47 protein-coding genes and 1 tRNA gene (2 of these 48 running past the window's edge) are annotated in these 57,671 nt (G+C 34.3%); 22 read left to right on the top strand and 26 right to left on the bottom strand.

Annotation, left to right across the window (positions count from 1 at the left end; translation table 11 throughout):
- Together ACEN2K_RS10800 and ACEN2K_RS10805 are read left to right on the top strand one after the other, a co-directional pair.
- On the top strand, positions 1-2,990 hold the 3' portion of the coding sequence (locus ACEN2K_RS10800) for a SusC/RagA family TonB-linked outer membrane protein (RefSeq protein ID WP_441759331.1). 154 nt of this gene lie to the left of the window's left edge; 2,990 of the gene's 3,144 nt are visible here — the last part of the coding sequence; its start codon lies beyond the left edge, outside the window; it ends in the stop codon at positions 2,988-2,990.
- A gap of 9 nt (positions 2,991-2,999) precedes the next feature.
- Positions 3,000-4,496, top strand: a complete 1,497-nt coding sequence (locus ACEN2K_RS10805; RefSeq protein ID WP_441759332.1) for a RagB/SusD family nutrient uptake outer membrane protein — start codon at positions 3,000-3,002, stop codon at positions 4,494-4,496.
- A 98-nt stretch (positions 4,497-4,594) separates the two neighbouring features.
- On the opposite strand, the gene ACEN2K_RS10810 is transcribed toward ACEN2K_RS10805, so the two are convergent.
- On the bottom strand, positions 4,595-5,350 hold the full coding sequence (locus tag ACEN2K_RS10810; RefSeq protein WP_441759333.1) for a rhomboid family intramembrane serine protease: 756 nt from the start codon (positions 5,348-5,350) through the stop codon (positions 4,595-4,597).
- A gap of 236 nt (positions 5,351-5,586) precedes the next feature.
- Between ACEN2K_RS10810 and ACEN2K_RS10815 the strand changes: the two genes are divergently transcribed.
- Positions 5,587-6,864 (top strand): replication-associated recombination protein A, encoded by a 1,278-nt coding sequence (locus ACEN2K_RS10815; RefSeq protein WP_441759334.1) that lies wholly within the window; start codon positions 5,587-5,589, stop codon positions 6,862-6,864.
- Between the two features lie 69 nt (positions 6,865-6,933).
- Here the strand turns inward: ACEN2K_RS10815 and ACEN2K_RS10820 are convergent, their stop codons facing one another.
- From ACEN2K_RS10820 to ACEN2K_RS10845, 6 genes are all read right to left on the bottom strand, one after another.
- Positions 6,934-7,707: a hypothetical protein gene (locus tag ACEN2K_RS10820; protein WP_441759335.1), complete on the bottom strand. Its 774-nt coding sequence runs from the start codon at positions 7,705-7,707 to the stop codon at positions 6,934-6,936.
- 3 nt (positions 7,708-7,710) lie between these two features.
- Positions 7,711-8,400, bottom strand: coding sequence for a YjjG family noncanonical pyrimidine nucleotidase (locus tag ACEN2K_RS10825; RefSeq protein ID WP_441759336.1), 690 nt, complete (start codon positions 8,398-8,400; stop codon positions 7,711-7,713).
- Positions 8,401-8,409: 9 nt separating this feature from the next.
- The gene (gene radC / locus ACEN2K_RS10830) at positions 8,410-9,108 is read right to left on the bottom strand and encodes a RadC family protein (protein WP_441759337.1); all 699 of its coding nucleotides are present in this window, start codon (positions 9,106-9,108) and stop codon (positions 8,410-8,412) included.
- Between the two features lie 62 nt (positions 9,109-9,170).
- Positions 9,171-9,629, bottom strand: a complete 459-nt coding sequence (locus ACEN2K_RS10835; protein ID WP_441759338.1) for a GNAT family N-acetyltransferase — start codon at positions 9,627-9,629, stop codon at positions 9,171-9,173.
- Positions 9,630-9,638: 9 nt separating this feature from the next.
- On the bottom strand, positions 9,639-10,994 hold the full coding sequence (locus ACEN2K_RS10840; protein WP_441759339.1) for a UDP-N-acetylmuramate--L-alanine ligase: 1,356 nt from the start codon (positions 10,992-10,994) through the stop codon (positions 9,639-9,641).
- On the bottom strand, positions 10,991-11,698 hold the full coding sequence (locus ACEN2K_RS10845; RefSeq protein WP_441759340.1) for a tetratricopeptide repeat protein: 708 nt from the start codon (positions 11,696-11,698) through the stop codon (positions 10,991-10,993). Before ACEN2K_RS10845 ends, ACEN2K_RS10840 begins: the two co-directional genes overlap by 4 nt.
- Before the next feature lie 198 nt (positions 11,699-11,896).
- Between ACEN2K_RS10845 and ACEN2K_RS10850 the strand changes: the two genes are divergently transcribed.
- Together ACEN2K_RS10850 and ACEN2K_RS10855 are read left to right on the top strand one after the other, a co-directional pair.
- On the top strand, positions 11,897-12,886 hold the full coding sequence (locus ACEN2K_RS10850; RefSeq protein WP_441759341.1) for a glycosyltransferase family protein: 990 nt from the start codon (positions 11,897-11,899) through the stop codon (positions 12,884-12,886).
- 181 nt (positions 12,887-13,067) lie between these two features.
- Positions 13,068-19,565 carry an MG2 domain-containing protein gene (locus tag ACEN2K_RS10855; protein ID WP_441759342.1) on the top strand — a complete coding sequence of 2,166 codons (6,498 nt, stop codon included), beginning with the start codon at positions 13,068-13,070 and terminating at the stop codon, positions 19,563-19,565.
- A gap of 75 nt (positions 19,566-19,640) precedes the next feature.
- Here ACEN2K_RS10855 and obgE read toward each other — a convergent pair whose 3' ends face one another.
- The 4 genes from obgE to hpt form a co-directional block, all read right to left on the bottom strand.
- Positions 19,641-20,642, bottom strand: a complete 1,002-nt coding sequence (gene obgE / locus ACEN2K_RS10860) for a GTPase ObgE (protein WP_441759343.1) — start codon at positions 20,640-20,642, stop codon at positions 19,641-19,643.
- 110 nt (positions 20,643-20,752) lie between these two features.
- Complete coding sequence (locus ACEN2K_RS10865) at positions 20,753-22,000, bottom strand: hemolysin family protein (protein WP_441759400.1); 1,248 nt, start codon at positions 21,998-22,000, stop codon at positions 20,753-20,755.
- Positions 22,001-22,201: 201 nt separating this feature from the next.
- Positions 22,202-22,774, bottom strand: a complete 573-nt coding sequence (locus ACEN2K_RS10870) for an adenylate kinase (RefSeq protein ID WP_441759344.1) — start codon at positions 22,772-22,774, stop codon at positions 22,202-22,204.
- Positions 22,775-22,790: 16 nt separating this feature from the next.
- Positions 22,791-23,321: a hypoxanthine phosphoribosyltransferase gene (hpt, locus tag ACEN2K_RS10875; RefSeq protein ID WP_441759345.1), complete on the bottom strand. Its 531-nt coding sequence runs from the start codon at positions 23,319-23,321 to the stop codon at positions 22,791-22,793.
- A gap of 112 nt (positions 23,322-23,433) precedes the next feature.
- Between hpt and ACEN2K_RS10880 the strand changes: the two genes are divergently transcribed.
- The 3 genes from ACEN2K_RS10880 (at position 23,434) to purE (ending at position 25,764) form a co-directional block, all read left to right on the top strand.
- The gene (locus ACEN2K_RS10880) at positions 23,434-23,964 is read left to right on the top strand and encodes a hypothetical protein (protein WP_441759346.1); all 531 of its coding nucleotides are present in this window, start codon (positions 23,434-23,436) and stop codon (positions 23,962-23,964) included.
- A gap of 55 nt (positions 23,965-24,019) precedes the next feature.
- Positions 24,020-25,171 carry a 5-(carboxyamino)imidazole ribonucleotide synthase gene (locus ACEN2K_RS10885; protein WP_441759347.1) on the top strand — a complete coding sequence of 384 codons (1,152 nt, stop codon included), beginning with the start codon at positions 24,020-24,022 and terminating at the stop codon, positions 25,169-25,171.
- 107 nt (positions 25,172-25,278) lie between these two features.
- The gene (gene purE / locus ACEN2K_RS10890) at positions 25,279-25,764 is read left to right on the top strand and encodes a 5-(carboxyamino)imidazole ribonucleotide mutase (RefSeq protein ID WP_441759348.1); all 486 of its coding nucleotides are present in this window, start codon (positions 25,279-25,281) and stop codon (positions 25,762-25,764) included.
- 69 nt (positions 25,765-25,833) lie between these two features.
- Here purE and ACEN2K_RS10895 read toward each other — a convergent pair whose 3' ends face one another.
- Positions 25,834-26,505 carry a hypothetical protein gene (locus ACEN2K_RS10895; protein ID WP_441759349.1) on the bottom strand — a complete coding sequence of 224 codons (672 nt, stop codon included), beginning with the start codon at positions 26,503-26,505 and terminating at the stop codon, positions 25,834-25,836.
- Between the two features lie 231 nt (positions 26,506-26,736).
- Between ACEN2K_RS10895 and ACEN2K_RS10900 the strand changes: the two genes are divergently transcribed.
- Positions 26,737-28,764 carry a M3 family metallopeptidase gene (locus tag ACEN2K_RS10900; RefSeq protein WP_441759350.1) on the top strand — a complete coding sequence of 676 codons (2,028 nt, stop codon included), beginning with the start codon at positions 26,737-26,739 and terminating at the stop codon, positions 28,762-28,764.
- 122 nt (positions 28,765-28,886) lie between these two features.
- Here ACEN2K_RS10900 and ACEN2K_RS10905 read toward each other — a convergent pair whose 3' ends face one another.
- Positions 28,887-29,699, bottom strand: a complete 813-nt coding sequence (locus ACEN2K_RS10905; protein WP_441759351.1) for a hypothetical protein — start codon at positions 29,697-29,699, stop codon at positions 28,887-28,889.
- Between the two features lie 138 nt (positions 29,700-29,837).
- On the opposite strand from ACEN2K_RS10905, the gene gcvP reads away from it, so the two are divergent.
- From gcvP to ACEN2K_RS10935, 6 genes are all read left to right on the top strand, one after another.
- Positions 29,838-32,681 (top strand): aminomethyl-transferring glycine dehydrogenase, encoded by a 2,844-nt coding sequence (gene gcvP / locus ACEN2K_RS10910; protein ID WP_441759352.1) that lies wholly within the window; start codon positions 29,838-29,840, stop codon positions 32,679-32,681.
- A 301-nt stretch (positions 32,682-32,982) separates the two neighbouring features.
- Entirely contained in the window at positions 32,983-34,041 is a 1,059-nt protein-coding gene (locus ACEN2K_RS10915) for a 3-oxoacyl-ACP synthase III family protein (protein ID WP_441759353.1), read from the top strand.
- A gap of 180 nt (positions 34,042-34,221) precedes the next feature.
- Positions 34,222-34,746 (top strand): methyltransferase, encoded by a 525-nt coding sequence (locus ACEN2K_RS10920; protein WP_441759354.1) that lies wholly within the window; start codon positions 34,222-34,224, stop codon positions 34,744-34,746.
- Positions 34,746-35,597, top strand: coding sequence for a glycosyltransferase family 2 protein (locus ACEN2K_RS10925; RefSeq protein WP_441759355.1), 852 nt, complete (start codon positions 34,746-34,748; stop codon positions 35,595-35,597). Before ACEN2K_RS10920 ends, ACEN2K_RS10925 begins: the two co-directional genes overlap by 1 nt.
- 75 nt (positions 35,598-35,672) lie before the next feature.
- Positions 35,673-36,422 (top strand): MlaE family ABC transporter permease, encoded by a 750-nt coding sequence (locus tag ACEN2K_RS10930; protein WP_441759356.1) that lies wholly within the window; start codon positions 35,673-35,675, stop codon positions 36,420-36,422.
- A complete protein-coding gene (locus ACEN2K_RS10935) occupies positions 36,419-37,180 on the top strand; it encodes an ABC transporter ATP-binding protein (RefSeq protein ID WP_441759357.1) in 762 nt (253 codons plus the stop codon). Before ACEN2K_RS10930 ends, ACEN2K_RS10935 begins: the two co-directional genes overlap by 4 nt.
- A 65-nt stretch (positions 37,181-37,245) precedes the next feature.
- On the opposite strand, the gene ACEN2K_RS10940 is transcribed toward ACEN2K_RS10935, so the two are convergent.
- The 9 genes from ACEN2K_RS10940 to ACEN2K_RS10980 all read right to left on the bottom strand — a co-directional run bounded on the left by ACEN2K_RS10940 (position 37,246) and on the right by ACEN2K_RS10980 (position 44,537).
- The gene (locus tag ACEN2K_RS10940; protein ID WP_441759358.1) at positions 37,246-37,845 is read right to left on the bottom strand and encodes a SprT-like domain-containing protein; all 600 of its coding nucleotides are present in this window, start codon (positions 37,843-37,845) and stop codon (positions 37,246-37,248) included.
- Between the two features lie 14 nt (positions 37,846-37,859).
- Complete coding sequence (locus ACEN2K_RS10945) at positions 37,860-38,537, bottom strand: SDR family NAD(P)-dependent oxidoreductase (protein WP_441759359.1); 678 nt, start codon at positions 38,535-38,537, stop codon at positions 37,860-37,862.
- An 84-nt stretch (positions 38,538-38,621) separates the two neighbouring features.
- Complete coding sequence (locus ACEN2K_RS10950) at positions 38,622-39,602, bottom strand: M28 family peptidase (protein ID WP_441759360.1); 981 nt, start codon at positions 39,600-39,602, stop codon at positions 38,622-38,624.
- A 59-nt stretch (positions 39,603-39,661) separates the two neighbouring features.
- On the bottom strand, positions 39,662-40,300 hold the full coding sequence (locus ACEN2K_RS10955; RefSeq protein WP_441759361.1) for a hypothetical protein: 639 nt from the start codon (positions 40,298-40,300) through the stop codon (positions 39,662-39,664).
- A gap of 4 nt (positions 40,301-40,304) precedes the next feature.
- Positions 40,305-41,366 (bottom strand): D-alanine--D-alanine ligase, encoded by a 1,062-nt coding sequence (locus ACEN2K_RS10960; RefSeq protein WP_441759362.1) that lies wholly within the window; start codon positions 41,364-41,366, stop codon positions 40,305-40,307.
- 14 nt (positions 41,367-41,380) lie between these two features.
- Entirely contained in the window at positions 41,381-42,091 is a 711-nt protein-coding gene (locus ACEN2K_RS10965) for an NRDE family protein (RefSeq protein ID WP_441759363.1), read from the bottom strand.
- Positions 42,079-42,567, bottom strand: a complete 489-nt coding sequence (locus ACEN2K_RS10970) for a DinB family protein (protein WP_441759364.1) — start codon at positions 42,565-42,567, stop codon at positions 42,079-42,081. Before ACEN2K_RS10970 ends, ACEN2K_RS10965 begins: the two co-directional genes overlap by 13 nt.
- Before the next feature lie 156 nt (positions 42,568-42,723).
- Positions 42,724-43,188, bottom strand: coding sequence for a YHS domain-containing (seleno)protein (locus ACEN2K_RS10975; RefSeq protein ID WP_441759365.1), 465 nt, complete (start codon positions 43,186-43,188; stop codon positions 42,724-42,726).
- A gap of 209 nt (positions 43,189-43,397) precedes the next feature.
- The gene (locus ACEN2K_RS10980) at positions 43,398-44,537 is read right to left on the bottom strand and encodes an acyl-CoA dehydrogenase family protein (protein ID WP_441759366.1); all 1,140 of its coding nucleotides are present in this window, start codon (positions 44,535-44,537) and stop codon (positions 43,398-43,400) included.
- 219 nt (positions 44,538-44,756) lie between these two features.
- Between ACEN2K_RS10980 and ACEN2K_RS10985 the strand changes: the two genes are divergently transcribed.
- The 7 genes from ACEN2K_RS10985 to ACEN2K_RS11015 all read left to right on the top strand — a co-directional run bounded on the left by ACEN2K_RS10985 (position 44,757) and on the right by ACEN2K_RS11015 (position 50,793).
- Positions 44,757-45,827 (top strand): anhydro-N-acetylmuramic acid kinase, encoded by a 1,071-nt coding sequence (locus ACEN2K_RS10985; RefSeq protein ID WP_441759367.1) that lies wholly within the window; start codon positions 44,757-44,759, stop codon positions 45,825-45,827.
- A gap of 68 nt (positions 45,828-45,895) precedes the next feature.
- Positions 45,896-47,122 (top strand): Glu/Leu/Phe/Val dehydrogenase dimerization domain-containing protein, encoded by a 1,227-nt coding sequence (locus ACEN2K_RS10990; protein WP_441759368.1) that lies wholly within the window; start codon positions 45,896-45,898, stop codon positions 47,120-47,122.
- Positions 47,123-47,352: 230 nt separating this feature from the next.
- Positions 47,353-48,057 carry a MotA/TolQ/ExbB proton channel family protein gene (locus ACEN2K_RS10995; protein WP_441759369.1) on the top strand — a complete coding sequence of 235 codons (705 nt, stop codon included), beginning with the start codon at positions 47,353-47,355 and terminating at the stop codon, positions 48,055-48,057.
- A 75-nt stretch (positions 48,058-48,132) separates the two neighbouring features.
- On the top strand, positions 48,133-48,525 hold the full coding sequence (locus ACEN2K_RS11000) for an ExbD/TolR family protein (RefSeq protein WP_441759370.1): 393 nt from the start codon (positions 48,133-48,135) through the stop codon (positions 48,523-48,525).
- Between the two features lie 34 nt (positions 48,526-48,559).
- Entirely contained in the window at positions 48,560-49,357 is a 798-nt protein-coding gene (locus ACEN2K_RS11005) for an energy transducer TonB (protein WP_441759371.1), read from the top strand.
- A gap of 54 nt (positions 49,358-49,411) precedes the next feature.
- The gene (locus ACEN2K_RS11010; RefSeq protein WP_441759372.1) at positions 49,412-50,632 is read left to right on the top strand and encodes a bifunctional folylpolyglutamate synthase/dihydrofolate synthase; all 1,221 of its coding nucleotides are present in this window, start codon (positions 49,412-49,414) and stop codon (positions 50,630-50,632) included.
- An 86-nt stretch (positions 50,633-50,718) separates the two neighbouring features.
- Positions 50,719-50,793 (top strand) — tRNA-Val (locus ACEN2K_RS11015).
- A 244-nt stretch (positions 50,794-51,037) separates the two neighbouring features.
- Here ACEN2K_RS11015 and ACEN2K_RS11020 read toward each other — a convergent pair.
- The 4 genes from ACEN2K_RS11020 to ACEN2K_RS11035 all read right to left on the bottom strand — a co-directional run.
- Positions 51,038-53,701: an alpha-L-rhamnosidase-related protein gene (locus ACEN2K_RS11020; RefSeq protein ID WP_441759373.1), complete on the bottom strand. Its 2,664-nt coding sequence runs from the start codon at positions 53,699-53,701 to the stop codon at positions 51,038-51,040.
- Positions 53,702-53,745: 44 nt separating this feature from the next.
- Positions 53,746-54,501: an NUDIX hydrolase gene (locus ACEN2K_RS11025; RefSeq protein ID WP_441759374.1), complete on the bottom strand. Its 756-nt coding sequence runs from the start codon at positions 54,499-54,501 to the stop codon at positions 53,746-53,748.
- Between the two features lie 186 nt (positions 54,502-54,687).
- Entirely contained in the window at positions 54,688-56,907 is a 2,220-nt protein-coding gene (bglX, locus tag ACEN2K_RS11030) for a beta-glucosidase BglX (RefSeq protein WP_441759375.1), read from the bottom strand.
- 44 nt (positions 56,908-56,951) lie between these two features.
- On the bottom strand, positions 56,952-57,671 hold the 3' portion of the coding sequence (locus ACEN2K_RS11035) for an alpha/beta hydrolase (RefSeq protein ID WP_441759376.1). The gene runs 207 nt beyond the window's last position; 720 of the gene's 927 nt are visible here — the last part of the coding sequence; the start codon falls outside the window, past its right edge; its stop codon occupies positions 56,952-56,954.

Consider the following 57,671-nt stretch of genomic DNA (forward strand, 5'->3'; position numbering starts at 1 on the left):
GTGTTCAAACAAATTTTGATGGAAAATATTCCATCAGTGCAAAAACAGGAGATGTATTAATTCTTTCCTTTATAGGATTGGAAACAAAAACAATAACTGTTAATAATAGTAATACAATAAATGTAACCATGCAGTCAGGGGCTGTAGCAATCGATGAGGTAGTTATTGTCGCTTATGGGAAATCAAAAAAATCTTCCTATACTGGATCAGCTACTGCCATTAAAGGAGAAAGTCTCGGTAACAGAGCAGTGACTAATGTCCTATCAGGTATTGAAGGCGCAGTTTCGGGAGTTCAAATTCAAAGTGCTTCAGGTCAACCAGGATCACAACCTTCTGTTAGAATAAGAGGATTCAGCTCTATTAGTGGATCTAATACTCCTCTTTATGTTGTAGATGGTGTTCCTTTTACAGGCGATATTAACAATATCAACTCTGCCGATGTTGAAAGCATGACCATACTAAAAGATGCTGCTTCTACATCTCTTTACGGATCAAAGGCAGCAAATGGTGTAGTAATCATCACGACAAAGAAGGGAACATCTTCAAAGGATAAATTTACTTTAAATGTTAATACAGGTTTAAACACAAGATCTATTCCTGAATACGACAGAGTAGATGCATTTGACTATTATCCATTAACATGGGAAGCTATCAGAAATAGTAGACCAATGAATACTCCAGCTTTATTAGCAACTGCTAATGCTTATGCTTCAACAAGAACTCCTATTGACTTAGTAGTGAACCCTTTTAATGTTACCAATGCTAATTTGTTTGATGCAAACGGAAACTTAAATCCAAGTGCACAACTATTGTATGCAAATGATCTTGATTGGGCAAAACAACTAGAAAGAGCTGGAGTAAGAAGAAATGCAGACTTTAGCTATCAAGGAAAAACAGAGCGAAGCAATTATTTTGTATCGATAGGAAATTTAAGTGAAGAAGCTTCAATTCAGAATTCTGATTTTAAAAGAACTACAGCCCGCGTTAATGTAAACACTAAGTTAAAAGAATGGTTCAAAACTGGAGCGAATGTAGCTACAACTTTTACAGATTCTAACCAAGCGGTAGATGGAGTTGCAAACACTTCATCTTTCAACAACCCATTCCGTACTATACGTTACATGGGACCTATTTACCCAGTTTTAAATCATACAGCAACGGGTGAAGTAGTTGTAGATGCTAACGGTAATCCTGTATACTCACAATTACGTGGATCAGGTGCTTCAAATGGAAGAAACGTTGTATATGAAACTTTAAACAATGAAAATAAAGACAAAAGTTTATCATTTAATGGTCGTACTTATTTAGAAATAAAATTTTTGAAAGACTTTAAATTAACAACAAACTTTGCTTTTGACAATGCTCATTTTAACAACAATGTTTTTTGGAATAAAGTAATTGGAGACGGTGCTCCTGATGGATTTGCTTCTCGTACTAACACAGTAACAACAGGAATTACTTTTAACCAATTACTTGACTATACAAAAAGTATTGAAAAACATAACATAACTGCTCTAGTAGGACATGAAAGTTTTGATTACGAATACAATTACATGTATGGATCAAAAAGAGGTCAAGGGGTACCAAACAACAACGAATTCATTAACTACTTGACAGTTTCAGATTTAAATTCTTACACAAGAAATTACGCTACTGAATCTTACTTCTCTCGTTTAGGGTACGACTATGATGAAAGATATATATTATCCGCTTCAGTACGTAGAGATGGATCTTCAAAATTTGCAGATGCTAATAAGTGGGGTAACTTCTGGTCAGTAGGTGCTGCGTGGAACATAGGAAGAGAGTCGTTTGTAGAAAATATAAAATGGATCAATGATTTAAAACTTAGAGGTTCATTTGGAGAAGTAGGTAATGATTCACACATTAGCTATACGGGATTAAACTACTACATTGGAGCTCCAACCTTTTCTTTAGGACTAAACAATGCTAGTGAAGTGGGAATTCTTACTAATGATCAAGGAGCTCCTAATCTAAAATGGGAAAAAAATACTCAGAAAGATATTGCTTTAGATTTTGCATTTTTCGCTAATAGATTAAGAGGTTCTGTAGAGTACTATAATAGAACAACAGACGGATTAATTTTTAACGTACCTATTCCAGTATCCTCAGGTTTAGATTCTAAAGTTGAAAACATAGGATCAATGTTTAACCAAGGAATCGAAGTTTCATTAGACGGAATGGTAGTAAAAACTAAAGGGTTTTCTTGGAATATTAATGTAAATGCATCTACTATCAAAAATGAAATAACTTCATTACCTCAAAAAGAAATTATAAACGGTACTAAAAAATATGCTGTAGGTAGCTCAATTTACGATTACTGGTTAAGAACTTGGTATGGTGTTGATCCAACAGATGGTTATGCTCTGTTTATAGTTGATCCTTTATTAACGACTCCAACTGATACAGATTCAAGAGTTGTCAACGGTGTAAATGTTACTATAAATCAAAATAAGGCATTATACGAATATCATGGTTCTGCTTTACCAGACTTGTTTGGAAGTTTTACGAATACTTTTAAAGTAGGAGGATTCCAAATGGATGTTTTATTCACTTATCAATTAGGCGGAAAAACATATGATTCAAACTATGCGGCGTTAATGCATTCAGGAAATAACTATGGATCTGCTTTGCATACAGATATTTTGAACAGATGGCAAAAACCTGGAGACATTACAGATGTTCCTGTACTAAATATATCAAGAAACACCCAAAATTCAGCAGCATCAGATCGTTGGTTAGTTGCTTCTGATTACTTATCATTGAGACAGGTATCATTATCTTACAACCTACCAACTGATATAATTTCAAGATTACAAATTGATGCCGCTAAATTTTATATTAATGGGGAAAACTTAAAATTATTTACTAAAAGAGAAGGAATGGATCCACAAGCAAATTACAATGGAACTACTCAAAATAGGTTCTCACCATCTAGAACTATATCCTTAGGAATTAATTTAAACTTTTAATATAATATCATGAAAACATTCAACATAAAATTTTTATTGGTGGTATTATCGATACTGTCACTAAACTCTTGTTCAGAAGATTTTTTAGTCAAAAAACCAACTGAATTTGTAGACTACGCTTCGGCAACTTCTACAACTGAAAATTTATTCTCTCTACTAAACGGAATTCATAGATCATTATATATTAGATATGAGGGTCAAAATGAAACAGGTATAGCCGGATGCATGCAACAAATAGACATTGCAGGTGAGGACCTTGTATTTCCTGTATCTAATGGATGGTTTCTAGGTGTATACAACTGGACTGGTTTAAGTAATGAAAACTCTCAAGACGTAGCATTTCCTTACAGAACATTTTATAGAATCAATAGAAATGCAAATACTATTTTGGAAGCTGTTGATGCAGCAACTGGATCAGATGCAGATAGAAAAATAATTAAAGGTCAAGCTTTATTATACCGTGCATTTGCTCACTTTCAGTTAGTGCAATTGTATGGTAAACGTTATGATGCCACTGCAAAACCAAATAATCAATTAGGTATTCCTTTAGTGTTAAAAGTGTCAAATGACCAATTACCACGATCGACAGTAGAAGAAGTTTACACTCAAATAAATAAAGATATTGACGAAGCTTTAACGTTGCTAGTTGGTTATACAAAACCTAATAACTCTCATTTAGATTTAAGAGTAGCACAAGGATTGAAAGCACGTGTGGCTTTAGTTCAACAAAATTGGACTGTAGCATCTGCTAATGCAATACTTGCAAGAGCAGGAAAATCTTTAATGAGCACAACAGCTTACACTTCTGGATTTAATTCATACACAAATTCAGAGTGGATGTGGGGAAGTTACGTTAATGAATTGCAGTCAGAATCTTTTGCAAACTTTGGTGCATATATGTCACGTAACTTTAGTTCTACTGTTATTCGTTCATGTCCAAAGGCAATTTTTAATAAGTTATGGGATCGTTTTCCTTCAACAGATATACGTACTGCAATTTTTAGTAAAACAGGACAACATCCAAATATTACTTTAGTTTCAACTGCAGTAAAATTTCCATATACAAGTCAGAAATTTCTTTCTGTAAGTACTGGAGACAGTAGATGTGATGTACCTTATATGCGTATTGCTGAAATGTATTTAATTGAAGCTGAAGCAAAAGCCAAAATGAATGATTTAACTGCTTCACAAGCTTTATTTACTTTAATATCAGCTAGAAATCCAGCATATGTAAAATCGACCGCAACTGGACAAGCGTTGTTAGACGAAATCTATTTGCATAGAAGAATTGAATTATGGGGTGAAGGGTTTAGGTTTTATGATCTAAAAAGAACTAATTCTCCTTTAGACCGAGTTGGACCTACAACTGTACCTGCTACTACATCTAATCATATATCATCTGTTGCACAAGTGATGAGCATTCCCGCAGGTGATAAGAGATGGCAATGGCTTTTCCCAAGAGCCGAAATAAATGCCAACCCAAATATTGTGCAGAACCCAAATTAATTTTTAAATTGACTTAGTTAAAGATCCCGGATGCGCTAGCAGACGGGATTTTTTATTTTAAATTTAATCGTTTTATAAAAAGATCCCTAATATAATCCTTAATTCAGATCGTCATTCTTTTTTTCAACCACAGAATACAGCACATTATAATTAGAATCAAAATAAGATTCCTCAATATCTTCCACTACAGGAGGTAAATTCACAAAATTACCATTTTCATCAAAGCGTTGCATAAACTTATCTTGTGAGGCATCGTATTGTGGATGTTCCCATTCGTATTTTATTTGCTTTTCATACTCTGGAACTTTAAATAAAATCGCAAACACAAATCCAGATACTAATCCTGCGAGATGTCCTTCCCATGATATTGCATCATCTACTTTTGGAAAAACATACCATACCATTCCGCCATAAACCATAATAACTGATAGTGACAGCGCTACTAATCTATAATATTTAGTCAAAATTCCTTTTAGAAAAATAAAACCAACTAAAACATAAATCAAGCCACTGGCGCCAATATGGTAACTATACCTTCCTATTAACCAAGTTACCAATCCCGACACTACTATTCCATACGCTATAACCGCAAATGTTTGTTTAGAATAAAAAAACTGCAAAGCTGCCAGCAAAATTAATAAGGGAATAGAATTGTTATACAGATGACTTAAGTCAGAATGAATAAACGGACTAAAAACTATACCTTGAAGACCGGCCAATGTTCTTGGAAAGATTCCGTGCTCAGTAAAATTAAGATGAAATCGAACTTCCACCCAGTATATAAACCATAAAAATAAAACAAAGAAAAGTGGCAATGCTATTACTTTATTGGTGTATTTAAAATCTCTATCCATAATGACCTACTCTATTCATTGTTTATAATAGTCAAGTTACAAAAATGAAACCAAAATAATAGTATGCTATTTTGTCATTATAAACAGAAGGATTTATTTCTATTTGTACTTTAATTTCGACAAAGCAAACTAGCGAAAGATAAATTTTAATCACTGTTTATCTCATTCTTAGAGATCTCACTAAAAGTTATGTTAAGAGCTCGAGACGCTTCAAATAAAATGAGTAATTTTGCAAAATGGAAGCACCTTTAGCAGAACGCATACGACCACAATCTCTATCTGATTATATAAGCCAATCCCACCTAATAGGACCAAATGGCTCCTTAACGCATCAAATTTCTAAAGGAATTATACCTTCACTGATTTTATGGGGACCCCCGGGAACTGGAAAAACGACATTAGCTCAGATTATTGCTCAAGAGTCAAAACGTCCTTTTTATATTTTAAGTGCCATTAATTCAGGCGTTAAAGATATTAGAGATGTTATTGAAAAAGCAAAACAAAGCGGAGGTCTTTTTACCGCTAAGAATCCAATTTTATTTATCGATGAGATTCATCGTTTTAGTAAATCCCAACAAGACTCCCTTTTGGCAGCAGTCGAAAAGGGTTGGATTACCTTAGTAGGAGCGACTACAGAAAATCCTAGTTTTGAAGTTATTCCCGCCCTCCTATCGCGTTGTCAGGTTTATATTTTAAATGCTTTTACCAAAGAAGACTTAGAGTCATTATTACAACGCGCATTACAAAAAGATAGTTATTTAATGTCCAAAAACATTAAATTAAAAGAAACAGAGGCGCTGCTACGTCTTTCAGGTGGAGACGGACGCAAACTATTAAATATTTTTGAACTTGTCGTAAATGCCTCTGCTGAAGATGAAATTATTATTACTAATGATCGGGTTTTTGCGCTTGTGCAACAAAATACCGTATTGTATGACAAAAGTGGTGAGCAGCATTATGATATCGTTTCGGCTTTTATAAAATCCATACGAGGTAGTGATCCTAACGGAGCAGTTTATTGGTTGGCAAGAATGATTGAAGGTGGCGAAGACGTAAAATTTATAGCTAGGCGCATGCTCATCTTATCAAGTGAAGATATTGGGTTAGCAAATCCAACTGCTTTTATTATGGCAAACAATACTTTTCAAGCGGTAGCTACAATTGGATATCCCGAAAGCCGCATTATTCTTAGCCAATGTGCTATTTACCTTGCAACATCACCAAAAAGTAATGCTTCTTATTTAGCTATAGGATCAGCACAGCAATTAGTAAAGCAAACAGGAGATTTATCTGTACCGATCCATTTACGTAATGCGCCTACTAAACTAATGAAAGAATTAGGGTACGGTGATGAATATAAATATTCACACGATTATCAGAATAATTTTGCAGAGCAGGAATACCTGCCTGATAATATAAAAAACACAGCATTGTACACACCAGGCACAAATGCTAGAGAGAATAGTACTCGAGATTTTTTAAGAAATCGTTGGAAAGACAAATACGGTTATTAATAAAAAAGGTTCTAAGAAACAGTTGTAAACTATTTTCTTAGAACCTTTTTCCATTAATGGATATATTACTTAAAATTTAACTGAAATTTTTTCAGATATCAGCTGCTGATTTTGATAATACTCAAAGTACCAAAATCCGTTTTTAGAAACTAGAACACCTTGATTTTCTCCTTTAGTTGCGATGAAAGTTGATGGACTTGAGGTTTTTATCACTTTCATAACCACCTTAGGGGTTGAATCAATTAATTGATACCCATTTTCTATAGGCTGAGCATACAATAGATCCTTACTGTCTACTGCAGCTTGCACTGTAGCTACCTTAGTTGCTTCTTGCACAGGAACAGTTTCTGCCACTACTTCTTTCACTACTACTGTTTCTTCTTGTACACCTTCAACTTCCTTCTCTTTTTTAGTAATTGTACCATCGTAGCTGTATTGTAAAGCATAAATAGAAGCAAAAGCCTCATTTAAACATTCCGTGTATGCGGCTTGATAGTCTTTCTCTTTACTCTTACCTGTAAGCGACTGAAAAACGATTTTACCATTACAATCTTTTAAGGTTATAAATAGTTTTGTAATTAGAAAACCATTTTCTTTTTGTAAATCAAAGTACAACAAATCACATCTTTCGCTAAAAGCTTTCGGTGTTGCTTCATTACTATAAAAAGCCTCAAAACCTGCTTTTTTCAAATTAAATTTGGACATCGTATTTAATCGATAATCATTTTCCCCCTTAAGAAATTCAAATTTAACAGGAACAATAACGGCCTTATAATTATTTACTGATTGTGCGTATGTACTACCAACTATAGCTAGCAATAATAATAAAAAATATTTCTTCATAATTTATAAAAAGTTTTTTAGTTCTAATAAATGGTTTACTTGTTTAATATTATTCGCTGCATGGCTTTTATGCTCATTAAAAAAAATAGCATCTAGACCCATATTTAATGCTCCTTCTACATCTGCTTCAAGAGAATCTCCTATCATAATGCTATTTTCTTTTTTGGCTTTAGCCAGATCCAATGCATATTCAAATATAATAGGATTCGGTTTCTTCACTCCTGCCATTTCAGAGTTAGTAATGGTATGAAAATAACTATGCAATTTAGAATTTTTAATTTTTCTTTGCTGTACTTCCGCAAAACCATTAGTAATAATATGCAAATTGTATTTATCATTTAAATAATCCAAAACCTCAAAAGTCCCATCAAAAAGATGATTATTATCTGGCAAAAACGCAATGTATTCTTGAGCGATAACCTCAATTTGAGCATCTGAAATACTATAATTTAAAGCATCAAAAGAATGTTTCAGTCGATTGTAACGCAGCTCATCATGAGAAATTTTATCAAACTGATACAGTTTCCAACAGGCTTGATTAATGGGCACATACTTTTCAATAAACCCCTTAATCTCAATAGTAGGATGACTATTGTCAAAAATCTTTTGAAAGGTAATTTCTGAATTTTTATCAAAGTCCCAAAGTGTGTGATCTAAATCGAAGAACACATCTTTAATATTATTAATTTTCATTTTTTAATTTTAAAAAATTCCTTCATCAACAAAGCTAAAGTAATTTGTTTCAGTAACAATCAAATGATCTAAAACTTTGATTTCTAAGCTATCCCCGGCCAGTTTCAGTTTTTTAGTAATCTGCCTGTCTGCCTCACTAGGAACTAATGTTCCAGAGGGGTGATTATGGCATAAAATAAGCGCTGTGGCACCTAGCTCTAATGCCATTTTAAACACTATTCGAACATCAACCAATGTGCCTGTGATACCTCCCTTACTCAACTGAGATTTAGAAAGCACTTTATTTGAATTATTTAAATACACAATCCAAAACTCTTCATGAGGTAACTCCCCTATTATGGGTTGCATTAGTTCAAATATAGCTTTGCTTGACGTAATCTTAATCAAGTCTACAGCATCTTCTGCTCTTCTTCTTCTACCTACCTCTAAAGCGGCTATAATCGAAATAGCTTTCGCTTCACCAATGCCTTTAAACTGTACTAGCTGAGAAAGCGATAATTTGCCTAAAGCATTTAAATTATTATTTACGCTATTCAAAATTCGTTTACTCAACTCAACAGCAGATTCATTCCGACTTCCAGAACCTATTAATATGGCAATTAATTCTGCATCACTAAGCGCTGCTTTGCCTTTTAGCATTAGTTTTTCCCTCGGCTTGTCGTCTTCTGACCAGTGGGTTATCGGAAAATTATTTTGTTCCACATGCATAAATTTAAATTAATACACCTACCAATACTAATCATTACTGAAATTCACCTTTAAAATTGAATTTATATACTTTTTTTCATGCAAATACTATTTTCGAAGCCTTTGTAAGGACCATAATTATCTGTAATTACATAAGCTGCTTTTTGATACATGGTAATTGCAGCATCTTGTCTGTATAAGGTTTCTAAAACTGAAAAATCAAAACCTAATTCACTTGCCCAAGTCTCTAATTCAGATAACATTCGCTGAGCTAGCTTATTCCCACGTTGCACAGGAGAAACAAACATACGCTTTATTTCAATGGTATTTTTATCGTATTTCTTGAAACAGGAGCAAGCCACTGCGACATTATCACCATAAATAATCACCACATTAGGATTGTATTCAATGATGTTATTTCCCCAGTAATTAGATTGCAATTCAGGATAGGCAGCCCACAGGCTCTGATCTAATTCACCAACTAAGGATTGAAAATCTGGATTTTCACTATTTGTCCTTCTAACTTCAATCCTATCTACCATAGTAATAAATTAACCGATTATCTTTTTAACTTCATCAAAATCTAAACCACCATAATTTCCAGAACTCATCAGTAAAAGGGCTGCGTTGTCAAAATTTTGACTAAATAAATACTCTTTAAATTCTTTGGCATTAGTGTAGATTATTAAATCTTCTCTATTGAAAGCCTTTGCGATTTGTTCGTAACTTACTTCGTCTAACTGCTTTATTTTTACTGCATCTGGCGAATAGAAAACGACAGCAACATCTGCATGTTCTAACGCACCTTCGTATTCCTTTAAAAATTCGGCATTTAAGCTACTGTACGTATGTAGTTCTAAGCAAGCAATTAGTTTACGGCTTGGATATTGTTCCTTAACCGCTTGGGTTGTTGCAGCTACTTTACTTGGCGAATGAGCAAAGTCCTTAAAAGCAACACTATTTTTACTTTCGGCAATTTTCTCTAAACGTTTTGATGCGCCTTTAAAACTGGCAATAGCTTCGTAAAAATCAGCTTCGTCAACACCCATGTTTTGACAAATCCATTTGGCTCCAGCCAAATTATTTAAATTATGTGCTCCAAAAACTTCAATAGGCATATCGCCTTCGGGAGTTTCTAATAAAGTTATTCCATTTTCTACCTTATATTGTGGTGTGTGATACGCTAACTTTCGAATAGGATTGGTAGCAGCTTCGGCTACACGCTTCACTTCTGAGTCATCCTCATTATAAACTAGAATACCACCATTTGTGATTTTGCCAATAAAAATTTCAAATTGCTCTACGTAATTTTCATAAGTAGGAAATACATTAATATGATCCCAAGCAACACCAGAAATGAGAGCAATATTAGGTTGGTACAAATGAAATTTAGGTCTTCTATCTATGGGTGACGATAAATATTCATCTCCTTCTAGAACAATGAAATCATTTTCCTCTGTAAGATGAACCATAGTATCAAAGCCTTCTAGCTGCGCTCCTACCATATAATCAACAGCGATATCATGGTAATGCATCACATGAAGAATCATCGAAGTGATGGTAGTTTTTCCATGAGAACCCCCAATTACTACTCGAGTTTTATTTTTAGATTGTTCATATAAAAACTCAGGGTAAGAATAAATCTTTAATCCTAATTCTTGTGCTTTCAACAATTCAGGATTATCAGCTTTGGCGTGCATTCCTAAAATCACTGCTTCAATATCAGCGCTGATTTTGTCAGGAAACCAACCTAACTCTTGCGGTAAAATGCCTTTTTTATCTAAACGTGATTTTGAAGGTTCAAAAATAGCATCATCACTTCCCGTTACTTGATACCCTTTATTGTATAATGCCAAAGCCAAATTATGCATTGCGCTACCACCGATAGCTATGAAATGAGTCTTCATATATTTTTCTTAGATGTTGAATTTAAATCTTTTATTTTTTGCAAGATTGCAGTTGCCTTTGCGGGCTCATTCATTTTATTTTTATACAAATCAGCCAGCATTTGATAACTCTCTACAGAACTTCCCACTGCAATAGCTTTTTTGTACTGCAATTCAGCTGCTTTATATCTTTTATAGTGTTCTTCAATGCGACCTCTGGACATGTAACCATCAACTGGAGATAAGCGCATTAATTCATTAGAGTAAGAAATGGCTTTACTTTCGCTTCCGCCAACGATCCTTGGTAGTTGCATATAATATTCTATCAAAGCCCAGCGTGCATTGATATGCTTAGGATCGATATCGATTGCTTTTTCAAAAGAGGATCTAATTTCGTCAATCATACCCAACGCTTTAAACTTATTTACCTCTAGAGCACGCATGCCTGTAGCGCCTCCATACTTATAATAATAATCAGCTTCGGATGGTTTTAATTGTTTTAGTTTTCTATAATAGCTAATTGCTTCCTCCCAAGATTTATTAGCACCTGCGATATCTCCTAAATATTCAATTATTTTTAAATTAGAAGGATTCGCTTTTAATAAAGATTCAAAAATTGGTTTTGCCTGTTCGTATTTACCTTCATCAAATAGTTTCTGCGCTCTATCAATACCTGATTGTGCGTATAGAAAAAAAGGTAGTAATAAAAAAAGAATGTGTTTCATTTTCCAAAAATAAGGAATTTTATAAGGAATAGAAAGATTATTAGCGAAGATAAAGTCCCAAAATAAAGCAGGCTCAAAAAGCAAACTATAATGCAATAGAAAACTTTAAAAAACTTTAACATAACATACAGGAGCTACATTCGTAGCGCATTACTACAATTAATAATCTTGCTTAATTAACTATAATAAGTTTACTTAATGAAAATATTTTATGCTATTCAAGCTACTGGAAATGGACACATCAGTAGAGCGACCCAATTATATCCTTATTTACTTAAGCATGGCACAGTAGACTTCTTTTTAAGCGGCAACAATGCTAGTCTAGATATAAAATTACCCGTAAAATTCAAAAGCAAAGGCTGTAGTCTCCACTATAGTAAATGCGGAGGACTAGATTACTGGAATATTATGAAGAACATTCAGCCACGTCAAATGTACAAAGACGCTGATGCATTACCTCTAAAAGATTACGATGTAATCATAAATGATTTTGACGCTATTACATCATTGGCATGTAAATTACAAAATGTACATTCTGTTCAATTAGGACATCAAGCCAGTTTCATTTCTAAGGCTACACCACGACCCAATAAGAAGAGTTTTTTGGGAGAGATGATTTTGAAACATTATGCACCTTCTCCAAAAAATATTGGTCTGCATTTTAAAAATTACGATAGTTTTATTCACCCTCCTATCATCAAAGATCAAATCATAGAAGCCGAACCTATAAACTTAGAACACATTACGGTGTACTTGCCTTCTTTTGATAAAGAATGTTTAGAAAAAGCATTTAATAAAGTAAATTGCATTCATTTTCATTGGTTTTTGGATGATGTAGCCTCTCCACACACTATTGGAAATATTACCTATTATCCCGTAAACCAAAAAAAATTCAATAAAAGTCTTATTAGCTGTGAAGGAATAATTACAGGCGGTGGTTTTGAAACTCCAGCTGAAGCATTATATCTCAAAAAGAAAATCCTTAGTATACCTATTCGCAACCATTATGAACAAGAATGCAATGCTGCCGCTTTAAAGAAACTGGGAGTCCCTGTAGTTTATACCGTTAATTCTGATTTCCATTTAGTAATAGAAAAATGGCTTAATCAAGACATCATCTATCCCATTATTGAGGCTAATAATATTCCAGAAACACTTGATTATCTTTTTGACACTTATCATCAATAATGATTATAACTGGTGCTAAAGAATCACTTTCCCTCAAAATTATTCTAATTCTTTTGACCCAATTATATTCTCTACCTACATCTCTATTTTAAAATTTAATAAATTGATAGCAACAATAGGATTAAAGATAAATAGTATTAAATTCACTATAACAAAGCGTTTTAACTCTATTTGAAATTCTATGAAAAAAATATTTTTATTCTTACTGCTTAGTTCTCTTTCTGTTCTTGGTCAACAATTTGAATCCAAATGGAACAAAGTGATTGAAAACGAAAATGCTGGAAAAATAAAATCGGCTAACGCAATAGTCGAAAACATCTATAAAAAAGCCAGTCGCCAGAAAGACGAAGCGCAAATTATTAAATGTTTTTTCTATCTATCAAAATACAGTCAAGTACTCGATGAAAATGCCCAAACAAAAATCATCCGTCATTTAAAAAATGAAATCAATAGCGCGTCAATACCCACCAAGGCGATTTTAAATCTTATTTATGGAAAATGCTTGAATTCTTACTACCAACAAAACGGTTATACTATTAGAAATCGTACTAATATTGCAAATGCTGATGGTGATTTTTTAACATGGACAAAAGTCGACTTTGAGAAGCAAACAGTGGATGCATACGCGAAATCGCTAGAAAACCAAACAATTTTAAAGCAAACACCTTTGAATAACTACAGCGCTATATTTGATTATGCTGATGATACTACTTTTAAAAAACAAACTCTTTTTGATTATCTAATAAAAGAAAACATAGCCTTTTACACCTCTAGAATCACTACATGGGAAGTTAACCCTAAAGATTTCCAAACTTATCAAGATATTTTATATGGCAACAGTGCACAATTCAGTATTTTAAACCTTGATTTTATCACAAACGAGAATCTAAAAAAAGCGCTTGAGTTATATCAAACACAAGAAATTAACACATCCACAAGCGAAAAACAATTACAACGCATCATTTTTGTAAAGAACTATATTTTAAAATCAGAAAACGAGTGGCTTACAGTATTAGAAAATTTACAAAAAACTGTTACTAACGAAGCCATAACGCAACAAATACAGCTAGAAAAAGCCAATAGTTATATTCAACAAGCTTCAAAAGAAACACATCCTGATTACAATAATAAAGCTATAGCTGTACTCGATAGCATTATTGCTACTAATAATCGTTCAAACAGTTATAAAAAAGCCGTCCAAAATAAGCATGATTTAAATTTAAAATCAATACATATTGAATTAGAAAAATACATTTATCCTAGTCAAAATTCAAGGGCGCGTATTACTTATAAAAATGTAGATAGTGTTAGTATTAGCTTCTATAAATTAGCTCAAAGCGAAATAAATCTTTTTGAATACAATTACCAATTAAAAGACAGTATACTTAATGATCTTGTTTTAAATAAAATTCCGATTGCATCACAGAAATACACCCTGAAAAATCAAAAAAACTATTTTGAATACAGTACAGAAGTACTTTTACCACAATTAGATTTAGGAACTTATTTAGTGTTTTTTGAAAGTAATAACGACAAAAAAGACAGCAAAGCATTTGGGTACGAAACAGTAACAGTAAGTAATTTTACAATTATAGCGGGAATCAAAAGCAACAAAGAATATTATCAAGTATTAGATCGAAAATCAGGGCAACCTATTGAAGATGTAACAATCGCATCTAATAAATTAACATTGATCACAAATAGAGAAGGGAAAGTAACTTATGACAAGAAAGATGTAGAAGGATCTTACCTCGATCTATCACTAACAAAACAAAATGACACTTTAGACCTTGCTGATAAATGGGTAAATCATATCAATGTGTACAAAGAACTCCAAAAAGCAAAAGCAAAAGTAGAGATTTATTTAGACCGAGCTATTTACAGACCCGGCCAAACAGTTTACTATAAAGGAGTTGCATTTCAAAAAAAACAAGACAAATCTTCGGTTGTTCCTCATACCACGTTTAAAATTAGATGCAATGATGCAAGTGGTAATACATTAAAAGAGTTTGATGTGATTACTAATGAATTTGGATCTTTTTCTGGAGAGTATGTATTACCAAAATCTGGTTTAACAGGTAATTTTAAGATTGAAGCCGGTGAGCCAGACAATTATAAAAACGACGTAAATTACAGTTATACGTTAGAGGAGCATCCTTTTTGGGATCAGGTCGAATTTGAAAATTCCTTTCAGGTCTTTGCTGTTGAAGAATATAAAAGACCCAAATTTGAAGTCAGCATTGACCGTGTTACAGGAACTTACAACGTAAATGATAAGATAACGATAACAGGAAATGCGAACTCATTTACTGGTTCAGTCCTATCAGGAGCTAAAGTGAAATACACTGTACGGCAAGAAACATACAATTCAAATTTTAATGGACGTTATGAATGGGCAGGCGGAAGAAGCCAAACAATAACGGAATCAGAAACTACAACTGATGACAAAGGAAAGTTCAGTATTGATTTTATTGCTGTGCCTGACACTTATTCTAAAAAAGAAGATTTACCAATATTTAGTTACCGTATAAGTATTGCCGTTACTGACAACAATGGTGAAACTCACTCGATAAACCAGCAATTAGTAACTAACGTAGGGTATCATGCATTAAAATTAGTAGCAACGCTACCCTATGATATCGAAACTAAAAATAAAAACATTCTGTCTCTAGACAGTAAAAACCTTAATGATACTTTTGTCCCAACAATAGGAGTATTAAAATTTTACTGCGTTAGAAAAAGTAAACATAAAATCAAACCCAGGATTTGGAAAAAACCAGAAATAGAAAGTATCTCTGAAACTGAATTTGAAACACTTTTCCCATTTGAACAAAATGACATACCTATCTCTAAAGATGAAATGGGAGAGTTAGTATTTACAAAAAACGTAAATACAGACAGAGATAAAAAAATCGCTTTGCATTTTATGTCAGATTGGGAAGCTGGTACCTACAACGTAGTTTTTTCCGCTGTTGATAAATTTGGAAATGCAGTCGATACAAAAACGCGATTTAATCTTGCACAAAGTAGCGAAACATTTAATCCTAACACATTATTTACAGCAGAACAACTCAATAGTAACCCGGCAAAAGATGGCTTTATCAAAGTTAAGCTCAAAAGCATAATGCCTTCACTATATATTAGTAGTAGCGCAAATTATAAAAATTGGAATTTTTATGACGAGGGTATTGCAATAGATAATAACGAAGCTATTATTACTATTCCACTGCTTAAAGAATTTGAAAAAGCGATTACAGTAAATTTCACAAGTATTTTTGATAATACAGTATTCGAAAAAAAATTAGAAGTTATTCTTGAAAATACACAACCCAAACTTGATTTTGAAGTAACCAGCTTTAGAAGTAAACTAGAACCAGCAAAATTAGAAAGTTGGTCGTTTAAATTGAATCCTAATGCAACAAACATAGAGACTGAAGTTCTTGCTAGTATGTATGATAAATCTTTAGACCAGTTTGCAAAGCAAGACTGGGGTTTATTTAATTTCAATAATGACAATAATTATTACTCATCCAATACAAAAACTATCTTAGGCTTTGAAAAAACCTATAGTAATATCTATAATTTGAATACCAATTTAAACGCAATAACTTTTCAAAATGAATACACTGATTTATTGTGGTTTGGCTTCAATATCAATACTGTAGAGAATAAATACACCTTAATCAATTATAAAAAACAGCATCCTATAAAGTTGAAAGGGCCCTCAAATGCTAAATTAATTTCAGGAATTATTTCTGATTCTTCCGGAGTTCTGTCTGGAGCCGGTATCAGCATAAAAGGTACCGAACGAAAAACTGTATCCGACTTTGATGGTTATTATCAAATAGCCGCAGCACAAGACGAAATACTTGTTTTCAGCTACATTGGTTATAATAGTAAAGAGCAAAAAATAACAACTAAAATTATTGATATACAACTTCAACAAGATGAAAGCGACCTGCAGGAAGTTGTTGTTGTGGGTTATGGAATTGTAAAGAAGAAATCATCAAGTAGCTCTGTAGTAGTTGTAGAAGATAATTCAGTTTACAATACTGCTGGAATAGCCATCGCTCTAGAAGGAAGAGCTGCGGGTGTATCAATATCAAATCTCAAAATGAACATTCGAGGAACTGGTGCAATTGATAAAAATACCGTCCCTCTATATATTGTTGACGGACAAATTACAACAGAACAAGAAATAAAAAACTTAATTCCCGATGATATTGTTTCAATAGATGTATTGAAAGAAGCTAAAGCCACCGCCATTTATGGAAGTAAAGGCGCTAACGGAGCAATTATCATCACTACAAAAAAAGCACTTGAAGGCTTAACTCAAGTCAAAGCCAGAACAAATCTATCAGAAACAGCATTCTTTTTACCTAACTTAAAAACAGATAAAAACGGGAATCTAAGTTTTAATTTTACTTCCCCAGAAGCTTTGACTGCTTGGAAATTCCGTTTATTAGCACATAATAAAGAAGCCGTTTCGGGTTATCTAGAAAAAAATGTAATCACGCAAAAAGAGTTGATGGTAATTCCTAATTTCCCACGTTTTTTCAGGGAGAAAGACAGCATTATTATTACCTCTAAAGTGGCCAATATGACTAAAGAAGCCAAAACTGGAATTGCACAGTTGCAATTTTTGGACGCTACAACTATGGAGGCTGTTGATGTTGCGATGGCGAATACTAAGAGTGTGAAAAATTTTAAAATCAGCCCAATGGGCAGTACTACTGTCAGCTGGAAGGTCTATGTTCCTACAGGATTAGAAGGAATACAGTACAAAATTGTAGCTAAAGCAGGGAATTATTCGGATGGAGAAGAAAGTATTCTTCCAGTTCTGACCAACAACATCTTAGTTACTGAGAGCATGCCTATTTGGGTTCGTGAAAACAGCAAAAAAGAATACATCTTTGAAAATCTAAAAAACTCGGTTTCGCCAACTCTAAAAAACCATCAATTCACGTTTGAATACACCTCGAATCCTGCGTGGATTGCTATACAATCTTTACCTTATTTGATGGAATACGAACACGATGGTTCCGAACAAACCTTTGCTCGCTTTTATGCAAATGCATTAGCGACTACGATAATTAGTAGTAATCCAAAGATAGCTGCCATTTTTGAATCTTGGAGAAAAGACGGAAAAGATCATTCTAAACTAGAAGATAATGAGGAATTAAAATCAATAATTCTAGCCGAAACGCCTTGGATTAATGATGCCAAGAGTGAAGAGGAGAAAAAGAAAAATATGGCATTGTTATTTGATCTAGAAAAAATGAAAAGTTCGCAAGACGCCACATTCGATATACTAAAAAAGAAACAAACTGCTTCGGGTGGATTTCCATGGTTTGAAGGTGGTGAACCCAGCGAATACATCACACGGCACATAGTAGCAGGACTAGGTCATTTATCCAAATTAAGCAACACCGAAGATAGCACAGCAAAAATCAAGCAAATTGCTTCAAAAGCGATTCCGTTTATTGATGAAAAGTTTTTGACAGATTATCAAGCCAAAAATCAAAACACGCAGTCTACTACTAAATTAATCTGGAACAACCCCTGTACTGATTTACACTATTTATACAGCCGTAGTTTTTATTTAGAGAGTTATCCTCTCTCGGATTCATTACAAACCGCTACAAAGCAATATATCGAAATTATCAAAACAAACTGGCTGAACTATTCCCTATACGAAAAAGGATTAGCCGCTTTGACCTTGAATCGTTTTGGCGAAAAAATTGTCGCCAAAAAAATCATTGAAAGTTTAAAAGAAATTGCTTCGAATAACGAAGATTGGGGTATGTATTGGATTGCCAACAAAGCGGGATGGTATTGGTACCAAGCTCCTATAGAAACACAGGCTTTATTGATTGAGGCTTTCGCCGAAGTAACTAAGGATAACAAATCAGTAGATGCAATGAAAGTTTGGTTATTAAAGAACAAACAAACTAAAAATTGGCCAACGACCAAGTCAACTACCGAAGCGGTATATGCTTTATTATTACAAGGTTCAGACTGGTTATCAATTAAAGATAATACAACAATCAAAATTGGTGATGAAAAAATACTTACTAAAAAACTAAACGACAACCAAAAAGAAGCCGAAACAGGTTATATTAAACTTAACTGGAAAGCAGCTGAGATTAACAAAGACATGGCCATCATAAGCATTAACAACAAAGCTTCAGTTCCAGCTTACGGCGGAGTATACTGGCAGTATTTTGAGGATCTAGAGAAAGTTAAGAGCGACAATAAAAATAGCTTGTCAATCACAAAAGAACTCTATCTAAAGAAAGACAATAAAAAAGGTAGTGAATTAACTAAGGTTACTGGAGATTTAACTATTGGCGATTTAGTTACTGTGCGATTAATTATTTCAACCAAAGAAGATATGGAATTTGTGCACTTAAAAGACATGAGAGCTTCTTGTTTTGAACCCATTGACGTGTTGTCTAGTTATCAATACAAAGACAATTTAGGATTTTATAAAAGCACAAAAGATGCAGCTACGCATTTCTTTTTTGACAAAATCAACAAAGGAACGTATGTCTTAGAATACGACATAAGAGTAAACAATAAAGGAAGTTTCTCTAACGGAATTACCACCATTCAAAGTATGTATGCTCCAGAATTCACCAGTCACAGCAATGGAATTCAGGTAAAAGTGAGCAACTAAATTAAGAGAAAAGCAAAAATCCGTTTCAAGTAATTGAAACGGATTTTTTTATTGGAATGAAAAGCAAACAACTAATTAGTCATTCAACATTTTCCATAATTTATCTTTTAACTCGGTTAAACCTTGTTGTGCTACAGAGGAAATAAACATATAAGGAACATCCTTAAATGCTACATCTAGTTCTGTTTTCAATTCTGCTTTCAGTTCGTCATCTAGCATATCACATTTTGATATCACTAATAAACGCTCTTTATCTAGCATTTCAGGGTTATACTTGGTCAATTCATTTACAAGAATATCATACTCTCCTTTTATGTCTGGCGTGTCTACAGGAACAAGAAATAGTAAAGTAGAATTACGCTCAATATGACGTAAAAAGTAATGCCCCAAACCTTTTCCTTCGGCTGCACCTTCAATAATTCCAGGAATATCAGCAATTACAAACGATTGAAAATCTCTGTAAGCAACAATCCCTAAATTGGGTTTTAAAGTTGTAAAAGGATAATCAGCAATTTTTGGTTTTGCAGATGTTAAAACAGATAATAATGTCGATTTCCCAGCATTAGGAAAACCAACTAATCCTACATCAGCAAGAACTTTAAGCTCCAGAATAACATCCATCTCTGTACCTGGTAAACCGGGTTGTGAGTAACGTGGTGTTTGATTAGTCGAACTTCTAAAATGCCAGTTTCCTAAACCACCTTTTCCTCCTCTAGATAGCACTTGGCGCTCTCCATCCTCAGTTATTTCAAATAAAATCTCGCCTGTTTCTTTATCTTTAACAACAGTTCCTAATGGTACCTCGATAAATTTATCATCCCCATCAGCACCTGTACTTCGGTCTCCACTTCCGTCACCACCATTTCCTGCTTTGACGTGTCTTGCAAATTTGAGATGAAACAAAGTCCAAAGACCTTTATTCCCTACTAAATAAACGTGTCCACCGCGCCCACCATCACCTCCATCAGGCCCACCTTTTTCAATAAATTTCTCTCTATGCAAGTGCGTAGATCCTTTTCCTCCTTTACCAGAAGAAACAAATATTTTTACGTAATCTACGAAGTTCCCTTCAGTCATAATTTCTATTGTATTTATTTAGTTAAAAAAGGAAAACAATAATGTCTCTTTTTTTTATCTAAATTTTGCTGTAATCTATTTATTATATTCAATTTTAAAAACAAGCTTAATTACTCGCTTGCTTTGATGTTATTTTTTTTGAGCAATGATTTCACAATCACCTTATCAATCTTAATGCCATCCATATCAATTACTTCCAGCTCAAATTTATGCCAAATCAATTTTTCTCCTTGTCTTGGAATATGAGAAAGCTCTGTCATAATTAATCCGCTTACTGTTGTTACATCATAATCATTTATCAATTCATCAAGTTCAAAATAAGTAAGAAAATCATGTAAAGAATAATGACCATCTACTAACCACGTTCCATCTTCCCTTTCTATTAACTGGAAATCATCTCTATAAAATTCTGAGGCATCGCCCACTAACGCTTCTAAGATATCATTTAGAGTTATAATCCCTTGAAAAATCCCATATTCATCTGATACAAATGCATAATGTATGGCTGATTTCTTGAATTGCTCTAAAGCTTTGTAAGCAGTTGTGTGTTCCATCATAAAAGGAGCATCTGTCATAATTGCTGCTAAATTAAAATCGTCAGCGTCAATATGAGCAAAAATGCTTTTTAAATTTGCAACCCCAACTATATCATCGTAATTCTCATTGTACACTGGATATATAGAATGTAGCTCTTCTAACATAAACTTCTTAACATCACTTTTACTAGCATTCAGTGGTAAAAAAACGACTGATTTCCTATGAGTCATTAAAGAATTTATTTTACGGTCTCCAATATGAAAAACACGCTCTACAATATCTTGTTCTATCTCTTGTACCTCTCCACCCTCAGTACCTTCTTTAATAATTGCTTTTATTTCCTCTTCGGTTACTTTACCATCTGCTGTGGGTCTTATTTGCAACACATTTAGTAAGAACTCAGTTGAGTGCGTTAATAACCAAATAAATGGTGCTGTTACAATTGAAACCACTTTCATGGGCATGGCTACTTTTTTAGCAATGGCCTCTGGATGATTCAATCCTATTCTCTTAGGTAATAATTCTCCTAGCACTAAGGAGAAAAACGTTAATATTACTACCACTACTCCTACAGCAATTGAAGAAGCGTAAGGTTTTAAAACCTCAAATGAACTAACAAATAATTGCACATCTGTAGTGATTTTATCTCCACTATAAATACCTGTCAAAATCCCAATAAGAGTAATTCCTATTTGTACGGCTGACAAAAACTTATTAGGCGCATTTGCTAATTCTAATGCTATCTGAGCACTTTTATTCCCTTTTTTTGCGGCAGACTCCAGTCTGTTTTTCCTAGCAGAAATCAGTGCGATTTCAGACATGGAAAAAAGTCCGTTTAGTAAAATCAGAAAAAGTATTATTAATATCTCCATATTTTTTTAGCCCAGATGGTAGTAGAAAGTGCGTAGCTTGTAAAATCTTATTTTTCTTTTTAGAAAAGAGCGACCAACGGAAGCTCCTTTTATAATTTAGAAAAATTATTTTATAAGCAAGTACTTGTAACGTACAGCTGGAATTGCTTCTTATAAATTATCGATAACAGCACTTAAACGCACAGTAATTTCATCTATAGATCCGATCCCGTCTACAGCGTGAAATTTATCTTGCTCTTTATAGTATCCCATTAAAGGAGCCGTTTTTTCGTTGTATTCTTGGTATCTATTGCGAATTTTATCCTCGTCTTGATCATCAATTCTTCCACTTGTTTTACCTCTCTCTAACAAACGTTTGATTAATATCTCATCATCTGCTTCTAATGCAATTGTTGCAGCTACTTTTGACCCAATAGATTCGAGAAAAGTGTCTAATGCTTTTGCTTGAGAAATTGTTCGAGGATAACCATCAAACAAAATTCCGTTTGTATCTGGATGTTTATTCACCTCATCAATAAGCATTTTTGTAGTTAATTCGTCAGGTACTAAATCCCCTGCGTCCATAAACACTTTGCATTGCTTCCCTAAGTCAGTGTCGTTTTTCAAATTGTAACGAAATACATCTCCTGTAGAAATATGTGTTAACTTGTATTTTTCTTTTAGAAATTCAGCTTGAGTTCCTTTTCCTGCTCCTGGTTTCCCAAATAAAACGATGTTAGTCATAATGTGTGTTGCGTAGTTATTCTTTTAGTTGATATACTTCTGGTAAATTTCTTCCTAGACCGTCATAGTCTAATCCAAAACCTACTATAAATTTATTAGGAATACGTATTCCCACATAGTCTATTTTAATGTCTTTTTTATACGCTTCTGGTTTAAAAAACAAGGTTGCGATTTTAAGGTGTTTTACATTTTGTTTTTTAAACAATTCTTTAAGCTCTACAAGTGTATTCCCAGTATCTACAATGTCCTCAATAATTACTACTGATCGTCCTGTCAAATCTTGGTTCAAACCAATCAATTGTTTCACCTCATCTGTTGAGGAAGTTCCCTCATATGAAGCCATTTTTATAAAACTCACTTCGCAAGGATTAGTATAGGCTTTCATGAAATCAGAAACGACCATAAAAGAACCATTTAAAACCCCTACAAAAACGGGTGTTTCATTTCCAAAATCAGCTACTACTTCAGCAACCATTTTATCTATTGCAAAGGCTATTTCTTTCGCTGTTATAAACGGAACAAATTGTTTATCGTGAAGTTGAATCATTATTTTTGTATTTAAAATAATGCGCAAAGATAGGAATTTCTGAATTGAGAATTCAGTTTTAAAACTATAAGAATAGCAGGGACTTAAAAATATTAGCTATTTTTGACCAAAGATGAATACCGCACTTTATAAAATTGTCGTAAACAGTACTGCTTACAAAGCAAGTAGAGAGGCTGTCGCGGGGTTAATTTTGAATAATCCGCTGTGGTTTCCAGATTTATTAGCGCTTGCTTTTAATACATCTGATAAAAACCACTACAAAGCCTGCTGGATTTTAGAACTAGTTCTTGAAAAGCAGTTACATCTGTTAGCTGATCATCTCCCTCTTTTTTGCAATCATCTTTCTCAATTTTCAAATGAAAGTGCAGCACGCTCTATATCAAAAATCTGCCTGTTTTTGTGCCAACACATGAACCTAACTTCTTTGCAAGAGGAAAAAATCACTGAAAGTTGTTTTGATTGGCTTATTCAAGAGCATAGAAAAGTAGCTACAAAAGCCTATGCTATTCGGGCTTTATTTGAACTCGGAAAAAATCAAGACTGGATTTACCCTGAGTTAAAGCGTATTCTTACTGATGACTACCGAAAATATTCGGCGGGATACAAAGCCATTGCTCGAGAAATTTTAAAGAAAATAAAATAGCGTTTCTCCATTTGGGGGATATAAAGTATCTTTGCCGGCAACAAACTACAACACAATGAATTATTTTTCTTCTGATTTTAAATTAGGAATATTAGGCGGTGGACAACTTGGAAAAATGCTGTTATTTGACACCCGTAAGTTCGACATACAAACTTATGTTTTAGACCCAAGTGACGAAGCTCCCTGTAGAATAGCGTGCAATCAGTTTTTTAAAGGAGATTTGATGGACTTTGAAACTGTATATCAATTTGGAAAAATGGTGGATGTCCTAACTTTTGAAATCGAGCTTGTAAACGTTGAGGCTCTAGAAAAATTAGAAAGTGAAGGTGTAAAAGTATTCCCTTCGCCAAAAACACTAAAAGCTATTCAAAATAAAGGGAAACAAAAAGACTTTTATGTTGAGCATGATATCCCAACCTCAAAGCACCTTCGTTTTGTTGATTTAGCTGATTTAAAAAATGCACTCGAAAAAGACGATTTAGAATTTCCATTTGTATGGAAATGCGCTGAATTTGGTTATGACGGGAATGGGGTAAAAATAGTTAGATCAACTTTAGATTTAATTAACTTACCAGATGTAGAGTGTATCGCTGAAGACATAGTTCCCTTCAAAAATGAGTTAGCCGTAATTGTTTGCAGAAATCCGTCAGGCGAAATAAAAACCTATCCTGTTGTAGAAATGGAATTTCATCCAGAAGCAAATCAAGTTGAATACGTAGTTTGTCCTGCTCGAATAGACGATAAAGTAGCCGAAAAAGCAAGAGCAATTGCACTAACGGTTTCAGAGAAATTCAATCATGTGGGATTACTTGCCGTTGAAATGTTCCAGACAGAAGATGATGAAATACTTGTTAACGAAGTTGCACCGCGCCCACACAATTCAGGTCATTATTCTATTGAAGCCAGTTATACTTCACAATTCGAAAATCATTTGCGTGCCATTTTAGACCTTCCGCTAGGAAATACAGATAGTAAAGTCGCTGGAATAATGGTAAACCTTGTAGGTGCTGATGGCTATTCAGGAAATGTGATTTATGAAAACATAGAGAAAATTTTAGGTTGGAACGGCGTTACACCACATATTTACGGTAAGAAACAAACACGCCCTTTTAGAAAAATGGGGCACGTTACTATTGTAAATAAAGACATCACAGAAGCGAGACGTATTGCTGAGGATGTGAAAAATTCCATAAGAGTAATAGCATAATATATTAAAAGATTGAAAAATTAAAAGATTGAAAAACAGATTGGTCATAAACAAGCTTCAATAGAAATCTTTTAATACTAGATCTTGAAATCTTTAAATAACAAAAAATGAAAGTAGCCGTAATCATGGGAAGCATCTCAGATATGCCCGTAATGCAAGATGCTATCGATATATTAAAATCATTTGATATTGAAGTAGAAGTTGATATTGTGTCAGCACATAGAACACCCGAAAAATTATTCGACTTTAGTAAAAATGCACATACGCGAGGCATCTCAGTAATCATTGCCGGCGCAGGTGGTGCAGCACATTTACCAGGAATGGTAGCATCGATGTCTCCACTTCCTGTAATTGGTGTACCAGTAAAATCAAGTAATTCAATTGATGGATGGGATAGCGTACTTTCTATTTTACAAATGCCAGGCGGAGTTCCCGTAGCAACTGTAGCGTTGAATGGTGCTAAGAATGCCGGAATATTAGCTGCCCAAATCATTGGTAGTCACAATGCAGCTATTCTAGAAAAAGTAATTCAATATAAATTAGGTTTAAAAGATGCCGTTATACTAGCATCAGAAAGTTTGCTTAAAAAGTAAAACTCATTTAAACAAAACTAACAAAGGCTTCCATAGGGAAGCCTTTGTTAGTTTTAGCATTCATCTAATTTAATCCTCTTGTTCTATTTCTTCAAGAACACCTTCAAATTCTGATGCAATAAAATCTTCATTGTTCAACCAATTTTCTGAAGTTACTAATTCATAATTCACATTATCTGTAGTATTTAATTCCCATATAATCCCATCAGCCTCGGGAAAAGGAATATTCTGAGTCATTTGATCATCAAATAATCTTTTGATCAAATTTCTGTCAGATAATCCATTATTTAGAAGTTTCAAAACATTTTCAGCCGTTAACAATACTACTTCCCCATCTTCAATAGGCGTCATAGAGAACTGAACAACAGAAGCTTTTGCATTAGGAAATTTACCGTTGTAGGCTTTAAAAAGCAATTGATTTACATGAAATAGCCTTCCTTGCATATGAATTTCAGGATATTCTTCACACACCTTATCGATTAACATATTATGAGAAATTTGCTCAATTTGACCTTCATTTAGTTCAGAACCTAATTTGTATTCTAACACAATTGCTGCTGCTTCGTTAGGCTCAAAGTCAGAAATAGCCATTTCAAGTAATTCTGGTAAATTCTTTTTTTCTGCTGTAGCTGCGTCCGGAAAATTGAATTTTTCCAATAATTGAATATAATCGTCATCAGACCAGTATCCCTCAACTTCATTCACATTATTGATATTCTTTATTATAATTTGATAATTCATTTACTTTTGTTTTTAGATTTCATCAGTATGTATTGCTTAACAAGCTACTGTATTTTTACAATTTAAGCTTTTAAAACCTTGAAACGAAATAAATAACATATAAATAACATTAGTCATACAGACCTTCTACTAAAAAATCAATCCAGCCAGAAGCATTAGATTTTTATAAAACGTTACCTTTGTGATTCACAAAAACCCTTTGTTTCTATTAATAAAAATAATGACAATACAATGACAGTTTTAACATCAAAGTTCACTACAAAATACGATACAGCACCTTTTTCAAAAATTAAAAACGAAGATTTCCTTCCCGCATTTAAGGAAGGTATTTCTTTGGCTAAAGCCGAAATCGATGCAATTGTTCAAAATCAAGACCAACCTACTTTTGAAAATACAATTGAAGCACTAGATTATAGCGGATCTATTCTTGACCGTATTTCAAGTATTTTCTTTAACCTGAACTCGGCTGAGACGAATGACGAGATTCAAAAAATAGCTCAAGATGTTTCGCCTCTTTTATCTGAATTTGGAAATGATATTCGACTAAATGCTGACTTGTTTGCCAAAGTAAAAGCTGTTTATGAGCAGAAAGACCAGCTGAATTTAACTCCAGAACAAACCACGTTACTGGATGAGAAATACAAGAGTTTTTCCAGAAACGGTGCTAATCTAGCTGAGGATAAAAAAAACAAACTGAGAGAAATTGATAAAGAGTTGTCTAAAACCAGTTTACAATTTGGTGAAAATGTGCTAGCAGAAACCCAAGCATTTCAACTACACATTACTGACGAGAAAGACCTATCTGGATTGCCAGAAGGCACGATTGAAGCGGCACATTCACTAGCCAAAAGCCAAGAGAAAGAAGGATGGATTTTTACACTGGATTACCCAAGTTATGTTCCATTTGTGACCTATGCTGATAATCGTGAATTGAGAAAAAAAATGGCTATTGCCTTTGGATCTAAAGGTTTTCAAAATAACGAATTTGACAATCAACAGCATGTTTTAAAAATCGCTAAACTGAGATTTGAAAGAGCACAACTTTTAGGTTACGCTACGCACGCCCATTTTGTGCTTGAAGAACGCATGGCTGAAAGTCCTGAAAAAGTTAAAACCTTTGCTACTGATTTGTTAGCCAAAGCAAAACCAGCAGCACTAAGAGAATTTGCTGAGTTAACGGCTTTCGCCAAAAAACTAGACGGTATCGAGCAGTTAGAAAAATGGGATGGTGCTTATTACTCAGAGAAATTAAAACAAGAACTTTTTAATTTAGATGACGAAAAACTGAAGCCCTATTTTCAACTTGAAAAAGTATTGAACGGTGCTTTTACTATTGCACAAAAACTGTATGGCTTGACTTTTACTGAAGTTTTTGATATTGATAAGTATCATGATGAAGTAATCACTTATGAAGTTACCGACGCTAACAATGAGTTAGTTTCTATATTTTATGCCGACTTTTTCCCTAGAAAAGGAAAACGCAATGGCGCGTGGATGACTTCGTTTAAATCACAATACGTAAAAGATGGGATAAATGAAAGACCACATATTTCTAACGTTTGTAATTTCACAAAACCTACTGAAACAAAACCATCTTTATTGACTTTTAACGAAGTGACTACCTTGTTTCATGAGTTTGGACATGGATTACATGGCATGTTAGCCAACACCACCTACCCAAGTTTATCAGGAACATCTGTGTACTGGGATTTTGTTGAATTGCCAAGCCAAATTATGGAAAACTGGTGTTACGAACCAGAAGCGTTAGCATTGTTTGCTACACATTATCAAACTGGTGAAATGATTCCGATGGAATATGTGACCAAAATAAAAGAAAGTGCTAGCTTTCAAGAAGGAATGGCTACTATGCGTCAGCTGAGTTTTGGATTATTAGACATGGGATGGCACGGACAAGATCCAACATCAATTACAGATTTAAAAGCATTTGAAACTGAGCAATTTGCCGATACTCAGTTGTATCCAGATGTAGCCGAAAATGCAATGAGTACTTCTTTTTCACATATTTTTCAAGGGGGGTATTCATCCGGATATTACAGTTATAAGTGGGCCGAAGTGTTGGATGCTGATGCTTTTGAATATTTCCAAGAACAAGGAATTTTCAACAAAGAAGTTGCTGATAAATTCAGAGACAACATCCTTTCTAAAGGTGGAACTGAACATCCTATGATTTTGTACAAACGTTTCAGAGGTCATGAACCTAGCCCAGATGCTTTATTGAAAAGAGCAGGATTGATCTAAATTTAAGTTTAAAAACCGGAGTGAGAGCTTCGGTTTTTTGTTTTAAGCTGGAAACAAATTATTCCCAATTCACCAAAATAATATGTTATTCAGTGACCGCATTCACCAATTTTTTACTGTTTTTAAAAGAAAACCACCATTAACCACCAAAAAATTGGAATGCTTTCAACCCAAAAAGAAGTGTAATATTTAGATCGGGTTTCATTGGCGAAAGCCAAAAACAAAGCAAGTGTTAGCACCAGAATTCCATTAACGATTAATTGTTCTTCGATAAAATTATTTTTTAAGAACTCTAAAAAATAAAAAGGTATTAATAATAACAGTCCTATAATTTTAGTCTGTTTTACACCCACTTTTTGCGGCACAGTTTGTAAATGGGGATCATCATTAGCTAAGTCCAGTATTTCAAAAATCAAGATTAAGACAAACACGAGAATGAAACGTTGAATGCATTTTAAAAAAAAGTCGTTTCCTAAAAAAAGATGAGCGTTCAGTAATGGCAAAACCAGTGTAACTCCTACCCAGCACAATGCCACAATATATATCTTGACACCTGCCCAATTTCGGGCATTTTTTCTATTTGGAAAAAACGGTAAAGTATATAGTAAAGTTAAGGCCAAAACAGCTAGTGATACTGTTTGAGTAATCAATTCTAGCTGAAAGAAATAATAGCCTACGCCAAGCAAAGAAAAAAAACTCAACACAGCAATTAATTTTAGTTCCTTGCGCATTGCTCTTTTTTTGGCTCTTGCCAGAGCATCATACTTTACAAAATTGTAACCCACAATAGTTCCTAAAAAAGCAAAGTTAGCCATCGGTTTATCCCCACTTATGTTGAACATAAAGTGCGTCATTCTCACTAAGGCATACACTGACAAAGCCACATGAATACTGCTACGCAGATAAAAATCGAATACTCTTTTAAAACTAATCATTAAACAAAATTAGTCAATTGTTAACAAATACAACATTTAGTTGAAAATTTGATAAAAAATCAATTCAAAAACACGAATTAGATTGTTTATAATACTTATTTTTGCACCACTAAAAAAACACAACATTACCATACTTACATGAAAACAGACTCATTTGCTTTAAGACACTTAGGCCCAAGGGAAAACGATTTACCAAAAATGTTAGAAACCATAGGTGTTGACACTTTAGATCAGTTAATACATGAAACTATTCCGACTGATATTCGTTTAAAAAAACCATTGGAATTGGAGCACATTATGACTGAGTACGAATATGCAAATCACATTCGGTTATTAGGTCGTACAAACAAAGTATACAAATCATATATTGGTTTAGGATACCATCCTACCATTGTCCCTCCAGCGATTCAAAGAAATATTTTTGAAAACCCAGGATGGTACACTGCTTATACGCCTTATCAGGCCGAAATTGCTCAAGGTCGTCTTGAAGCTATTTTGAATTTTCAGACCATGGTTATTGAATTAACGGGAATGGAAATTGCAAATGCATCTTTACTTGACGAAAGTACTGCTGCTGCAGAAGCAATGGCGCTGTTGTTTGATGTACGTTCTAGAGACCAAAAGAAAGCTAATGTTTGTAAATTTTTTGTGTCAGAAGAAATTTTACCACAAACCTTAGCTGTTTTACAAACACGTTCTACTCCTATTGGTGTAGAATTAGTTATAGGAAATCACCAAGATTTTGATTTCTCACAAGAATTTTTCGGAGCTATTTTACAATATCCTGGAAAATATGGTCAAGTATATGATTATGCTGACTTCATTAAAAAAGCAAATGAAAGCGAAATAAAAGTAGCGGTTGCTGCAGATATTTTATCATTAGTAAAATTGACTCCTCCTGGAGAAATGGGAGCTGCAGTAGTTGTAGGAACAACACAACGTTTTGGAATACCAATGGGTTATGGTGGGCCACACGCAGCATATTTTGCTACGAAAGAAGAATACAAACGTTCTATGCCAGGAAGAATCATTGGAGTATCACAAGATGCTGATGGAAACCGAGCATTACGTATGGCATTGCAAACACGTGAACAACATATTAAACGTGAAAAAGCGACTTCAAATATTTGTACTGCACAGGTGTTACTATCAGTTATGGCTGGAATGTTTGCTGTATATCACGGTCCAAAAGGACTAAAATATATTGCTAAAAAAGTACACTCCTCAGCTTCTACTTTGGCATATGCGTTAAATAAATTAGGTGTTTACCAAACGAACACTGCCTTTTTTGACACCATTGTTGTAAAAGCAGATGCTCAAAAAGTGAAGACTATAGCCGAAAGAAACGAAGTTAACTTTTATTATATTGATAACGAAACAATTTCTATCTCAGTAAACGAGACAATTTTAGCACCCGACTTGAATCAAGTAATTGCCATTTTTGCGGAAGCCGTAGGTAAAGAGGCATTTGAAGTTTCTGAATATGTTTCAGAGAATAACTATCCTGAACCTTTAAATAGAAAATCAGACTTTTTAACGCACGAAGTATTTAACAAATACCACTCAGAAACAAGCATGATGCGTTACATCAAAAAATTAGAACGTAAAGATTTATCATTGAATCATTCAATGATTGCCTTAGGTTCTTGTACGATGAAACTGAATGCCGCTGCTGAAATGTTGCCTTTAAGTATGCCTTACTGGAATACCATTCATCCTTTTGCACCACTAGATCAAGTAGAAGGCTATACTAAAATGCTTAAAAAATTAGAGCATCAATTGAATGTGATTACTGGTTTTGCTGGTACTACATTACAACCTAACTCAGGTGCTCAAGGGGAATATGCTGGTTTAATGACTATACGCGCTTACCACCAATCAAGAGGTGATGATAAAAGAAATATTTGTTTGATTCCCGCATCAGCTCACGGAACAAACCCTGCATCGGCGGCTATGGCCGGAATGAAGATTATCGTTACCAAAACAATGGAAAACGGTAATATTGATGTAGAAGATGTAAGAGAAAAAGCCCTGCAATATAAAGATGAATTGTCTTGTCTAATGGTAACCTATCCTTCTACACACGGGGTTTTTGAAAGCGCCATTAGAGAAATAACTCAAATTATTCACGATAATGGTGGATTAGTTTATATGGATGGTGCCAATATGAATGCCCAAGTAGGATTAACAAATCCAGCTACTATTGGTGCTGATGTTTGTCATTTGAACTTGCACAAAACATTTGCAATTCCTCATGGAGGCGGTGGACCAGGAGTAGGACCTATTTGTGTAAACGAAAAATTAGTTCCGTTTTTACCAACAAATCCTTTAGTAAAAGTAGGCGGCGAAAAAGGAATTACTGCAATTTCTGGAGCACCTTATGGATCAGCTTTAGTTTGCTTGATTTCTTACGGATACATTTGCATGCTGGGAGCTGAAGGAATAACTAACGCTACTAAATATGCTATCTTGAATGCTAACTATATGAAAGCCCGGTTAGAGTCCCATTATCCTATTTTATATTCTGGTGAAAAAGGAAGAGCAGCTCATGAAATGATTTTGGACTGTAGAGGTTTCAAAGCCAAAGGAATTGAAGTTTCTGATATAGCCAAACGTTTAATGGATTATGGATTCCACGCACCTACAGTTTCATTCCCTGTGGCTGGAACCTTAATGGTGGAACCTACAGAATCTGAAGATGTTGGAGAATTAGATCGTTTTTGTGATGCCATGATTGCTATCCGTAAAGAAATAGAAGAAGCTTCTACAGAGGAACCTAATAACGTATTAAAAAATGCGCCGCACACCTTAGCGATGCTTACTGCTGATACTTGGATTTTACCCTATTCAAGAGAAAAAGCAGCTTACCCATTAGACTATGTAGCTGAAAATAAATTCTGGCCAAGTGTACGTCGTGTTGATGAGACATATGGTGATAGAAATTTAGTTTGCAGCTGTGCACCTATTGAAGCTTATATGTAATTTACAGTTTTTATAAACTTTATTTGGAAATGCCTCGATTGATTTCGAGGCATTTTTTTATTTATACAATACTACTTATATTAGCCTCATTTAAATTCAAATTACAGTAAAAAAATAACACTAATTTACTAATCTATTTTAACACTATAAAAACTATATCGTTTTCGGATAATTATTAAAAAATCATCAGTAAATTAGCCAAAAAACTATTATTCTATAATTATATGCACGCATAGTAAATATCATGCCTATAATCATTTTTTTATCTTTAAATTAGCCTAAATTTTTGGAAAATAAAACCATGAAAATAAAAATAACTGGAATAGGAAGTTATATTCCTGAAAAGAAAGTAAGCAATACCGACTTTGGTAATCATGTTTTTTTAAATGAAGACGGAACACCTTTTGGTCGTCCAAACGATGTAATCATCAATAAATTCAAAGGAATTACTGGAATCGAGCACAGACGCTACGCTGAAGATCATTACACTTCATCAGACTTAGCTTTCTTTGCTTCACAAAAAGCAATAGAAAATGCCGGAATAGATCCAGAAACTATAGATTATATTATTTTTGCGCATAATTTTGGAGACGTTAAATCAGGAACAACTCAATCGGATATGTTGCCTAGTTTAGCCACACGTGTTAAAAATAAACTACAGATAAAAAACCCTAAATGTGTTGCTTATGATATCCTTTTTGGATGTCCAGGTTGGATTGAAGGTGTTTTACAAGCTAATGCTTTTATCAAATCTGGAATGGCAAAACGCTGCTTAGTAATAGGATCTGAAACCTTATCAAGAGTCGTTGATGATCATGATAGAGATTCCATGATTTATTCTGACGGTGCAGGTGCTTCTATAATAGAAGCTTCAGACGATGAAACAGGTTTACTTTCATATGAAAGCGCTACCTATGCTATGGATGAGGCAAATTACTTGTTTTTTGGTAAATCTTATAATACAGATCTAGATCCTGACACCCGCTACATTAAAATGCATGGTCGTAAAATATATGAATTTGCATTAACTACTGTGCCGGCAGCAATGAAAAGCTGTCTAGACAAAAGCGGAATTGCAATTGATGATGTTAAAAAAATTCTGATTCATCAGGCTAATGAAAAAATGGATGAAGCCATCATTCAACGTTTTTACAAATTACACGACAGAGCTGTTCCTCAAGACATCATGCCGATGAGTATTCATGAATTAGGAAATAGCAGTGTGGCTACTGTTCCTACTTTATTTGATTTGTTAATTAGAGGAGAAATTAAAGATCAAAAAATCAATAAAGGAGATATTTTATTATTTGCTTCTGTAGGAGCTGGAATGAATGTTAATGCCTTTATCTACAGATATTAAATATTGAATACAATCAATTTATATAGAAGTCCGTTATTGCATCAATAACGGACTTTCTTTATAATATAGCTTAGCTAGAAATTCTACATCCGTCAAACTTAAGAACAAACTGAAATAAAATACTGCACAAAGAGAAGGATATCTTTGTACATTTGCACTTTGCATAAAACGATATCAATAATGTACGAAAAAACATTTCCAAATAAAAGATTCAAACATACTTTAGAATTTTTAAACAAGCACATTTCAACTTCAGAAACAATTTTAGATTTAGGGGTTGAGAATCCTTTTTCTAAAATAATGAAAGAAGATGGTTACACTGTAAAAAACACATCGGGAGAGGACTTAGACCTAGACCAATCCGTTTTCACAAAAGAAAATCAAGATGTAGTTACTGCCTTTGAAATCTTTGAACATTTATTGAATCCTTTTACTGTTTTAAGTGAAATTAAAGCTAGTAAACTTGTTATTTCCATTCCGATGCGACTATGGTTTTCTCCAGCTTATAGAAGCAAGACAGACATGTGGGACAGGCATTATCATGAATTTGAAGACTGGCAGTTAGACTGGCTATTAGAAAAAACAGGCTGGAAAATTATTGATACACAAAAATGGACTAATCCAGTTAAAAAATTAGGTATACGTCCTTTGTTGCGTTATTTTACGAATAGGTATTATATTGTTTATGCCGAAAAAATACAATAATGAAGTACTATATTGTCATTCCTGCACACAATGAAGAGGCGTTCATATCACTGACATTAGCTTCATTAGTTCGACAAACTATTTTACCTACAAAAGTAATTGTAGTCAATGATAACTCTACAGACAAAACGGAAGAAATTGTTAAGGCTTTCGCCAAAGACAATCCATTTATTACTTTAGTGAATAAGTCTTCAAGTGCGATACATTTACCAGGAAGCAAAGTAATTCAAGCTTTCAATACTGGACTTGCATCAGTTGATGACCACTATGACATCATGATGAAAGCCGATGCAGATTTGATTTTTCCTGATAATTATATAGAAACAGTTATCAAGCATTTTCAATCGGATACTACAATAGGTATGGTAGGTGGCTTTTGTTACATTGAAAAAAACGGAGGGTGGATTTTAGAAAATCTAACCGATAAGGATCACATCCGTGGTGCTTTAAAAGCATACCGAAAAGAAACTTTTAAGCAAATTGGTGGATTAAAGGAACAGATGGGTTGGGACACCGTTGATGAATTACTTTGTAAATTTTACAATTGGAAAGTGGTAACAGATGCTACTTTAAAAGTGAAACACTTGAAACCAACTGGTGCTAATTATAATAAAACAGCACGCTATAAACAAGGAGAAGCTTTTTATACCCTAGGTTATGGTTTTTTAATCACCGCAATTGCTTCGGCTAAACTGTCTTTTATGAAAAAAAAGCCCTTGCTCTTCATTGATTATATGCGTGGATTCTGGAAGGCTAAATGGGCAAAAAAACCATTAATGGTCACAAAAGAACAAGCACAATTTATTAAGAACTATCGCTTAACAAAAATGAAAGAGAAGTTAATGGGTTAGTTTATCCCTTCGAAAAAAGCGGAACATAACTCATAACTCATAACTTATAACTATTTTTGACAATATTTTAAAACTATGATGCTCATTCGATATTTATCACAAGTAGGTCGCTACTTTTTAATGCTACGAGAAATTTTCATAAAGCAAACCAAATGGTCTGTAATGAAAAGATTAATTTTTAAAGAAATTGATGATTTAATCATTGACTCTTTAGGCATTGTTGCTTTTATCTCTTTCTTCGTAGGAGGAGTGGTGGCTATACAAACAGCATTAAACCTTACTAATCCATTAATACCTAAATACCTGATTGGTTTTGCTACTAGACAGTCAGTAATTCTAGAATTTGCGCCTACTTTTATATCTGTAATTATGGCGGGAAAAATGGGGTCTTTTATCACTTCGAGTATTGGTACCATGCGTGTTACAGAGCAAATTGATGCTCTAGAAGTAATGGGAGTAAATTCATTGAATTACCTGGTATTCCCTAAAATCATTGCATTATTGTTGTATCCATTCGTAATTGGAATCAGTATGTTTCTTGGTATTCTGGGAGGCTGGATGGCAGGTGTATATGGAGGATTCACATCTAGCAATGAATTTATACTAGGTGCACAGATGGATTTTATTCCGTTTCACATTGCTTATGCATTTATTAAAACATTGATTTTTGCGATGTTACTGGCTACTATACCATCTTTTCACGGATATTATATGAAAGGTGGCGCCTTAGAAGTTGGAAAATCGAGCACAGTAGCCTTTGTATGGACATCAGTATCCATCATACTTTTTAATTACATATTAACACAATTGTTACTAGGAGCATGATAGAAATAAAAAACATAGAGAAATCATTTGGTGGAAACAAAATCTTAAAAGGTATTTCCACTGTTTTCGAAACAGGAAAAACAAATTTAATCATCGGTCAAAGTGGATCTGGTAAGACAGTATTATTAAAAAGTCTACTCGGTATTCACACACCAGAATCTGGTCAAATATGTTTTGATGGTAGAGTATACTCTGAATTAGAGGATGTTGAAAAAAGAGAATTACGTACGGAGATCGGTATGGTATTTCAAGGAAGTGCATTATTTGATTCCATGACAGTAGCCGAAAATGTAGCCTTTCCTTTAAAAATGTTTACCAAAGACAATAGAGCAAAAATAAAAGAACGAGTAGACTTTGTACTAGAAAGAGTGGCCTTAGTAAATGCACACGATAAATTGCCATCAGAAATTTCAGGAGGAATGCAAAAACGTGTAGCTATTGCCAGAGCCATTGTCAACAAACCAAAGTACTTATTTTGCGACGAACCTAATTCAGGATTAGATCCAAATACGGCAACGCTGATTGATAATCTTATCAAGGAAATTACTGAAGAATATGATATCACAACGGTCATCAATACTCATGATATGAATTCGGTTATGGAAATTGGGGATAATATCTTATTCTTAAAAAACGGCGTAAAAGCATGGCAAGGGAATAAAGAAGAAATTTTTAGAACAGACAATCAAGATGTAGTAGAATTTGTGTACTCGTCTAACCTATTTAGAAAAGTAAGAGAAGCGTATTTAAAAGAATAAATCATTTACTTTTAATTATATAAAAAACGGAGCTAGTATAAACTAACTCCGTTTTTTTATGCCGTTTAGCTAGGCAATAATTCCACCTCAGCATTGGGATTGAACAGGTACATTCGACCAGAACTAACCTCTAAACATTCATATCTTTTTACCCTTAAGGCACCTCTTCTAAATATTTTTCCGTTTTGAATTCGGAACAAACTGTCGTAGGGAATTTCAAAAATATAATTTTTATCATTTTGCTTATCAAACTGTTTCAGCGCTAAAGACAAGGTCGCATCGGTATCGCTACTTGCGGTTGGATTTCTAAAATGTCTCGCTAATAAAGGCAGTAAATGTCCCGGAAAAATCTCAGGCCGAATAAAAGGAACCATTAAATGCTGAAAAGAATATTTCCATTCTTGACCATGTGGTTTAATCCTTCGTCCAAATTTTTCAAAAGCCACTAAATGCGCAATCTCATGAATTAACGTAATCAAAAACTTATATTTATTAAGGCTAGAATTAACGGTAATTTCATGTTTCCCGCTCAAACCTTTTCTGTAATCGCCATGACGTGTGGCTCGTTCATTTACAATTTTTAAATGAACTTGATTCACCACTATCAGGTCAAATACTGGTTTTACAGCATGTTCAGGGATATATTTTGCAAGCGTTTCGGTCAAAATAGATTTAACTTTTAAGGATTTGTAGAAGAAACTTGCAATACTTTACCGTTAAAGTATTTGTTGCCTGTTAATGTGAAATTGTAAATATAATCAGCCATTTCATTAGCTTGAATTGGTGCTTGATAACCCGGGAACGCTTCTGCTAACATTTCAGTCTGCACAGATCCCAATGCCAATACATTAAATGCTATTCCTTTGTCTTTGTATTCTTCTGACAATAATTCTGATAACGTAATTACAGCACCTTTACTCGAACTATATGCTGCTAATCCAGCAAACTTTAAACTTCCTTGTATTCCACCCATTGAACTAATAGTAACTACATGGCTACCCTTATGCAAATAAGGAATACAAATGCGCGTTAAATTAGCCACAGCAAAAACATTCACCTTGTATATATCTTCAAAATCTTTTTGGGTTGTTTCTGAAAAAGGTTTTAGCAACAAACTACCAGCGTTATGTATAATCGCGTCAACATTTTTCCAAGTCGAAGAAAGAAATGTTACAACTTTATCTAACTGAGACTCATCTGACAAGTCCACAGACAAACAGCTAATATTTTGATGATCAATAAGTGCCTGAGGTGTCTTTCTTGAAATAGCTAAGACGTTATGACCTGCATTAGCAAACTGTAAAGCCAACTCATAACCTATTCCTCTGCTTGTTCCTGTAATAATAATGTTTTTCATACTGCAAAAATAAACAAAACCAACAAAACATACTACACTACTCGTCTCCAAAAAAGAAGTAGCACTATTGCAATTCCATTCACTTTATTTAGTTGATATAATTTCTTTAGTAGTTGAAACTGCCATTTCCGTTACTGCAGGAAGCAGTTCTTGTATCAATTTTGTCATATGAGGAATATTCATTGCTTTAAAATCATCAGAAACATGGTGGTAATACGGGAAATTTTCAAAATCAAAAGTACTCACAGATTGGCAAGGCACTTTAAAAATCTCATAAAAAGAATAATTATCTGAACGATAAAATAATTGATACTCGGCCTCTTTGGGTAAAAACCCAATAGTATTTTTGCCTGTGTAATCATTAATTTTCTGAGCCATATTGGACTTATTAAAACCAGTAATATAGGCTAGATAATCACGTTTCATGGGCACGCCAATCATTTCAATATTGAACTGTGCATACAAAGGAAAGCCTTGCTGTTTTAATCTTTTCGCTAAATGTTTAGAACCCAGCAATCCTTTTTCTTCGCCAGCAAAAAAAACAAACATGACACTTCTTTTATTCGATCTTGTTGTACTAAAATATTTTGCCATCTCGGCTACTGCTGTTGTTCCTGATGCATCATCATTAGCACCATTATTAATAAAATCGCCCTCCACTGCATTTTTACTAAGACCGATGTGATCATAATGGGCACTTATTAATAGGAATTCTTTTTTAAGAACAGGATCAGTACCTTCAACAAAACCTACAACATTATAGGCTTTTCCTTTAAAATTAGACAAGGTATCTTTATAAGAAGAAAAATAGGGCTTTACGTGATTCTCTTTAAAAAATTGCTCTAAATATACTGCAGCTTTTTCCATCCCCTTACTACCAGTATCTCTCCCTTCTAGTTCATCTGAAGCAAGATATTGCAGTGTTGTAGCAACATCCTGTTCTTTAACTTGGTAATTAATTTCGATAGGAACATACGTTGATTCATAATTCACATTAGGTACAATTCCAGCGGATGGTTTACACCCAAAAAAAACAACGGCTAAAAGAAATAATATTTTTCTCATAATGCAATTTTAAAAATTAAATATAGGCCTATTTTAGTTGTAGAAAACAATCCAAAATGTTAGCGCACGTATTTTTTAAACACTTTAATCATTTGTAGTATAGCCATTATTAGAAACAACAACGGAATAAATACAGGCATCAAATATTTAGAGAAACCCGCTGTATTTTGAGTGACAGAATTAAGAAAATAAATCAGACCCAGCATTCCTAAAAAGGTACCGAGCAGTGTACCAAAAACATAATAATACGTAGCAAATTTAGTAACTGTTATGTACTGGCCATTTATTAAATACAAGTTCCACGCGGTCCAGAAGGGCAATTGCAGGAAGTTTAAAGCACTTAAAAGTACACCGATAATAAATGGAGGATAAACGAGGTACTGATCTAAGTAATTAATTTGAGCAGTATTTGGATTCGAATTAAAATAAAAAGTAAATGCTAAAAATAGCAAAAAAAAGACACCAAAGATATCAATAGCTTTTATCAGCTTCTTATTACTGGCTAACTGGCTAGCAAATAGAACCGTCGAGTAAATTACAATTACTTCAATACTGATTACTCCTAAAAGATAATAAAACAAAGAGCTTATTCCTTTTTTACTGTAGAGTTCTAACCCTATAACATTTAAATATCCCAGTGGAATTGAGCCAATAAAGCTCACCAAGAAACCAACAAAAATATTTTTTAGTTTTGCCAATGGTTTAAAAATTTACAATTTTAGTACTCTGTTCTAAATGCATGCGGTATTCTTTCATTCCCACACTGTGTTCAAGGTAAGGAACTCCCTTTTTATTATTTGCTACACTAATTTCAAACATATAAGTAATGTGCCTTGCTAATTCTTTCCAAGCAAAAAACAACGAATGTTTAGGGTCATAAATATGTGTAGGTTCGCTTGCGGCTCCATTAAGTTCTACAATGGCAAAATTTTTGCCCGCTTCTAGTTCTGTTATCGAATTATACATCACATCCAGTCTTCCAAAAAAGAAACCAGGAATTTGCAAACATAATTCATTAATTGCATCTTCTAATTTTGGTGTAATCCAGTGACTACCATCAATAAATTTAGCTCCTCTTGCATGATTTCCATAAGGCACTAAATTAATCGTTTCACCAGGTGACAGAACAGCTAACAACTTAGTTCCATATTCCTGCTTTAAAACTTTAAGCTGAAACTCATACCGAGGATTTTTCTTAATCAGTTCTTCAATTGTTGCTTTTCCATCTCCTGTAATAATCATGAATTCCTTAGAAACAATTCCAGTAACCCTCCCCTTTTGTGCATCAGGGTAGCGCACAAAGAAGATTCCTATTTCATGTTCATAAGGAATCAAATCCTGAATTAGGTAATTAAAGTTGGCTTTTTCAGCATAGTTTTTCAAATCAGCTATAGACTCAATTTTCTTAACTGCTGATCCTCTGAGTCCAATGTCTGGCTTAGCAATCAAAGGAAAATTTATTCCTGATGTATGTATTATGTCCAGCACATCCTGCAATGCAGTTCCCTCTGTGATAAGTTCTGTCTTCGGATAGTATTTATTGGGAATTAAATCATAAATAGCCTTTTTAGATTCCATGATAAATCCCCCGTTTTTAATGGTTGGATTAGATGCGTTAAAGAAAAAAATCGATCGTGCTTTAACAGCATAAAAAGCCCATAGAAAGTAGATTGGTACATATACCAACTGAAAAGGCCAATACTCCCAATTGGTGATTTTATGTAGAACTAATTTATTTTTGCTATTAAGGATGTATTGAATCAATTGACTGTTCTTTTTTATACAATACTAAATGAAATAGTTGATTTTTCCTGGGTAAGCAAATCATAGTGTATGATACTTACATTATCCATTTGAATCACAGATTGCGTGATACTTAAAGTTTTTAATTCATTATTCCGATTAATGACAAATCCATTTTCTTGATTTTCATCATCGGTATAGCGATGAAATTGATACATATCTTCTTCAGCTATCCATTTTTTTTGTTGCAAAAATGAATTAAATAATTTGACCCTATAAGCCCTTACATCTTTAGGATATAAAGTTGAAGAAGACCAAATGTGTTTCTCGTTTACATCTAATTCCTGCGTGATTTTATTAGAACCATCCCATTGCAATTGAAAAAGCTGGTCGTGTAAAAGTAGTACCATTGTAAAAGGCTCTATATTGTGTAAGTCAATAGTATTCCAAAATTCTTTTGGCGATAAGCTCGCTATCAATTCTAAAACGACTAAACCTCTACTCTTTCTATAAGGACTTCTGATGATATGTTTTTCTGACGCGCCATTTAAAAGAACTAAGACTGTACCCCGTTCGTCAACTGCGTACCAAGTCCCTCCTGCTTTTGGATCTTTTGGATAAACTACATTTTTTCCTCCTAATATATAGTTTTTGGGAGCGATTGCACTAGGTCTACTAGTTTGTTCATCCCTATTTGAAGTGATAATAACTTTACCTTGGGACTTTATAAAACTTACTGTGCACATTGATTTCTATATTCTATTGTGGAACGGGCTACACCAAAATCTTCACTAAGGATAATGTTTTTACTTTCTAAAACTGCTACTTTTATTAAAGCTTGATGATGAATGCAATGTTCTAAATTGTACAGTAATTCACGAAAATAATTGCTCTCGATATAAATTACTTCTCCGTCAATTATTTGCTGCAACTCCATTTTTTTGTTTTCTTTTTCTAAAGACTTCTGGATATGCTTAATCTGAAGTATAGCAAACTTTGTATCTGTTTCTATCACAGGATTGCGTTCTCTCTTATCGTAGTTAACTTTACCAGATGTATACTGACTGTCTAAACACTGGAACATTTCTATAATATGCCTCGTATGCTCTCCAATACTGGCTTGACTTAACAATGTACAGGGAGAAGCATAGTTGTTATCCGGTAGTTGCTGTAGCAAGTCAACCAATTCATTTAAACTTTTATTTATAGAAGGTATTAGCATATTAAAACTTTAAATGTAAGAAACCTAGAATTTTACTTATTTGTAAAAGAACCTAAAGTAACAAATAAAAGTAATAAGTGTCAATATAAAAAATGCTCCTTGCTCGTTTTATTAGCATTTTCTAAAATAGTAACTTTTAAAACTAGACGCCCTATTTTATTGTTTTTTAAGCGTGTTCTTCCAGTTAGCTTCTGCTTTAGCCTTTAAAATACTTTGCTTTTTATTCCAGGTCTTCAAAGTATTATTGAAATAAGCATTATAAAAAAGGTACAGCTTTCCATCAATAATTTTATAGGTTTGTGGATCAATCGCTACTTTATCACCGGATTGTCCCATAGCATACGCACACCATCCTCCATATTGAGGTTCATAAGCGGCAGGTCTATTTAGAAAAGCAGTTTTATTATTTTCTGTTGCAAAATAATATACTACACCTAAATAGTATACAGATAAATCTTGTTTCCCCTTTAACGGTTTTGCTTCTTTAAAATAAGAAACAGGATCATAACCCTGAATCGCTATTGTCTGTTCTAAATTAAAATGCTTCGCTCTATCAAACTCCTTTTGAGAATACAACAAAAGGCCAAAAAAGAGTAAAACTATTGAAAAGGCTTTTTTCATTTTTGATAATTTAAAGAAGTTAGGATGTTTGGAATAATCGACTATTATCAAGAACTGCATTTGACGCTTATGCGCTCCTCTTTCAATTTCCTTTCTAAATTTACAATATAAATAAAAAAAAACCATTAAAGGGTTCGATCTCATTAAGTCAAATACTGCCTTAATTACGATCACCCTTTAATGGTTCCCTCTATATTATAGTTACAGAACTAAGAAACTAATGTTCTTGAAATAACAATTCTTTGAATTTCTGAAGTCCCTTCATAAATTTGAGTAATTTTTGCATCACGCATCATTCGCTCAACATGGTATTCTGCCACATATCCATTTCCACCATGTATTTGTACCGCTTCAATCGTCGTATCCATCGCCGTTTGAGAAGCAAATAATTTTGCCATCGCCCCAGATTGTGATATATCCATTCCTGCATCTTTTTCAAATGCAGCTTTAAAACACAACATTTTAGCCGCTGTAATTTGGGTTGCCATATCAGCTAGTTTGAAAGCAATCGCTTGGTGTTTGAAAATTTCTTTACCAAAAGCTTTACGCTCCTGCGAATACTTCAATGCTAACTCATACGCTCCAGTAGCAATTCCTAATGCTTGTGAAGCAATACCAATTCTACCACCGTTTAAAACAGCCATTGCGAAGTTGAAACCAAAACCATCTGCACCAATTCTATTTTCTTTAGGAACTTTTACATCTGTAAACATTAAAGAATGCGTATCTGATCCACGAATTCCCATTTTCTTTTCCTTGGTTCCAATATCAAATCCTGCCCAACCTTTTTCAACGATAAAAGCATTAATTCCTTTGTGCCCTTTATCAACATCAGTATGAGCAATAACAATATAAGTAGAAGCCGAAGAACCATTAGTAATCCAGTTTTTTGTACCATTTAATAAATAATGGTCTCCTTTATCTATTGCTGTTGTTTTTTGAGAAGTAGCATCTGAACCAGCTTCTGGTTCTGACAAACAAAATGCACCAATAACATCACCTTTAGCAAGTGGCACTAGGTATTTTTGTTTTTGTTCCTCATTACAATATTTTTCTAAACCAGCACAAACTAATGAATTATTCACTGACATAATTACAGCAGCAGAGGCATCAATTTTTGCTATTTCGGTCATAGCTAAAACATAAGAAACGCTATCCAATCCTGAACCACCGTATTTAGGATCAACCATCATTCCTAGAAAACCTAGCTCAGCCATCTTTTTGACTTGCTCTGTTGGAAATTTAGAATGTTCGTCTCTTTCAATTACCCCAGGCAACAATTCACTTTGAGCAAAATCTCTAGCGGCTTGTTGAATCATTAATTGCTCTTCGGTTAGATTAAAATCCATAACTGTATTACTTTTTATTAATTTATTTAATTCTCTTATTTTAAAAAACAAAGTTTCCTTGTAAACAGCTATTTCACAAAAAATTTACCTCTGGATTCTTTTTTAAGAATTGATGATTATTATACGTTGTTGTTTATTTGTTTCCTTTTATGTAAAAAAAAGTAGTCAAAGATACTTTTTTCTTGTCAAATTTTCAATTTTGATTTGTAAATTTGAGCCATGAAACAAGAATACTATAACGTTATCGGAGTTATGTCAGGAACTTCGCTAGACGGAGTTGATTTAGCGCATATTGAATTTTCGATAATTGATGGCAAATGGAACTTTGAAATTAAAGAAAGTGAAACCGTTTCCTACAGTTCTAGCTGGATTGCTACGTTAAAAGCAGCCGTAGATTTCTCTGAAACCCAGTTAACCAAATTAAATGAAGATTACACCATTCTGTTAGCATCTATCATAAGTAATTTCATCAAAAAACATTCTTTAAGCGAGCTGGATGCTGTATGCTCCCATGGTCATACTATTTTACACCAGCCACAAAATAAACTAACATTACAAATAGGTAACTTATCTAAGCTTGCAACTTTAATAAACCAACAAGTAGTTTGCGACTTTAGAGTACAAGATGTACAAATGGGAGGACAAGGAGCTCCTTTGGTACCTATTGGCGACCGCATCTTATTCTCACAATATGATTATTGCATGAATTTAGGTGGATTCTCCAATGTGTCCTTTGAAAGTGGCTACGAGCGACTTGCTTTTGACATCTCTCCAGTAAATACTGTATTGAACTTTTATGCAAATCAATTGGGCTTGGATTATGATGACAAGGGTCAAATAGCCAGACAAGGGAAAAACAGTGATGATTTGTTAGAAGAACTGAACCAGCTAGATTTTTACCATCAAAAATATCCTAAATCTTTAGGTTTTGAATTTGTAAAAGAGACGGTCTTACCGATTATCGAAAATCACAATTTAGACATCAAAGACAAATTACATACTTTTACAGAACATGTGGCTCAACAGATAGCTTTGGCCTTACCTACTAAAAAAGCTTCTCTTTTTATTACAGGTGGTGGTGCTTATAACAGTTACCTTATAGAGCGAATACAGTTTTACTTGCCAGAAATCAAAATCATAATTCCAGACAATAAAACATTAGAATTCAAAGAAGCCTTGATTTTCGCGCTTTTAGGCGTCTTGAAATTGCGAGCTGAAATCAATGTTTTGAGTAGCGTTACAGGTGCGCAAATGGATCACAGCTCTGGAAAAATTTACCCTTATAAATAAAAACCAAAATACATAATTCACATTATTCTATTTTTTACATTTGTACAAATTAAACATATCGCAACAAAATGAAAGATTTACTAAAGAAATTTGAAAATAAAGAACCTGAAATTGTTTTTAACTGGAAAGATGCTGAAACAGAAGCAGAAGGCTGGACAGTCATTAATTCTCTTCGTGGTGGTGCCGCAGGTGGTGGTACTCGTATGAGAAAAGGTTTAGACATGAATGAAGTTTTGTCTCTAGCTAAAACAATGGAAGTAAAATTTTCTGTTTCTGGTCCTGCAATTGGAGGAGCTAAATCTGGAATTAATTTTGATCCAAACGATCCTCGCAAAAAAGGGGTTTTACAACGTTGGTACAAAGCAGTTTCTCCCTTACTAAAAAGTTATTATGGAACGGGTGGTGATTTGAATGTGGATGAAATTCATGAAGTGATCCCAATGACAGAAGAATGTGGTGTTTGGCATCCACAAGAAGGTGTTTTTAATGGTCATTTTAAACCTACCGAAGCAGACAAAATCAACCGTATTGGTCAATTGCGTCAAGGTGTCGTTAAAGTAATTGAAAATCCACAATTCTCTCCTGATGTTGCTCGAAAATACACCATTGCTGATATGATTACCGGTTATGGGGTTGCAGAAGCAGTTCGTCATTTTTACGCTACGTATGGTGGTGAAGTCAAAGGAAAAAGAGCGATTGTTCAAGGTTTTGGTAATGTAGGATCAGCGGCGGCTTTTTATTTAGCAGACATGGGAGCCAAAGTCGTTGGAATTATTGATAGAGATGGTGGTTTGATCAATGAAGACGGATTTTCTTTTGAAGAAATTAAAAAACTATTCTTAGACAAAGATGGAAACAAATTAGTTGCCGATAATATGATTACGTTTGACGAAATCAACCAAAAAATATGGACTATTGGTGCCGAAATATTCACGCCATGTGCGGCTTCTAGATTAGTACAGCAAGATCAAATTGACAGCTTGATTGCCAGTGGCCTTGAAGTAATATCTTGCGGAGCTAATGTTCCTTTTGCCGACAAAGAAATCTTTTTTGGACCTATCATGGAAGATGTAGATAGTAAAGTAAGTTTAATTCCTGATTTTATTTCTAACTGTGGTATGGCAAGAGTTTTTGCTTATTTCATGGAAAAGAAAGTACAAATGACTGATGAAGCTATTTTTCATGACACCTCAGAAATTATTAAAAATGCAATTGAAAAAGCACACGCTTTGAACAGTTCAAAAACAAACATCAGTGCTACAGCATTCGAAATTGCGCTAAAACAATTAGTGTAAACAAATAAAACATACTCATTATTATTAGTAGTAAGGAGCAAAAATAAAGTTCGGTAAAAACCCTTTCTGGGAATTTATCGAACTTTTTTTATTTCTTATCAAAAGCATAAAAAACGGTATTATTATTGTTAAACAAACGATATTGTTAAATAGTAAGTGTTTGCTTTTTTATCTAAGAAAACTAACAATTTTTATAATATATTAGCGTTTCATTACTAAAGAAAAATTGTATGAGTATAATGTTACAAGCAGATACCCTATCTGCTGCACAAGAAAGTTTAGCCGAAGCAGTACCTGTAGAAAAAACTTTATCCATTATTGAACTGCTAACTAGCGGAGGATTAGCAGGACAAATCATAATGACTGCATTGTTTTTAATGTTTTTTGCCGCCTTGTATCTTTATTTTGAGCGCTTAATGGCCATTAATGCCGCCTCTAAAATTGATAGTAATTTCATGAGTCAAATCAGAGAAAATATTAGAAATGGCCGCATAGATAACGCAAAAATATTGTGTGCACACTCAAAATCTCCCGTAGCTCGACTAATTGAAAAAGGAATTTCAAGAATTGGCAAGCCATTAGATGATATTAATACCGCAATTGAAAACGCCGGAAAACTAGAAATATACAAACTAGAAAAGAATGTAAGTATGCTTGCTACTATTTCTGGAGCAGGACCTATGACTGGTTTCCTTGGGACAGTTGTGGGAATGATCCAGGCCTTTCATAGAATGGCATCTGCAGGAGGACAAATTGAGGTAGGCGCACTTTCTGAAGGAATTTATACTGCAATGACCACTACAGTAGTAGGACTTGTTGTAGGTATTATTGCATATGTAGGATACAACCACTTAGTAGTTAAAACAGATAAAATTGTACACCAAATGGAAGCGAATGCTGTTGACTTTTTAGATTTACTAAATGACCCAGCATAACAATTGAAATTCTCAGTTGTTGTTACAACAATGAGAAATAATTGATTTTCCTATAAAAACAAATACACTCTACTTATGAATTTAAGAGGAAGAAATAAAGTTAGCGCCGAATTCAATATGTCGTCCATGACGGATATTGTATTCTTATTGCTCATTTTCTTTATGCTTACATCAACGATGGTCACTACAAATGCACTAGATCTTGTGTTACCAAAAGCTAAAGGAAAGACAGATAGCAATAAAAACATCGCAGTTAGCATTAATAAAAAATTAGAGTTCTTCATTGACAAAGAAGCCGTTTCTGAAACAGAATTAGAATCGAAATTATTAACATTGTTTGCCGCTGATAAAGACAAAGCCATTATTTTAAGAGCGGAAGAAGGAGTTCCTATCGAAAAAGCGGTAAATGTATTGGATATTGCAAATAGAAACCAAATTAAAGTTGTTTTGGCTGTAAGGCCAAAATAAAGGTATTTGACCTTAAAAAACAGATTTACTCTACATGAAATATTTAGAAACAGAAGAGGAAAAAAAATCATTTGCCATCACATCAATTCTTTTTGTGATCATGTTCATCTTGTTTTTTTATTTAGGACTAACCTACTTAGACCCTCCACCTGAAAACGGAATTGCCATCAATTTTGGAACAACTGAGTTTGGTTCGGGCGAAGTTCAGCCCACAGAGGCTATCCAGTCCGCACCTCAACCTACGGCAGCAAAACAAGCCGCTTCGAGCGATGATGAGGTGCTTTCGCAAGATATTGAAGAAGCTGTGGTAATGAAGCAGGTTAAAAAAACCCAGCCTACAAAAGAAACAACCAAGGAAGAGGTAAAACCAAAGCCTAAAGAAAGCCCCAAACCATCCAAAAGCACAACAGATGCCTTATCTAGCTTAATCAATGGACCAAAATCTGACGGAAAAGCAGCTGGTGGTGAAGGAAACGACAATAAACCGGGAGATAAAGGAAGCTTAAACGGTGATCCTTATGCTAACAGCTATTATGGTTCAGGAACTGGAAGCGGTAATGGAAGTGGCTGGGGACTCAATGGACGAAGCATTAGTTCAAGAGGCAAGGAAGTCCAAAAATGCAATGAATTTGGAACTGTAGTTGTTCAAATTACCGTAAATCGCAGTGGAAATGTAATTGCAGCGAAGTACACTAAGGGAACCACAAATACTAATCCTTGCTTAATAGAACCCGCTTTGGCCACAGCCAGAAAATACAAATGGCAGGCTGACTCCAACGCTCCTGAAACCCAAATAGGTTTTATCACCGTCAATTTTAAATTAGGAGAATAAACAGCCTCTTCTAATAGTAAAACGCAACTATATTTCACATCAACGACAATTAAAATGAATTACCAAGAAACAACTCATTGGATGTTCAATCAACTCCCTATGTACCAACTTCAGGGAGCTTCAGCGTATAAAAAGGATTTAACTAATACCCACTTATTAATTAATCACCTTCACAACCCACATACAAACTTAAAATTCATTCATGTTGCAGGTACAAATGGAAAAGGCTCGACTTCCCATATGCTAGCTTCAATCCTGCAAGAGGCAGGTTATAAAGTAGGACTTTACACGTCACCGCACTTAAAAGATTTTAGAGAAAGAATAAAAATTAATGGTCAAGATATTTCAGAAGACTTTGTCTGTAGTTTTATAGCTGACAACAAACCTTTTTTTGAAGCGAATGACATTAGTTTTTTCGAAATGAGTGTAGGCTTGGCTTTTGATTATTTTGCCAAGGAAAATGTCGATATTGCTATCATTGAAGTAGGAATGGGCGGCCGCCTTGACGCCACAAATATTATTACGCCTTTACTATCAGTTATCACTAATATTGGACTAGACCACACACAATTCTTAGGAAATACTTTAGAAGCAATAGCCTCTGAAAAGGCAGGAATTATAAAGCCTAAAGTCCCTGTAGTAATTGGCGAATATACTGAACAAACGCAAGCCGTATTTTCGGCTGTAGCCAAAGAAAATAGTGCTCCCCTTTATTTTGCAGCTGATCTGATTACGGACACCTATCCTTCAGACCTTATTGGTGATTACCAAGTTCACAATAAAAAGACGGTTTTACAAGCAATTAAACTAATTACTACAATGAATAACTTTACAGTCAAGGATAGCGATATTAAAAGTGGTTTACTGAAAGTTATTACTAATACCAGTTTGCATGGCCGTTGGGAACAGTTAAATGAGCATCCAAAGGTAATTTGTGATACGGCACACAATAAAAATGGGCTGGAGATTGTATTTAAGCAAGTGGCCAATGAAACATTTGACCAATTACACATTGTTTTTGGCGTTGTTAATGATAAAAACTTAGATGAAATTCTTCCTTTATTACCAAAAGAAGCGATTTATTATTTTTCGAAGCCAAATAATCCGCGGGGATTAGACGCGACTGTTTTGGCAGAAAAAGCACAGCAACAAGGACTCGCAGGAACGGTATTTAATTCTATTACAGAAGCTTATCAAAAAGCTTTGGAATCAGCCAAGGACACTGACTTAATATACATTGGTGGAAGCACCTTTGTAGTTGCAGAAATTTTATAATTTTTTTTATTTTTTGCTTGCATATCTAAAAAAGAGACTTATATTTGCACTCGCAATAAGGAAATGAAAATTATCGAATTGCACTAGGGCGATTAGCTCAGCTGGTTCAGAGCACCTCGTTTACACCGAGGGGGTCGGGGGTTCGAACCCCTCATCGCCCACAAAACTTCTCAAGAAATTGAGAAGTTTTTTTTTGCACTAATTTTTCCTTTACCTCCTATAGTTGAATAATTTCCGTTTGCTTTAATTGTGGTAGCTAAAGTTTACTTAGAAACAAACGCAATTCCTCTTTTAAAGCATTATAGCAGTTTTATGTAAAGAGGTCCAGATCTGTTACTCTGCTTCACAAAAAAAAAGCCGCCTCAAAACAAATTGAAGACGGCTTTTATATATAGTAGTGTGGAGCTAATCCGCTTTATACAGTCTAATGTAATCTAGCATGGCTTTATTAACAGCTACATTCATATTAGTATTCCATAGTTCTAATATCAATTGAATTTGATTAGTGCCTTTAACAAGATTAACTTTATACGAGTTAGACAATCCCCAATCAGACCATTCATTAGTTCCACGTTGTGGAAAAACCATTACACCCACATAATCCTCGTTAAGATATAAAGAACGAATGGCACATTTATTATCTGTATTCCAAGGACCGCTACCATTAGCATATTTAACAGTTATAAAATAACTACCACTTTCAGGCACAGTAACCGGTATCGTAATTTTAGTGTTTTTAGCATTGGAAACCTCTACAAAACCATTTCCAGAGAAATTAACATACTTCAAATCTGATGGAGATGCATAATCTTCTACTTCAACAACCACAGGTTTTGCAGGACTGTGAATCATAGGTTCACTCAGGAAAGACTCTACTCCTTCTCCATCTAAAGCGCTAATCGCATATTCAGCATAAGAACGGTCTTTAATATCATACTCAGTTGCTGTTGTTTTTTCTAACAACTTACCATTTTTATAAATATTGTAATTTGCTGCACCTACAACTGGATTCCAGCTAATTTTGTTATTAATTATACTGGCTATTGGATTTGATAAACTAAATTTATTAGCCACCAGATTAATTGCTTCTTTAGAGAAATCATTATTCATCATCGTGATTACTACAGTATGTTTCCCAGACAAGCTTGCCGCTACCTCTGCTTTATCAACTCCAATTCCGTCCACTAATACTGACTTAATTTCATTACCAAATCCTTTTACAGTAATATTTAAAATAGCGTTTCTGTATTTAAAATTTTGTAATGTTTTGGTTCCAGAATAACTCTTAGGAATAACAGGTGCAAAGACTAAACGGTCTTCTTCAAATTGCATTCCCATAAATACTCGATAGACCATAGAAAGGTTTCCTGCCATGCTCCAAAGCATTCGATGAGAGTTGATTTCGGTGCCTTTAAAATCACCTGTTTCGGCAACCATATTTTCGTAATTGGTCAAAAATAATCCGGCCGCTCTGTAGAGCGAAGCCAGGCCGTGTGTCAAAACTTGTTCATTTCCTACTTTGGCTGCAGCCAAATTCCAATAAGACTGTACGAAAGGCCAGATCCCATTATTGTGATATGGTGGAATACCTGGAATTTGAGGATATATACAAGTTACACCAAATTCAGTAACGGGGCTTTTAGCAATGATTGCCTTACTTTGATCTTTGTCTGCAACATCAAATAATACAGCCAATGCCTCACCCAATGCTTCAAAGCGTTTTGAGGCTGTTAGGTAGTTACGGCCGTACAAGTACTGAGCATAGTACCCTTTGTCTTCCATCCACAGTTGTTTATTGATTCCGTCTTTTATTTGCGTAGCTATAGCATCGTATTCTTGATGAGGTTCTCCTAAAAGAATTGCCATTTTAGATAAGATTTGATGCGTTTGATAATGCACGATATTAGTACCTAAATTTTGAGAAACATAAATATCCATATTCGACATCCACTTAGGATAGGTTTGCTCTCTCCAGTCTAAGAAAGAAGACTCACCAGAATACATTCCAGTTTCTTCTGAACTGATTGTTTTGAAATCATCAGCTGCAGAATTCTTAATAATCGTATAAGCTTTTTTTAACCATCCTTGGTCTCCAGTAGTTTTATATACTTCCCATGCCGCTAATGCCCAAGTCGTTCTATCTGAAGAAACGGGCCAAGCACCTCCTGAACCAGTATCTTGAATAATACGATCTCTATTTACTTTTTTCATTAAACTTATCTTAGCCACTTCTGGTTCTAAGTAGGCAAATGCCAAAACAATACTGTAGCTAATATCACGAGTCCAAACTCCTGCCCACTTTGCTCCTGTTCTAAAAGTACTATCAGGTTCAATAGCCAGTTTAGCTTCTTCCAATGAAAGATTGTACAACGCATTTACAAGAGGTTGATCTGACGTATAGCTTGCTTTTAAAGAAATATCTTCCGAAAGTTTCCATTGTTTACTATCAGTAGAAATTAGCGGATTAAGTTTTAATGTAATGTCAAAGATACCGTCATTGTCGGCATCATTCATCTTTAGACCACGCGAACCCAGATTCACAAAATCCCATGTTAGTGGCAAAGCGCCTCCAGCGATGTAAACTCCTTTAAAATCAGCTTTGGCAATTTTAGATCCGTCATTACATAAGTAAAAACCGTTCGCTTCAAATTGTTTAAAAACAGCACGCATATCTAATCGAAAGGTAAATTCAGATTCAGCTGCTAAAAGACCCTTTTCTCCTTTTCCTTGGTCGGGTTGTTGCTCACCAAAAACATATAAAGGTGACACTTTTTGATCTGTTATAACCAACTCATGATTAACACCAGGCGCTAAATCGTTGTCTTTTTCATTAATACTGAACTTAAATATCATTACATTAGAATAGGTATCATTCTCAGCACTTTTATAATTTGACTGTATAGCAGTCGGAGAAAGTACCTTGGCCACATTATTTCCCTGAACTACCTTATCAGTGTATATCGTAAAACTCTTGGCATTATATAGAATTGAAGAGTCCGTTTTACATGAACTAATAAAAACCATGAATAGGAGTATTAAAAAGTTTGACTTGCTTATTCTTATTTTCATAAAGGTCTAAATTTATTTTTACTTAAAATTAAATTGATTTGAAATTACCATCCTTGATTAATTCCATTTTTAACTACTTCCTCGTATTTATCTTTGTCAAAACGATATAAAAAGGGGGCCTTGTGGGCTACATTACTTTTCTTTTCGTCTAGTTTTACTAGTATTCCTATGGCAGTGATTTTACGAAGAAAATTACGTCGATCTAATTTTTTACCTAGAATCGTTTCGTATAATTTTTGCAGCTCTGGAATTGTGAATTTTTCAGGTAATAAGTTGTAGCCTACTGGCATTAAATTTAATTCCATGCGCAGAGTTTCTAGCGCTTTGTCTAAAATTAATTTGTGATCCAAAATTAATTCGGGTACAGCGTGATGATCAATCCATTCTACAAATTTGTTATCGTTATCTAGTGGCGGAACGGTTTTCTGAAAATCAACTAAAGCATAATAACCTACAGTTACAAAGCGCTGTGTATACCAGTGACCTTGGTCAACCGGGATGTCGAAAAAATTTAAAACCTGTTCGCTAAAATGATATTCATTACGATTAACCGCTCCAAAAGTCCCAAACTGTCTCAGAAAGATGCCTTTTAAACCCGTCCGACCTTGTAAAACTGTAGTAGCAGCTTGATCAATATCTTCATTAATTGGCACAAAACCTCCTGGCAGTGACCATTTATCATCATACTGTGTTTTTATAAGTAACACCTTTAATTGATTATCATGAAACCCAAAGATGACACAATCAATAGATAATCCGGGTTGGTATTTCTCAGAATTTTCTAAAACAGACTTCAACATGCGTTTGTTATTCTTTTATAGTTTGAATATTAACCGCAATTTAGTTCATTTTTTTTTAACGCATATTGCCGTCCAAAACCCACAATATTTATTGACTTAACAAATGTTAGCTTTTTCAGCATAAAAAAACCGCCTCCAGATTTCCTTGGAGACGGTATACTATATATGAATGTCTAATTGTCTATATTATAGCAGTTCAAATGAATCTTTCAATCGAATATCAGCCGAAGATGATCCAATCATCAAATCAAAATCACCCGGTTCTACAACCCAATTGACTTCATTATTATAAAAAGATAGTTTTTCTTTGTCAATATTAAAACGGACTGTCTTACTCTCTCCTGCGTTTAATTTTATTTTTTGAAAATCCTTTAATTCAAGAATTGGACGCACTACTGACCCTACTTTATCTCTTATATAAAGCTGTACCACTTCTTCACCAGTAAATTTTCCACTGTTCTTAATGGTCATTGTAACTTCCAGTATCTCCGAACTTTTAAGTTTTTTTGTAGACAATTTTAAATCACTGTAATCGAAAGTCGTATAACTTAATCCATATCCAAATGGAAACTTCGGACTGTTTTTCAAATCAATGTACGCTGATACGTAATTAGTTGCACTTTCATTTGGAGCCGGTCTTCCCGTATTGAAATGATTGTAATATATAGGCAGTTGCCCTTCGTCTCTTGGAAAACTCATTGGCAATTTTCCTGCAGGATTATAATCTCCAAAAACAACATCGGCAATAGCATTCCCAGCTTCGGTTCCCAACCACCATGTATACAGTATAGTAGGAACGTTATCAGCAGTCCAGTTAAAAACTAGAGGCCTTCCTGCATTGATCAAAACCACCACAGGTTTCCCCGTAGCCTGAATCGCTTTTACAAGATCTTCCTGAACACCTGGCAAATGAATATTACTGCGACTTTTAGCTTCACCGCTCATATCCCTTTTTTCACCTATACTCAAAATCACCACATCAGCTTGCTTAGCTATAGCAACTGCCTCTGCAAAGCCATTTCGATCTTCTCCTTCAATTTCACAACCTTTAGCGTAAAGTAATTTAGTAGTAGATCCAACTTTATTCTGTAGGCCTTCCCACTGCGATATAACGTGTTTATCATAATCTAAATCAGGCAATTCAACAGACCAGAATCCCATATTCTCCTTTCGCTCTTTGACTAATGGACCTATAAAAGCTATGGTTTTAGTTTGTTTTGAAAGTGGTAAAATACTCTTATCATTCTTCAGCAAAACAATACTTTTTGCAGCAATCTCCCTAGCTATTTTCCTATGTTCAGGATTATTTAATGCCGCTTTTTCTCGCTCTGGATTACAATATTTATAAGGGTCTTCAAATAAACCCAGCTCAAATTTCTTGCGTAAGATTCTCTTTACTGCATCATCAATAATGGCCATTGGCACTTTATTTTCTTTGACCAATTCAGCTAAATGGTAACGGTACGCATTGCTTTCCATATCCATATCGCTCCCAGCTGTTATAGCTGATAATGCAGCTGCTTTATTATCTTTAGCGTAACCATGAGCGACCATTTCTCCAATAGAACCCCAATCGGATACCACAAAACCTTGGAAATTCCATTTGCCTTTCAGTATATCTCTCTGCAAATGCTTATTTGCAGTAGCAGGAATCCCATTTAAGTCGTTAAATGAGTTCATAAAAGTGGCAGCACCAGCATCTAATGCTGCTTTAAAAGGAGGCAAATAGGTTTCCCAAAGCATTCTTTCACTCATATCCACTGAGTTGTAATCTCGCCCACCTACGGCAGCTCCATAAGCTGCAAAATGTTTTACACAGGCCATTACCGAGTTGATATCACCAAGCGTTCCTTGAAAACCTTTTACTCTCGCATAGGCTATTTTTGACCCTAAATAAGTATCTTCTCCTGCCCCTTCCATCACTCGGCCCCATCGAGGATCTCGTGAAATATCCACCATTGGCGCAAAGGTCCAATGTATACCACTTGCAGAAGCTTCAACGGCCGCTACACGAGCGGTTAATTCCATAGCTGCTAAATCCCAACTTGCCGCCTCTGCCAAAGGAATAGGAAAAGTAGTTTTATAACCATGAATCACATCTTGACCAAATAGCAATGGGATTTTTAGTCGGGATTGCATTGCTAATTCTTGGTATTGTCTCGTATGATCAGTTCCAATAACATTTAGCATGGAACCTATTAAGCCAGATTTAATCTCTTTTTCCTTATTTGGATTGATCGTTATAGGTCCAGTTGCCTGATTGTCTCCCGTATATTGGTTCAATTGTCCAATTTTTTCCTCCAAAGTCATTTGCTTTAGTAAGGCAGTAATTTTTTGATCTATAGATTGCTGTGCCACTCCTAGAAAGGAAACGAACAACAGTAGTAAAGTGGTGGTCTTTTTCATTGGTATTGATTTGTATTGTAAGAATAGTAATTTGGTTATCTAAGCTAATTGCAAAAGGAATATTTTGAAGAGTTCATTTCTAATGTAGTTGCTGGTTCAACAATATGGTTTTGAAACTTCTTCCCAGCTAAAACATCTTTTAAGAATTCCAAAACGTATTTAGGCTCTTTCTCAAACAAATATCCAGAAAACTCATGTCCCCCGCCGCAATATGTAATTAACTCAATTCCTTTATTAAATTGTGAAGCATATTTATATATAGAATAGGAACCGAACAACATCAGCCAGCCTGATGCATTAGTAGGACAACTGTGATGTGCCGCTGTAGCATAGGGAACAGTTTTATCAGCGCTACCGTGTGCTAACAGCATTGGGATACAGTTTTTATCAGTAATTAAATTCTCATCCATAATGGCCCCTGATCCTCCAATAAATCCAGCATATTTAAAATTAGCTGGCACATTATTATCATATAAGTTCATCAACTTATAATCCCAATAACTAGCATGAAAACCAATTTCTGCACCAGCGCTTATGCCACTTATAAAAACTTTAGAGGTGTCAATATTGTACGTATCTGCATTTTTTAACATATAAGAAGTCGCTTGCCACATATCGCTTACACCTATTTGAATTGCTTTTATTTTTTCCGTTAGCATACCGTCACAACTAAATTTTTTGTCCTTCATGTATAAGGTATAGGAAATACTTGCCGCCGCATACCCATTTTGGGCTAACAATTTGCAAAATTCTTTAGCACTACT

This window comes from Flavobacterium sp. W21_SRS_FM3, assembly GCF_052113625.1.
In the GTDB taxonomy this organism is placed as follows: domain Bacteria; phylum Bacteroidota; class Bacteroidia; order Flavobacteriales; family Flavobacteriaceae; genus Flavobacterium.

What these genes read in the sequence shown, in the direction of transcription:
- ACEN2K_RS10805 (WP_441759332.1), top strand. Translation starts at nt 3,000, where the DNA reads ATGAAAACATTCAACATAAAATTTTTATTGGTGGTATTATCGATACTG.
- ACEN2K_RS10810 (WP_441759333.1), bottom strand. Translation starts at nt 5,350, where the DNA reads ATGGATAGAGATTTTAAATACACCAATAAAGTAATAGCATTGCCACTT.
- ACEN2K_RS10815 (WP_441759334.1), top strand. Translation starts at nt 5,587, where the DNA reads ATGGAAGCACCTTTAGCAGAACGCATACGACCACAATCTCTATCTGAT.
- ACEN2K_RS10820 (WP_441759335.1), bottom strand. Translation starts at nt 7,707, where the DNA reads ATGAAGAAATATTTTTTATTATTATTGCTAGCTATAGTTGGTAGTACA.
- ACEN2K_RS10825 (WP_441759336.1), bottom strand. Translation starts at nt 8,400, where the DNA reads ATGAAAATTAATAATATTAAAGATGTGTTCTTCGATTTAGATCACACA.
- radC (WP_441759337.1), bottom strand. Translation starts at nt 9,108, where the DNA reads ATGCATGTGGAACAAAATAATTTTCCGATAACCCACTGGTCAGAAGAC.
- ACEN2K_RS10835 (WP_441759338.1), bottom strand. Translation starts at nt 9,629, where the DNA reads ATGGTAGATAGGATTGAAGTTAGAAGGACAAATAGTGAAAATCCAGAT.
- ACEN2K_RS10840 (WP_441759339.1), bottom strand. Translation starts at nt 10,994, where the DNA reads ATGAAGACTCATTTCATAGCTATCGGTGGTAGCGCAATGCATAATTTG.
- ACEN2K_RS10845 (WP_441759340.1), bottom strand. Translation starts at nt 11,698, where the DNA reads ATGAAACACATTCTTTTTTTATTACTACCTTTTTTTCTATACGCACAA.
- ACEN2K_RS10850 (WP_441759341.1), top strand. Translation starts at nt 11,897, where the DNA reads ATGAAAATATTTTATGCTATTCAAGCTACTGGAAATGGACACATCAGT.
- ACEN2K_RS10855 (WP_441759342.1), top strand. Translation starts at nt 13,068, where the DNA reads ATGAAAAAAATATTTTTATTCTTACTGCTTAGTTCTCTTTCTGTTCTT.
- obgE (WP_441759343.1), bottom strand. Translation starts at nt 20,642, where the DNA reads ATGACTGAAGGGAACTTCGTAGATTACGTAAAAATATTTGTTTCTTCT.
- ACEN2K_RS10865 (WP_441759400.1), bottom strand. Translation starts at nt 22,000, where the DNA reads ATGTCTGAAATCGCACTGATTTCTGCTAGGAAAAACAGACTGGAGTCT.
- ACEN2K_RS10870 (WP_441759344.1), bottom strand. Translation starts at nt 22,774, where the DNA reads ATGACTAACATCGTTTTATTTGGGAAACCAGGAGCAGGAAAAGGAACT.
- hpt (WP_441759345.1), bottom strand. Translation starts at nt 23,321, where the DNA reads ATGATTCAACTTCACGATAAACAATTTGTTCCGTTTATAACAGCGAAA.
- ACEN2K_RS10880 (WP_441759346.1), top strand. Translation starts at nt 23,434, where the DNA reads ATGAATACCGCACTTTATAAAATTGTCGTAAACAGTACTGCTTACAAA.
- ACEN2K_RS10885 (WP_441759347.1), top strand. Translation starts at nt 24,020, where the DNA reads ATGAATTATTTTTCTTCTGATTTTAAATTAGGAATATTAGGCGGTGGA.
- purE (WP_441759348.1), top strand. Translation starts at nt 25,279, where the DNA reads ATGAAAGTAGCCGTAATCATGGGAAGCATCTCAGATATGCCCGTAATG.
- ACEN2K_RS10895 (WP_441759349.1), bottom strand. Translation starts at nt 26,505, where the DNA reads ATGAATTATCAAATTATAATAAAGAATATCAATAATGTGAATGAAGTT.
- ACEN2K_RS10900 (WP_441759350.1), top strand. Translation starts at nt 26,737, where the DNA reads ATGACAGTTTTAACATCAAAGTTCACTACAAAATACGATACAGCACCT.
- ACEN2K_RS10905 (WP_441759351.1), bottom strand. Translation starts at nt 29,699, where the DNA reads ATGATTAGTTTTAAAAGAGTATTCGATTTTTATCTGCGTAGCAGTATT.
- gcvP (WP_441759352.1), top strand. Translation starts at nt 29,838, where the DNA reads ATGAAAACAGACTCATTTGCTTTAAGACACTTAGGCCCAAGGGAAAAC.
- ACEN2K_RS10915 (WP_441759353.1), top strand. Translation starts at nt 32,983, where the DNA reads ATGAAAATAAAAATAACTGGAATAGGAAGTTATATTCCTGAAAAGAAA.
- ACEN2K_RS10920 (WP_441759354.1), top strand. Translation starts at nt 34,222, where the DNA reads ATGTACGAAAAAACATTTCCAAATAAAAGATTCAAACATACTTTAGAA.
- ACEN2K_RS10925 (WP_441759355.1), top strand. Translation starts at nt 34,746, where the DNA reads ATGAAGTACTATATTGTCATTCCTGCACACAATGAAGAGGCGTTCATA.
- ACEN2K_RS10930 (WP_441759356.1), top strand. Translation starts at nt 35,673, where the DNA reads ATGATGCTCATTCGATATTTATCACAAGTAGGTCGCTACTTTTTAATG.
- ACEN2K_RS10935 (WP_441759357.1), top strand. Translation starts at nt 36,419, where the DNA reads ATGATAGAAATAAAAAACATAGAGAAATCATTTGGTGGAAACAAAATC.
- ACEN2K_RS10945 (WP_441759359.1), bottom strand. Translation starts at nt 38,537, where the DNA reads ATGAAAAACATTATTATTACAGGAACAAGCAGAGGAATAGGTTATGAG.
- ACEN2K_RS10950 (WP_441759360.1), bottom strand. Translation starts at nt 39,602, where the DNA reads ATGAGAAAAATATTATTTCTTTTAGCCGTTGTTTTTTTTGGGTGTAAA.
- ACEN2K_RS10965 (WP_441759363.1), bottom strand. Translation starts at nt 42,091, where the DNA reads ATGTGCACAGTAAGTTTTATAAAGTCCCAAGGTAAAGTTATTATCACT.
- ACEN2K_RS10970 (WP_441759364.1), bottom strand. Translation starts at nt 42,567, where the DNA reads ATGCTAATACCTTCTATAAATAAAAGTTTAAATGAATTGGTTGACTTG.
- ACEN2K_RS10975 (WP_441759365.1), bottom strand. Translation starts at nt 43,188, where the DNA reads ATGAAAAAAGCCTTTTCAATAGTTTTACTCTTTTTTGGCCTTTTGTTG.
- ACEN2K_RS10980 (WP_441759366.1), bottom strand. Translation starts at nt 44,537, where the DNA reads ATGGATTTTAATCTAACCGAAGAGCAATTAATGATTCAACAAGCCGCT.
- ACEN2K_RS10985 (WP_441759367.1), top strand. Translation starts at nt 44,757, where the DNA reads ATGAAACAAGAATACTATAACGTTATCGGAGTTATGTCAGGAACTTCG.
- ACEN2K_RS10990 (WP_441759368.1), top strand. Translation starts at nt 45,896, where the DNA reads ATGAAAGATTTACTAAAGAAATTTGAAAATAAAGAACCTGAAATTGTT.
- ACEN2K_RS10995 (WP_441759369.1), top strand. Translation starts at nt 47,353, where the DNA reads ATGAGTATAATGTTACAAGCAGATACCCTATCTGCTGCACAAGAAAGT.
- ACEN2K_RS11000 (WP_441759370.1), top strand. Translation starts at nt 48,133, where the DNA reads ATGAATTTAAGAGGAAGAAATAAAGTTAGCGCCGAATTCAATATGTCG.
- ACEN2K_RS11005 (WP_441759371.1), top strand. Translation starts at nt 48,560, where the DNA reads ATGAAATATTTAGAAACAGAAGAGGAAAAAAAATCATTTGCCATCACA.
- ACEN2K_RS11010 (WP_441759372.1), top strand. Translation starts at nt 49,412, where the DNA reads ATGAATTACCAAGAAACAACTCATTGGATGTTCAATCAACTCCCTATG.
- ACEN2K_RS11020 (WP_441759373.1), bottom strand. Translation starts at nt 53,701, where the DNA reads ATGAAAATAAGAATAAGCAAGTCAAACTTTTTAATACTCCTATTCATG.
- ACEN2K_RS11025 (WP_441759374.1), bottom strand. Translation starts at nt 54,501, where the DNA reads ATGTTGAAGTCTGTTTTAGAAAATTCTGAGAAATACCAACCCGGATTA.
- bglX (WP_441759375.1), bottom strand. Translation starts at nt 56,907, where the DNA reads ATGAAAAAGACCACCACTTTACTACTGTTGTTCGTTTCCTTTCTAGGA.